The sequence below is a fragment of the Dyadobacter crusticola DSM 16708 genome, assembly GCF_000701505.1.
Classification (GTDB): Bacteria; Bacteroidota; Bacteroidia; order Cytophagales; family Spirosomataceae; genus Dyadobacter; species Dyadobacter crusticola.
Genome location: NZ_KL370787.1, coordinates 221446 through 279116, shown reverse-complemented (window position 1 = coordinate 279116; position 57671 = coordinate 221446). Strand labels below are relative to the sequence as shown.

The window sequence follows — 57671 nt, the reverse complement described above, 5'->3', positions numbered from 1 at the left end:
TTTGGTTCGGTCTCCGGCTCAATGTATTCACGCCTTTCAGTAATGTAGCGCCTGATAATGAAGGCTTCCTCGCGTTCAAAGTTGATCGGGCTTACACCTGCGTTCGCCGGCATATCGTACAGTTTCCGGTGCCACAAGGCTGCTGCTACATTCCCGTCAAATGCATAATAGTTTTCAAAACCGCGATCGAATTTAAAGTGGATCATCTTGCCCGCATTGTTCAGCAGACTTTCCGGCGTCCCGGTCAGCGTAATGGGGATATACGTTTTTTTATCTACTATAAACCCACCGTAGTTATTCTTTATATGCTCTCTCATGTTCCGCGGCGTATCGCCGACTAGCAGTACATCGACGAGCAAGATGAGTTCGGCAGCATGAAATTGCTGTGTTGTTTCAATAAGTGGGAGCGTGGAAATGCGGATCATCCGACTTTATACTGTTAATTAGGGACTGTTATATCCGACAACATGATTGTGCTGTTATGAGGTTCAAAGGCACAATAATTATGCTTGTCCTGATTGATAAATCAAAACCAAAAATAGGAAATGGAATTTCAAAAGGTGAAGAATTACAGGTTCGTTGGATTACTTGGGAATGGCCGCGAGCGGTATAGTGACAAGGAGCTGGATCAGGAGCAGCCTACCGAGCCGATTGTGATTGATGCTTTCGGTTTTTCAGATGTTTACAGGTATTCAGGATACGTTTTCCTGGAAGAAGAATGGTTTACCAAATACGATCAGAACTGGCGATTTAACACTGCCAAGATTGACGAGCTGCTGGTTAACCTGGTGAAATACTCAGTCAAAGATTCAAAATCCGAGAACCTGGCCAGGGTTGAAGCCTACCTGCAATCACCGCCGGAAACAGTAGAAGAAGCTGCCAAAATCTGGAAATCCTTCCACGAACCAACTCTAAAAAGAATATAATTATCATTGTCCCCGGGCTTAAGCCCGGGCAATAGACAATAGTTTGCGCTTCGCGCAAGTGAATAGACATGGTAATCCCGCTTCCAGGGCTTCAGCCCAATAAGCCCAGCAAAAGCAATCCCTTGCCCCGGGCTTAAGCCCGGGGATTATTGGATTAGTCTCTGTTTCTGTTTGGGAAAAGATATTTTGTAACAGCCAGGAAGAAGGCGGCCACATTGATGGTGGTTGTGGTGATCAGCGCTATCGTGACTTCATTCGTAAGTTTAAAGTGCATGGATTCAAAGCCGACCATAAGAATAATGCCGAAAATGCCGGCCAGCCAGAGCGCAACCATCCAGAAAATCAGCTTCGCGTACTTCTTACGCTCCTGTGTATCCTGCCGGAAGCTTTCGAGCTCAGCTTTGTTTTTCTCCTCTGCATAGCTTGCTGTTGTTCTCGGGTCCCGGTTGGCAAAAACGAGGCTTTCAGTCGTAATCTGATCGGGTACGTCAGACTGACTGTTAATTACATCCGCTACATTCTGTACAATATTGGTTGATGGCATTGTTGACTTGGCTCTCTCGGCTGCAACTGGTTAATTGTATTTTCGGGATTACGCCGCCTGGTGCGGGAGGTTGAAAGACTCCCGGAAGTATTTTTTCATCAGTTCAGGATCGATTGTCGTGTTCAGAGAATGCTTTACAGCCTCGTCCCAGGGAGATCCCGGCAGGTGCGTCCAGTTGGCAAGTTTGATCGCATCAACACTCTTTGTAATATTCCAAACATCCAGAAGAATGGATTGTGTATTAGCATCAAGGCTGAGACCATCGGATGGTTGTGGCAATGTAATAGGCTTATCGCCCCAGCTTTTAAAAGTATTGTATACAGTTGGAATTACCGGACCGTACCGCCAGGCCTGAATATCTTCGGCCAGAAGTGGCTTCTCTGTCAATGCCAGGTACATTCCATTGGCGAGGTACAAAACCTTCTGCAATTTCATATTTGTAAGCGGCACATCATCGACAATGCCGAGATTGACAAAATAACGGGCTACTTTAATTGCATCGTGCATAACTGGATATTTTAGTATGTGAGAAGGAATACATCATTTCTTAAAATTCCTCAATATAACGGAATATTCCTAAAAAATAGTTTCGGGAGGATTGGGGGGAGGAAGGGGGGGAAGGAAGGAATGGAATATAATCCTCCTCCTTCCTCCTTACTCCCCTTCCTCCATCAAACTTTTTTGGGCTAAGTAAAATTTAGGTTGTATCATTGATCGCCCGATTAAATCAGTTTTTTACTCACTTGAAGAAAGTATGCAGGAAGATATTCTTTTGCAGATCAGCAACAAATTGAAGGAAGTCAGAAAGAATAAAGGGGTTACCCTGCAGGAAATCGCTGACGAAGCCGGGGTTACTAAAAGCCTTGTTTCTCAAATTGAAAACAGCCGGACCATTCCGTCACTGCCCGTAATGCTGGGGCTGATCAAAGCGCTGGATATCGACCTGAATGTATTTTTCAAAGATATCATCTCCAAATCGCCGGGTGAGAATGTACTCGTGCGGCGCAAGGAAGACTACCAGCCATTTACCAAAGAGAATGCGAAAGGGTTTTACTACCAGCGCATTTTCAGCAGACAGTTCAAAGACAACCACATCGACGTGGTACTGTTGCGGCTGGAAAAGGATGCGAAACGCCCGATGGTTCGTACCAATGCATTTGAATTCAAATATGTGCTCCAAGGAGCGGTGGAGTATACCGTGGGTAAAAATAAGTATGTGCTTAATCAGGGTGATTCCATGTTTTTTGACGCCAATGAGCTGCACAATCCCAAGTGCATTGAAGGGGAAGAAGCATTGCTGCTGGTGATCTATTTCTTTCATGAACAGGTTTAGCGCAGCTGAACACTTCGGGACTGTTCTGCTTTAAAGTTCAATATAAATTAACATTTGCTTAATTTTCATTCTCCTTCTTTTTTCTAGTTTTGTGAAACAAATGCCAGCTGATACCGCGTCAATGCAATGATTGGAATGTTCTTGCACGAAGTGGTTGCCGCTTTTTAAACAGCTGTCCGCACGCTTTTGAGTATATGCGATTGAAGTGATTAGTTAAATCTTACTTTACAAATGCATCTTAGTTTCACCAATTATAAAAGAAGTAATGATAGAGCTAGTTGTTTTTGATATGGCCGGAACGACGGTCAGGGACAAGAATTTCGTAGGGATTGCCTTTCAGGAAGCAATGAAATCGCAGGGATACGACATCAGCATTCAGGATATTAATCCATTAATGGGTTATGAAAAGCCGCTTGCGATCAGAATGATGCTTGAAGTACAAGAGTCTGATCAAACCAAGATTACAGAAGAACTGATCGGTCAAATTCATACGCGTTTTGTCGATGAAATGATCCGCTTTTACAGCACAACCCAGGAGCTCGCGCCGCTTCCAAATGTGGAGGAAACTTTTAAAACCCTCCGTTCAGAAGGGATCAAAATCGCACTCAATACCGGATTCTCCAGAGATATCGCAGAAGTGATTGTGGAAAGACTGGGGTGGGCAAAGAAGATAGATATGCTCGTAGCAAGTGACGAAGTACAATCCGGTCGGCCGTTTCCGGATATGATCAATAAAATAATTTCTGAACTGAACATCACCTCTGCCGCGCAGGTAGCCAAAGTAGGTGATACCGAAGTAGATATCAACGAAGGAATCAATGCGGGCTGCAAATATGTGATCGGGGTTACTACCGGCGCATTTACCCGCGAGGAGCTGCTTCCTTATAATCCCACGCACGTCATTGATGATATAGCAGACGTGGTTAAAATCATCTCGCGCACACATTCACTGGCCTGACCGGTTTAATCAGTTAGTCAATTTCGAAATGAATAAATCTGCGATTGTAATCGGAGCGGGTATTGTCGGGCTTGCTACCGCCAGGGCGCTTGCTACCCGCGGCTATCAGGTAACTGTTATTGAAAGATCGAGTAAGGCGGTTGGTGCATCTATCCGGAACTTTGGGATGGTGTGGCCGATTGGTCAGCCAGAAGGAAAGCTTTACGAACGCGCATTGCACGCGAAAAGGATCTGGAAAGACGTGCTTGCCGGGGCTGGGTGCTGGTCTTACGAAGGTGGAAGCCTGCACATGGCGTACCATCATGACGAAAACGAAGTATTACAGCAATTTGCTGAAATAAGCAGCTATCGCCCGGTTCAGTACCTCAATGCGGCCGCAACCCTGGAAAAATCGCCCGCAGTGAATGGAAAGCAGTTGTTGGGCTCCCTGTATTCTGCCGACGAGATGATCGTAGACCCGCGCGAAGCGATTGCTGCGATACCAGGTTACCTGAATGCAGCACTGGGTGTTACCTTTATCTGGAACACAGCCATTTCCAAAGTGGAGTATCCGCAGGTTTTTTCAGGTACAAAAAGCTGGTCGGCTGACGAGATATATGTTTGCAGCGGGCAGGATTTTGAAACCCTGTATCCTGAACATTTCAGTGCCGCACCTTTGACCAAATGTAAACTGCAGATGCTGCGGCTGGAAGCCCAGCTGGATAACTGGAAAATCGGTCCGGCTCTGTGCGGGGGCTTGTCACTGATCCATTACCACGGTTTCAAAGCAGCGCCTTCATTGTCGGGACTGAGGGCACGATACGAAAGCGAATATGCAGAATACCTGAAATGGGGCATTCACGTGATGGCTTCTCAAAACGGTCTGGGTGAAATTACAGTAGGCGATTCGCACGAGTACGCACTTACATTCGATCCTTTTGACAGAGAATTTATCAATACCATGATCCTTGATTACCTGGGCACTTTCGCACAGTTCAAATCACCCAAAGTATCTCAGACGTGGCACGGGATCTATCCAAAAGTGACAAACGGCCAGACCGAAATCGTGTTGCAGCCGGAGAGCGGCGTGACGATCATCAACGGACTTGGCGGCAATGGAATGACACTTTCTTTCGGTTTGTGCGATGAGGTAGTAGGCGGTACTTACGCGCCCCTTAACTAAACAATATACCTTTTTTAATTTTCCTAAACCCTTATTCAAACCATGAACGCGTTCAGGGCATTGTTACTCCTTTTTGCCGCATTGATCCTTTTTAGCTCGTTTCGGAAGAACGAGGAAGGTCCGGCTGGTATCGAGCACGTGATTGTGATCGGTGTAGATGGACTGAGTCCCGACGGGATCAAAAAAGCGGAAACGCCATTCATTGATCAAATGATCTCGGGCGGTGCTGTGAAGTGGAATGTACGCACGGTGCTTACCTCTGCAAGCAGCCAGAACTGGGCTTCGATGATCATGGGCACCGGACCCGAGCAGCACGGGATTATCAATAATGACTGGGAAATGGACGACCACACCTTACCTGCTATCGTGAATGAAGCAGACGGACGTTTTCCAACCATTTTCAGCATACTCCGCAAAGCCAGGCCCGATGCAGAAATCGGTACCGTATATCACTGGGAAGGATTTGGAAGATTGTTTCAAAAGAATGCGCTGAACTACGATAAGCATTTCTCCACAGAGGATTCCACAGCGACAGATTTCATCAGGTATATCAAAAGCAAAAAGCCGGTATTGGGTTTTGTGCATTTTGACCATGTGGACCACGCTGGCCACCACGGCGGTCACGGTTCTCAGGAGTACTACAAATCGGTCGTCAAAGCCGATTCGCTGATCGGCGAAGTTTTGAAAGGGATTGATGAAGCCGGAATGAAAGAGAAAACGCTGGTTATCCTCTGGTCGGATCACGGCGGGATTGGCTATGGGCACGGCGGCGCAACTCCGCAGGAGGCTGAAATCGCCGGGGTGTTTTATGGTAAAGGAATCAAAAAGGGTTACCAGATCGCACAACAGGTATATACCTACGATCTCGCGGCGACGATTGCATTTGCATTGGGTATTGAGCAACCTTATGCCTGGATCGGGCGGCCGGTGAAGCCTGTTTTCGAAGGAATGCAGGAGCCAAAAAACCTTTGGCTTGGTGAAAAGACGGTCGAAGCGCCGGTTATTTACCCTGACAGAAACTTGTACGCACAAGCAGGCGGACTTTTTATTGACCAAAAACCGGTTGTGAAAATCGAAACAAAAGCGGCGAATGGTGTAACCAGATATACCCTCGACGGCACAGAGCCAACTCAGTCTTCCCCTGTTTTTGATAAGGAACTTACATTAGCAAAAACCACGGTAGTAAAAGCGCGTACATTCGATCAGAAAGGCAACCCCAGTCAGCGTGCGACTGGTTATTTCAGGGTGGTGAGTTCAGGCAAAAGCAACGGGCTGACCACGACATTTTACCCGGGAAAAGAATTGAAAAAGTTGCCTGATTTTACCAAAATACAAAAGGGCAGCAGCTGGACAAGTCTTGAATTTGCATTGGACAAAACCCAGATCACTAAACTCTTTAAAGATGGAAATGAAAGTTTCGCTGTCCGCTTTGAAGGTTTTATTCAGATTGATAAAGCTGGAAAATATACATTCTCCACACAGTCTGACGATGGCAGCAAGCTCTTTGTTGGCGGCAAAGAAGTCGTTAACAATGATGGAAATCACGGCGTGCAGGAAGAATCGGGCTCCATTGAGCTGCAAGCCGGCAAGCACCCGATCCGCGTCGATTTTTATAACAATGGCGGAGGCTTTTGGCTCGACGCATTCTACAAAGGTCCGGGTGTTACGAAGCAGCTTATCCCGGCAGACAAGTTGTTTGTAAAATAACCCAATCCAAACTGACACCTGCTAAATGGCCGAAGCGAATAACCGAACAGAAGGCGATATCAATCTATCCTCTGCCCGCAGCGACTGGTACGCGTTGATCAAAGATCCTGAGACTGTTTCCTGGCTCAATGAAGACGAAGCGCACTTTTTGCATCAATCATTGTCAACACCCTGTCTTGACGTACTGGCTTCCTGTGAAGGTATTTACATTACTGATATTCAGGGTAAAAGGTATATGGATTTTCACGGTAACAATGTGCATCAGCTTGGCTACCGTAATCCTTATATCGTTGAAAAAGTCAAGGCGCAGCTTGACATTCTTCCTTTTTCACCGCGGCGCTACACCAATGTGCCGGCAATCGAGCTGGCCAAAAAGCTGGGCGATTTAATGCCAGGTGATTTGAACCGCGTACTATTCGCACCTGGCGGTACATCGGCGATCAGCATGGCGCTGAAACTCGCGCGCATTGTTACCGGAAAGCATAAGGTGATCTCCCTCTGGGATTCATTTCATGGGGCTTCGCTGGACGCTATTTCTGTCGGAGGAGAGCTGGATTTCCGGAAAGACATGGGCCCGATGCTGCCCGGTGTAGAACGCATTCCGCCTCCGATGACCTACCGCGGGCCGTTCGCAGCTGCCGGGAGCGGGGATCTGGCGTATGCGGATTACCTCGAATATGTAATTGAAAAAGAAGGCGATATCGGCGCATTTCTCATTGAGACGATCCGGAATACCGACGTGCAAATTCCTTCCCAAGCTTACTGGCAGCGTGTCCGGGAAATTTGTACTAAACACAAAGTGCTCCTGATCCTTGACGAGATCCCGATTGCATTCGGCCGCACCGGGAAAATGTTTGCATTCGAACATTATGGTATCGAGCCTGATATAGTTTGTCTTGGAAAGGGGCTCGGCGGCGGTATCATGCCAATGGCGGCGATCGTGGCGAGAGACGGTTATAATGTAGCGCAAAGTGTTTCACTGGGTCATTTTACGCACGAAAAAAGTCCGTTGGGCAGCGTGGCCGGACTGGCTATGCTGGAATATATCGGGCAGGAAAGGATTTTGGAAAAAGTGCGGGAGGACGAACAATTTGTGTCGGCCGCACTCGCGCAATTGAAAGAAAAATATCCATTAATCGGTGATGTGCGCGGGATAGGGCTATTGTGGGGCATTGAGCTGGTGACCGACAGGGTAACCAAGGAAAAAGCCGTGAAAGAGGCGGAGCAGGTGATGTATGAATGTTTGGGAAACGGGTTGAGCTTCAAAGTTTCACAGGGGAATGTGCTGCAACTCTCGCCACCGCTCACAATTACCCGCGAGCAGCTGACCGAAGCTTTGCAAATAGTTGAGAACGCATTGAAAAAAGCGTCAGGTGTAGCTTGACTAAAAAAGACGGATTATGCGATTGAAAGAAGTACTTGCCCGATCTAACTTCCTGTTCATTCTTTGGGCCATCATCGCCTCTTTCGGTTCTTACTTCTGCATGTACGCATTCAGGAAGCCATTTAGTGCAGGTCTGTACAATGGATTGGAGCTGGGTGATCTGAGCTACAAATCAGTGCTGATCATTGCACAGGTTGCCGGCTACACGATCTCAAAATTCATAGGTATCCGCATTATTTCTGAACTAACACCCGGGAGGCGAATTGCTTTTGTGATCAGCCTCATCGTCATTGCTGAGATTGCCCTGCTGTTGTTTGGTCTTGTTCCGCATCCTTATAATTTCGTTTTCCTGTTTATGAATGGGCTCCCGCTGGGTATGGTGTGGGGAGTTGTGTTCAGCTTTCTGGAAGGCAGGCGGTTTACAGAAATGCTTTCAATGGGGTTGAATATCAGCGTCGTTGTCGCTTCCGGAATTCTGAAAACGACCTACATTGAGATACACACGATCTTTCCGCTAGTATCTGAATTCTGGATGCCTGCATTGATGGGTGGATTATTTCTGCCGCTTTTTCTGATGTTCGTCTGGATGCTTTCCATTATTCCCGCGCCAAATGCAGAGGACATTGCATTGCGTACCGAAAGGTTGCCGATGACGCAGTCGGACAAAAGGCAGGTCATGCGGCAATTTGGCTTTCCTGTTCTTTGCATGGTCATTTTCTATGCATCGCTGGTAGTAGTGCGTGATTTCCGGGACAATTTCATGATCGAAATCTGGAACGAGATCGATGCAGGCTGGGTAAGCAGCGTTTTGACACAAACAGAAATGATAACAGGTCTGGTTGTACTTGTCATTATCGGCTCACTTGGCTTTATCAAGGATAACCTCGCCGGATTCCGCGCAACCAATTTGATTCTGTTTGCAGGTATGCTGATGATCGGCTTGTCGACTTTTCTGTTCTCGCAAAAACTGATTAGCAGCTTTTACTGGATGTTATTTGTGGGAATGGGCTTGTTTCTGGCATATACGATATTACAAACCGTATTCTTCGACCGGATGATCGCGCTCTACCGGATCCGCGCCAATGCAGGTTATTTTGTGTACATCTGCGAAAGTATCGGGTATCTCGGCAGTGTCGGACTGCTGCTTTACAAAGAGTTCTTTCTGAAAGAACTGAGCTGGTCTGGTGTGCTGATGTACTTTGCTTATATCCAGTTCGGGGCTGGGCTTCTGCTCTTACTCCTCAGTAATCTGAGCCTGGAAAAGCGGCGAAGCGGAGAGTCTGCCGACAGCGGCGCACCGTTGGCGGTGATCTGACCGGGCACAAAAAAAGGAGAAGCTAGTGTTCTCCTTTTTAAATCTCAATTTCACCTTAACTTATTTCAATCTATTTTGCCACTTTAAGCTCCACAATGGCAGCTTTCTGAGCAGGCGTGTACTTGTTGTATTCGTTAACAGTTTTGCCGTTTTGCGGAGCTGGTGTTTCTAGCACCGGCATAGCGGCGGGCAATGCAGTTTTGGCGTCGGCTTTTACTTCAAGATTGTTATCTGCAAAAGCGATACTACTGCACAATGTGAGTGCAAATGCGAAAGTTGTGATCTGATTTTTCATAGCTCTGAATATTAATTTCTTGCCTTTGTTTTATTTGTAAGTGCAAATGTAAATCCGTTGAGGGATATAGCATGAAATTTATTCAATGAATGAGCTAATGGTATTTTGAGCGGTTGGTGCTGTTGATGAACAGTTTAGTTCTTTTCGAGCTGGTGGTGCAGCCGTTAATGTCAGCGTAATTGCCTGCTTGGCATACTGTTAAGAGATATTGGAAAAGCACAATTTTGTACCCCGCGCCGGAAATGCGCGGGGGTATGTTCTTGGACGAAGAAGAGTTATTCCGTCTTACACTTGATCAGGATGTAGTCAAGATCGCCTTTGGCAGAGAATGCTGCGATCTCCGTGTACTTTTCATAATTCACCCATCGCTTGATCTCGTCGTCATCCACCTTCGGATCGATATTCTCTTTGAGGTTTAGCAAACCAAGGATAACCCGGTTTTCAAAGTCGTAGTCGGACAGGTCACGCAGTACAATGCGGTCGGCTATTTCATTGATAAAAATGATCTCGATTTTACCTTCACGGTATATTCTCTTCGGGCATTTTTCACAGCCCGCTTTGGCATCTGCAAAGTAGCTGTCCAGCTTGCCCGGCCCGAGAATAGCCTCCACTTCCTGCTCACTGCGAAAAGCAACCTGCGACAGGTCAAGCGCCACAACGACAGGCGCATTTTCATCGTGATCGTCGATGACAAAAAATTTGATGAAAACGGCTATAAGGATGATTACGAATATGATAAACTTCCAGTTTGCCCATTTGCGCTTAACGGTGGCGTGCTCCATTGAAGATGGTCTGATTTTTTAGTTTGCTAAATTCTTTTTAGCCAAACAACGAATATCATGCCAGATTCACTGAACCAGATTGTTCATACGGCGCAGTCTAATTATGACCAGCTTACAATGGCTGAGGCAACTGCAATTCAGATGGAGCTGAGCAAGTACCTCAACCTGGATCCGATGCAAACACCGGTGCGGACTATTGCAGGTGCTGATATCTCGCTTTCACTTTACAGTGAGACTGTTTACGCAGGAATGGTAATACTTACCTATCCCGATCTCCAACCGATTTCCTATTCTCTGGTGAAAAGCAGCACGACTTTTCCGTACGTGCCGGGCTATCTAGCCTTTCGTGAAATCCCCGCGTTGTTGCAGGTTTACGAGCAAATCCCGGTGAAGCCGGACGTGGTGATGTTTGACGGAAATGGTATTATTCACAAAAAAAGAATGGGGATCGCATCTCATTTTGGGGTTTTGACAGGCACCACCACAATGGGCTGCGCAAAGAAAAAGCTGACGGGCGTTTACCAGGAACCAGGCGAAAGAATGGGCGAGTACTCCTGGCTGATCGACCAGGCAGAGAAAATCGGCTACGTGCTGAGAAGTAAGGATAAGGTAAAGCCCGTTTTCATTTCGCCCGGACATAAAATGAGCCTGGAAGACAGTCTTGCAATTGCATTAAAGTGCCTCCGCAAGCACCGGCTGCCCGAACCCACCAGAAAGGCCCACGAATTCGTAAACCTTTTCCGGACGGGCGAGCTAAAAGCAGGGTACCACGAAATACAGAAGCTAACCCTTTTCTAGTTGTTACACTGAGCGTACCGGGCTACCGGGCAGTCGAAGTGCGCTATTTTAGAACCTTATCAATCTCGTTCAACAGGTAGTTTTTTGGATCGGAATCGTATTCCCAGAACATGACGCCTGCCAGTTTGTTGTCCAGCACATACTTGCATTTATCACGGATTGATTCTTCATCATCGTAACTGATGAACTGGCCGGTTTTGTCATTGACCAGGTAAGGCGCTTTTGCCACATCATCGCGCATTGCTTTGAAGCCTTGCTGGTTCACCAGGCTATCTTTTAAAAAGGTATAACCCTTATAATATTCCTGCTTGGTCTGTTTTTGCCCCATTCCATTTTCCAGCTTCGCTACCGTAAATATCCGGCTGTAAAACGGCAGGCCAACTACCAGTTTGTTCATCGGAACGCCGGCGGCGTGAAATGCTTTCACAGCTTTGTCAACCGAGTGAGCGGCTTTGTATTTGTCGCTTTGGTACAAACTTCCGTGGTGTACGACGGTATCGCCCTGAAAGAGATCGTAAGTCATCAAATTCACATAATCGAGGTATTTCGTAGCTTTACCCATTTCTGTGGTATTCAAAAAAGAAACAAATCCGGCAGTCGCAGTAGTGAGCAGCTTCTTTTCACCTGTTTCTTTTTCAAGTGCGTCAAGTTCCTTTCTGATCGCTTCAAACATCAGTGTGTAATTCTGCTTGTCTTCCGGGCGGTACACATTTCCTTCTTCACCCGGGATAGCGGGGTATTCCCAATCAATATCCACACCGTCCAGCTTGTGTTTTCTGATGATGTCCACCGAGCTTGCCGCAAAAGTTTTTCTTGCGGAATCGGTCAGAACTGCATCTGAAAAATTCTCACTCCAAGCCCACCCGCCAATGGAGATCAGGATTTTAAGATCAGGATTTTGGGTTTTGAGTAAATTCAGTTTCCTGAAATTGGTGGTATCTGTTTTTTCATTGGTCAAAAAAGCCTTCCCTTGTTTAACATCCACAAATGCATAGTTGATGTGCGTCAGCTTTTTGGCCTGAATATTTTCGGTATTAAGTAGGCCGTGAAAGCCGCCTACATATCCGATCACCACCGGCCGGGTCGTAGAATCGGAATCAGTTCCGGCTTGCTCGTTCCTGGAATTACAGCCCGCGAGCAGCAGCAAGGCGGCAAAAAGTAAGGTCAAAGGGTAGGTTGCAAATCCCGCAGATTTGAAGGTCATTGTTCTTAGAGGTTAAGTTGAAGCACTAAAATTAAAGATTACATCATCTTAACTCCTAATAAATACGGCTGAATGCGGCTATTACGGTGCCTGGATAGCTTCCAGCTTTTCAAGCGCTTTGCTCATATCAATGCCTTTGCCGAGCACACCTTTAAAAAGGTCGCCTTTTTCTTCAACCCGCTTCAAGATGTTCTTGATCGTGAAATCTCCAATGTGCAAGCCAGCCTTCACTTCGCTCCATTCCAGCGGTGCGGAAACCGTAGCGCCGGGTTTTGGACGCGCACTGTACGCACAAGCAAGTGTCTGCCCGATCCGGTTTTGCAGGTAATCGACATAGATCTGGTTCTTTTTCCTTTTCGACAAGGATCTTTCCAGTGTAGTCAGTTTCGGCAGCATTTCAGTAACCATGCTCGCCAATATTTCAGAGAAGCTCCTGGCTTCGTCGTAATTGTATTTTTTGTTAAATGGAATGTAAACATGCAGCCCGCTCGATCCGGAAGTTTTGCAGTAACCTTCCACATTGATCTGGTCGAGGATCTCTTTGATCGCCTGCGCTACTTCGATTACCTCGTCAAATGTGTTTTTATCCGACGGGTCAATGTCCATTACAATGTAGTCGGGATATTCCAGCTTGTTGATCGTCGAGTTCCAGGGGTTCATCTCAATGCAGCCTTTATTGGCCACATACAGCAAAGTTTCCACATCGTTGCACACAATGTAGTTGACCATCTTGTCCGTCGACTCCGAATGAATTGCCTCCGTTTTCACCCAATCCGGTGCGGAGTCGCCCACATCTTTCTGGAAAAATCCTTCATCTTTTACGCCATTGGGTTGGCGCCGCATGGAAAGTGCGCGGTTTTTCAGGTAAGGCAGAATGTACGGACTGATATTACTGTAATATTCCAGCAGCTCGCCTTTCGTGATCTGTTCGTCGGGCCAGTATATCTTGTCCAGGTGGGTTAGCTCCGCTTTCTTTTTCATATCAAGATGCTTTTCGTTTCGGCGCTGCCAGACTTTCTTTCAGCTGGGCCATCAAATCCTTGCTCTTCGAATGCACAATCTTCATTTTCGGTGCGGCTGCTTTCTTGCCTTTGGCTTTCGCCATGATCAGTTTCAGCAGGTTCTCATGGTAAGTATCCTTGTACCTGGAAATGTCAAAGTCCGTAGTGAGCTGATCGATCAGCTGTACCGCCATTGCCATTTCTGCGGGCTTGATCGTCACGTCGGGTACCACGAGATCTTCTGTATCCCGAATTTCGTCAGCAAAACGGATTTTGTTCAAAATCAACAAATCACCTGCCGCTTTGATCAGTACCAGACTTTCGCGGTTCCGCAAAACGTAGCTGCCCAATCCGGCTTTGCCTGTCTTTTTCAATGCGTCGCGGAGCAATGCATAAGGTTTCACTCCCGATTTTTCCGGCTGTAAATAGTAGGGTGTTTCGTAGTATATACTGTCAATATCCTTTTCGTTTACAAACTCGGCGATCTCGATGATCTTGGTCTTCTCGGGACTGGCTTTTTCGAAATCCTTGTCATCGAGAACCACATAATCGTCTTCTACTTTATATCCTTTTACGATATCGGCCCATTCCACTTCCCGACCAGTGTTTGCGTTCACACGCTGGTATTTGATGTTAGCGTGGTCGTGCTTATCCAGCATATCGAGGTCGAGCTCGCTGCCTTGTGTGGCGCTAAAAAGTTTGACGGGGATATTCACCAGGCCAAATCCAATGGCCCCGGACCATATTGCTCTCATAATTTTCTTCCGCTGTTTACAAGTGTTAACGACTTCAAAATCCGTGCCTTGCCAGAAAGCTATTGTCCGAGCCAGTTTTTAAACTGTCCCATTCGCTCGCGGCTGATCAGGATATCGTTGTCGGTGCATTGGTCGAGGTGAATTTTGAGGCGGCTGTTGGAGTAGGTAAAAACGTCTTTGATAGCGGAAATTGCAGCTACGTATTTCCTGTTCAATCTGAAAAACTGTTCGGGAGAAACCATATCCTCCACTTCATCCAGTGTATAATCGATCGTGAATTTTTTTCCCTGCCGGGTCTGCAGCAACGTTACTTTATCCTCACTAAAAAAGTATGCAATATCAGCCACATCGATCGTCTGAATGCGCTCGCCTGATTTTACCAAAAAACTGGTTTTGAAATTTTTCGTAGCGGGTGCGAGCAGCTGCTTGATCTGTTCGAGCGAAAGCGCCGGTTCCTTGCGGCCGGATTTGAATTTGTCCAATGCATTGTTGAGCTCTTCGGGATCGATCGGTTTGAGGAGGTAATCAATGCTGTTGAGTTTGAATGCCTTGATCGCATACTGATCAAATGCAGTGCAGAAAATGATCGGCGCGGTCACTTTTACTTCTTCGAAAATCTCGAAGCTGATCCCGTCGGCAAGCTGGATATCCAGGAAAATCAGGTCGGGCTGCGCATTATTTTTTAGCCATAAAACTGCGGAAGTGACTGTATCGAGGGTAGCTTCAATGCGGGCTTCCGGCAACCGGTCGTGAATTAGTTGGGTAAGTCTGCGCGCCGCAGGTTTTTCATCTTCTATAATAATGATCTTCATTTCGGGAGGTCAAAGTTTTACTAAAGGTAGTTTCACCACAAAATAGCCCGCTTCATTCTGTACCGAAACAGGCTGCTGCATCAGCAGTTCATACCTTTTGCTGATATTAGACAATCCAATACCCGTGGATTCCTCAGTAATGCGGCTTTTCAGCTGCAAGTTGTTTTTGACTACCAAGAAGTCATTTTCGAGATAGATATCAATGCGCAATGGGTTTTCAGTAGAGGCGATATTGTGCTTGATCGCATTCTCCAATAGTAACTGCAGCGAAAGCGGCGGCAGCAAACCTTTTTGATCCTCTTCAATGCGTATCTGATAACTCAGGTTTTCCTCAAACCTGATCTTTTGAAGTGCAAGGTAATTCTTGGCAAAATCAAGTTCCTGTTCCAGCGTCACCAGTTCTTCGTGCTGCACATCGAGCACATATCTGTAAATCCGGGAAAGCTGCTGGATAAATCGCGACGCGGTGTCCTGATCTTCATAAACGAGGTTGCTCAGTACATTGAGTGAATTGAAAAGAAAATGCGGGTTCAGCTGGTCTTTTAACGATTGATACTGCTGCGCAAAACGCTCTGTTTTCAGCTTTTCAGTTTCAATCGCCGCTTTTCTCCATTCCAGCAGGAACGACCGGCTCATCAGCAAAAACGAAATCACAAGAGAAAGCTGCATCGGGAATTTGGTGTAGCCCACCAGTTTCGCCCACGGAATTGTGTCCAGCGTAAAAGCTTGTTTAACAAAGAATAAATGCCCGGATATGACAATGAAGCTGGCTATAAACACGTAGGTGGCGTAAGCAGAATACTCCGCAACCAGCCGCTTGAAGGGATACTGTATCCACGGAAGCCGCTTGTCGAAGTACCGGTCGGAGAGGAAGCCGCCGTAGCTGAGCAGGCTCGACATCAGGAACGAGATCAGAAAATCGTCGGCACTGCGGCGCCAGTTTTCTGCGTCCAGCACACAGGAAGGACAGGTAGACACCATGATACCCAGTGCGATCAGCACATTGGTCGCAAAGAATGCGGGTGAGAAATTCCAGAATGCTTTCGATCCTTTAACCGAGCCTTCGCCACTCATTTTGCTTACTATTTATATGGTGATGCAAACCCTGCTACTGACAGTCTTTGCTCATTCCTTGCGCCAAATTCTTGCCCCAGTAAGGCAGCAATGCAGCTTTCAGCGCTTCTTCATCTTGTTTTTCAAACGCGGCCACGCTTTGCTTCGCCAGTCCGCATGCTTTTTCAGGACCAGATCCAAAGAACTTCGCCATTCCCGCTTCCATTTGTGCCATGAGTATCAATGCGCGCGGGTTTTGATTGTCGATCGAAAGTGCTTTTCCAAAGCTTTGCAGCACCTGTGCAGACAAAGTTTGTCCGCGGCTGCCAGGGTCGGCGCTCAGGCTGGCCATTATTACAAAACCCTGTAAAGTCACAATTTCAGCATTATTTGAGGAAATAGCGTCTGCTTTTTTTGTCAATTCCGCAGCCTGCACCAGCGCCGCATCTTTCTTGTCGATTGGTAAACTGCTGGTAAGTCCCTGGTAAGTGTAAGCGAGCGCCTGGTAGTAATAAGGTTGCCATTCTTTGGGGTTCAATGCTGCAATGCGGGCAAATGCGTTTGCAGCTTCCTGCAATTGTGGTAGCGAGTCGGCCTTCATTAACTTGTCAATTTCCTTTTTCATTGCTTTCTGATAAGGTGTTTCCTGTGCATTGGCGGCGAAAACAAACAGTAACAAGACGAGTACTAGTGATAGCTTTTTCATGGATTCAGTTTTAAAAAGGTGACTATAAATTGTTTAACTGGTTGGCGCTTTTGTCTTTGGAAAGGGTAATGAACAATCCGATGAATGCCATTCTTTTTGCACCCTGACCAACCGGCAAGCTGGCGAATGCGCCTGTTTCGTCAGGCGAGGAAGCATACCGATAGCCAAATACATTCTGGCGGCCGAGTACATTGGAGCAGGCGAAGTGGATGATCATGTTGGGCCGGGGCAGGTAACTCCAGCTCAGGCTGAGGTCGCTGTACCCACGCGTTTTCTGCTGCATTTCATCGGGTAAGTTCGGGTTATCAAAAGGGTAGCCGCTGTTCCAGGACCAGGAGCTGCCGAGCTGTGATTTCAATGCACTTACAAAGTGTTTGACTACCAATGATCCATTGTGTTTGGGCGCAAATGAAGGTTGGACGCGCGTTTGGTAAGCAGCAAACTTTCTTCGGCTATCTACAAAACTGTATGTGATCCAGAAGTCAGTTCCTTTGATGCTCTTGCGATCGCGGTAGAAAAAGTCGGCGCCTCTTGCGTACCCGGAGCCATTTTGCGCGATATGCTGCGGATCTGCCCCGGTACCCTGGAATGTAATCAGGTTATTGTAGCTTTTGTGAAACGCTTCTGCTCGGAAGGTCCTGTTGCTGTTGACGATAAAGTAATTGAGAATGTAATGCGTAGCCGCGCTGTTTTTCAGGTCCATTTGGCGCACGCGGTATTTCTCTTCTGGTAATTGTTTAAACCTGCCTGCCGCAATGGAAAATTGACCCTGACCCGCTTTGTAAGCAACCGAAAAGCGAGGCGTAAACCAGGGCTCGCCTGCTTCTGAGCTGTAACCGCTTCTCAGCCCGCCGACCATAATCAGGCGGTTGCTGAAATAAAAAGTTGCTTCTGCAAAATGGTTGAATTGCTGATCGGTATAGCCTCTCTTCCTGTTTTCAACAGGCAATGCTTCCGAATAGCTTTTGATATACCATTCCAACCCGTTTTTCAAAGAAAACTGCGGAGAGAAATCCTTTACAGCTACGATTTTGGAATGCCCGATCTGGTTAACCTGGCGCACCGGGTCGAGATTGATTTTCAATGCGTCGCGATTGTGGGAGTAGGCAACTCCTCCGTAGAAGAACCAGCCGTTTTGCATGGAATGTTTGAAAGACAAATTACCGTAAGAGTACCGGTTATGCAGCTGCACGCGGTCACCGCGGCTGTCGCTGCCGGGAACAGGCTGCCAGATTACCATTTGGCTACCTTCTGTGTGGAAATAGGCTTTCACAAAACCGGAAGTACCTTTTGCTGCATTCCCCCATTTCTGCCGGAGTGAAATTTCAGAATCCCAGCTGCGCGGACTTTTCTCCCAATCAAAATTTTGCCGCACCAGCGACTGATAGGGCGCCAGGTTGTAGTAGTTGCCCGAGGCGGTCAATGCATTTTGCTTGCCCACCAACGTTTGTGTATATCCTCCACCGAGTGACATGATGCTGATATCGCCCTTGTTACGCAACGGGAGGTCGAGTGTATTCAATGCGAGTGCAGAAGAAAGTGCCTGTCCATACTCCGCCGAATAACCGCCGGTACTGAAAAACGATCCTTTGAAAAGGTTCGGGCTGAAACGCGTTCGGGTAGGTACATTGGACGCGGTACTGCCGAATGCATTGCCTACCTGCAAGCCGTCAATGAAGATGGAAGTCTCGGAAGCATCGCCGCCCCTGACGAATAATCGGCCATCGTTCCCCACTGTGGAGGTTCCGGGCAGGGTCAGCAACGCGGCTGTGATATCGCCCATCGCGCCGGACGTAGTTACAATGTCAATGGGTTTGAGTACCACCGATTTCTTCTGGTCGCTCGCTTCCATCGCGCCTGCTGTGATGGTAACCGCAGTGAGCTGGTTGATGCTTTCCGCCAATGCAACCGATTTTTCAATAGGTTGTCCGGTACATTCGATTTTTATCTCCTGTGTCTTAAACCCGAGCGCCTGTATGCTCAGTATCTGCGCGCCGGTTTCGTCGGTAGAGAAGGAGAATTTGCCCTGATTGTCAGAAGAAGTCCCGTTGTAAGTTCCTTTCAAAACTACATTGGCGCCGGGAATGGATGTGCCTTTTGTATCTGTAATCTTGCCGGAAATCAGCGTTTGTGCGCTGGGCCGGAGTGCGGCTAAAAGTAACAGGAGAGTGAGGCAGCTTTTCATTTCTACGCTTTGTTTTGACCAAAGTTGCGCATCGAAAAAGCAGCCTCTAAACGGAGGTTACCGAAGTGCAGAATTGACAGGATGAATTCCAGTTTTTCGCGGACAAAGCGTAGCGAATCCCGCAACAAAAAGCTGTGACCGATTCTACGATTTCCTCTACAACCAGCAGCTATTTTACATTTTTTTTGAGAAAATTATAAATATTCTTTGCTGTCATGTAAGTTGCTTGTTTACAATTACTTATTTCAACTTTTCTTCTCTGCTTAAAGTAAAAAGTTGTCGCCGGCTGCATTGGTGCAGGTTATTGTTTGGCACAACTGGCACGCTTCTTTAAATAACCGCTGCAAAACAGTTTCAAACAATAGACAACTCCAACTAAAAATCAATATGGTAGCTTCACTAGGTAACACCGCAATTGACACACTAAAACCAGGCGCAGTACTTACAGTAACAGGTGCCAGAACTGAGAAAGACGCCCATCAGGAAATTGCTGAATTCCTGCAATCGAGCAACAGAAATGATCTGGACTATTTTCCAATCTCAAAAGATTACTTTTTGGTGTACACGAAGGCAGCGGGCTCTTCAAATGGAGTTGCGTAAAGATTTAATTTCGATTTAAGAACATGGTACAGTCAGGTACATTTAAGTTATTGGGGCAACAGCTCATCGATATCATCATTCACAAAGACGACGTAGTTAAAATAGCACCCATTGAGCAAGATCAGGGATGCATTATTTATCTGAAAAACAAAGTCCCTTATGCGGTAAGTGAAAGCGCACGGGAGGTTTATCAGAAGTTGGACTGGGTCGCAGCATAATATTCATCTATTGGCATGGAAAAGGAAGAGAGGCTTCGGGCAAACCGGGGCCTCTTATTTTTTATGTCAAATGCGCGCCTTTCCGAACCGCAGCGCATTTCCTCACGTTACAGGGTTGCTACACCACAAAGTTCAAATGCCAAAAAAGACATACTTCTTCCTGATCCTGATTTTGGGAAGTCTCACCGCACTCGGTCCGTTTTCGATCGATATGTACCTGCCGGGCTTTCCCGCCATTGCCAAAGACCTTAATACCACAGCTGCAAAAGTCTCGCTTTCATTATCGGGGTTTTTTGTCGGTATCTCGCTGGGGCAGCTACTTTACGGTCCGTTGCTTGATCGTTTTGGTAGAAAAAAGCCGCTTTTTATCGGTTTGATCATTTATGTACTCGCTTCCATCGGCTGTGCATTTACAACAAGTATTGACGGTTTGATCCTGTTCCGCGTTATACAGGCTATTGGCAGCTGTGCGGCTTCTGTTGCATCTGTGGCAATGGTCCGCGACCTGTTCCCCGTGAGTGAAAATGCTAAGGTATTCTCGCTTTTACTGCTGGTTGTAGGTGTTTCTCCGATGATCGCGCCTACGTTGGGCGGCTATGTCACAGCTGTTTTCGGCTGGCACGCCGTGTTTTTGATCCTGACAGGAATGGGCGTCGCAATCCTGATCGCCACTGCTCTCTGGCTGCCCGACAGTTACCAACCTGACAAGACGCTGTCACTGAAACCAAAACCCATTCTGCGAAATTTCCTCGCAGTGATCCGCGAGCCGCAATTTTATACTTACTCGATCACAGGCGCGGTCGCATTCTCGGGTTTGTTCGCCTATGTGTCCGGCTCGCCCATTGTTTTTATGGAAGTATTTCACACCGATGAAAAAGTGTACGGCTGGATTTTTGCATTTCTGTCCATCGGATTTATTGGTTCCAGTCAGCTGAACACGTTTTTTCTGCGGCGGTTCAGCAGTGAGCAGGTGGTAAATGCGGCATTGATCTGCCAGGTTGTTATCGGGATTACATTCCTGCTGGCGGCATTGAACGGGTTGCTTACACTGCCTTCTACACTTGTTTTTCTTTTCCTCTTTCTTTGCTGCGTGGGTTACACATTCCCGAATGCGGCAGCGCTTTCGCTGGCACCGTTTACAAAGAATGCAGGCAGCGCCTCCGCATTAATGGGTGCATTTCAGATGGGAATGGGGACATTGATTTCCATTGCGATCAGTATGTTTGAAGTGCCTTCCCTTATCCCGATGGTAGCTGCAATGGCTTGTTCTGCGTCCGCCGCGCTCATTATCTTGCTGATCGGAAGGCGGTTTATCACTGAAAAAGTAGAAGTAAGTGAAGGAGCGGATGCGGGGATGATGCATTGAACGGGAAGGGAGAATGGAGGAAAGGGAGGATGGAGGAGGGTTGGGCTACGATTTTGTAAAATTTTATGAGTGAATATTTTAAGAGATTGCTTGACTTGCTGAAAGTTGAGCGGGAGGAAGATAAGCAAGCGTATATCCGGCAGACGGAAATGGCATCGGTTTCTGAGCGCCGGGCTAATGGACTGGCCTGGTACCCGATCGCGATCCGCGGCAATGAAATGAGCCGGGGCGATTACCTGACTGTGGAAGTGGAGCGCACCACGCACCAGGACTTGCCACACCAGTTGCGCTTTGGAATGCCCGCTGTATTGTTCAGTAATCACGAGCCAAAGAAGGATAGGGTCGAAGGCATTATTGCTCACCAAAGCGGTAACCGTCTGAAAATTACTTTGAAAACCGACGAGCTGCCCGACTGGTCGCGTGACGGCAAGCTGGGGATTGATCTGCTGTTTGATGACAACAGCTACGATGAGATGCAGAATGCATTGAAAACGGCGGCAACGCGGCTGGAAAGTGGGAAAGAGTCACAGCTGATCGAGGTTTTGACCGGTGAAAAAGAGGCGGGTTTCAATCCAAATCAATTGCCTGTTGAAATACCTAAACTCAACAGCTCCCAAAATGAAGCAGTTAACAAAATCCTTTCGGCAAACGAGCTGGCGATCGTGCACGGACCTCCGGGGACAGGCAAAACGACTACATTGGTCCAGGCGATCAAAGCCATGTATTTAAAAGACCGCAAACAAATACTGGTGGTAGCGCCGAGCAATACTGCGGTGGACCTGTTGAGTGAAAAGCTGAGTGAAGAGGGAATGGAAGTGTTGCGTGTAGGAAATCCGGTGCGCGTTTCGGAGCGGCTGATGTCACTTACGCTGGATAGTAAAATGGCCGGTCATAGTCGCATCAAAGACATAAAAGCGCTGAAAAAGCAGGCTGGCGAGTACAAAAACATGGCGCACAAGTATAAACGCCAGTTTGGGAAAGCAGAGCGTGATCAGCGGAAAGCATTGTTCGATGAGGCGCACAAGATTATGAAAGAGGTTGCGAGCATTGAACAGTATGTTACGGATGATCTGCTGAGTAAAGCACAGGTTGTTACCGCCACGCTGGTGGGTGCAAACCATTATACTGTCAGAGGGCTGACTTACCATACTGTGGTGATCGACGAGGCAGGACAGGCGCTTGAACCGGCTTGCTGGATCCCGATTTTGAAAGCAGAAAAACTGGTCTTGGCAGGTGACCATTTGCAGCTGCCTCCCACGATCAAATCGGCAGAAGCTGCACGCAATGGACTGAGTACTACATTGCTCGAAAAGTCAGTCGCACTTCATCCCGAGGCTGTGGTGCTACTGGAAGAACAATACCGGATGAATGAATCCATTATGGGTTTTTCATCCAAAACATTTTACCAAAACAAACTGAAAGCGCATGCATCGGTCGCAAACCGGACTCTTTTCCCGGGAGATATGCCGCTCGCATTCATTGATACGGCCGGCTGCGGATTTGATGAAAAACTGCAGGGTACCAGCTCAACTAACCCCGAAGAAGGCGCGTTTCTCTTCAAACATCTGGGACAGCTGGTAGAGGAACTTTCGAAAGCAAAGACGGTAGCGCCTGCAGAATTCCCGACGATCGCGATTATCTCTCCCTATAAAGAGCAGATCAACATTCTCAAAGAACAATTACAGCACGCATGTTTTCCCGCCGATTATCTCGCGAGAATTGCAGTAAATACGATTGACAGCTTCCAGGGGCAGGAGCGCGATGTGGTGTATATCAGCATGACGCGGAGCAATACGGAAGGAGAAATTGGCTTTTTGGCCGATATCCGGCGGATGAATGTAGCGATGACAAGGGCGCGCAAAAAATTGGTAGTGATCGGCGATAGCGCCACGCTTTCCGTCCTGCCTTTTTATACTGAATTTATCGCTTATGCTGAGGGACTTGGCGCATATCAGAGTGCCTGGGAATTTGCCGATATCTGACAGAAGTTGAAATTGTTTAATCTTTTTAATGCAACCGGATTATATTTAAGAGCATCTGCCTTTTAAAAGCAGTTTACTCACCACCGGACGCATTTTATGTTCAAACACTACTTCATCGCATTCTTTCTGACCATTTTTACAGCCGGTCTGGCTGTCTCGCAAACACCTTCGTCCTCAACCGGAATCAAAGGTATCATCAAGAATAAAAACGGAGAGCCGCTTCCGTTTGCTGGGATTTTGGTAAAAGGCACCAACATCAGCACCATTTCCAATGAAGAAGGCAGGTACCAGCTCGATCTGAAACCGGGTTACTATGAAGTGATTTTTCAGTATCTGGGTTTTAAAACGGGGATGAAGCCGGTTACCATTGAAAGCGGAATGCAGACTTTCGACGTCACCATGGAAGAGCAGGCGCTCAACCTCGGGGAAGTCAGGATTGGCAGCAAAGGCGAAGATCCCGCTTATACGATCATGCGTCGCGCAATCGCGAAAAGCCGCTATCACCTTCTGCAGGTGGATAGTTATACAGCCAAAGCTTATTCCAAATCTTCTGTCGTGATCACCGATCTGCCGATGGAATTTTTGTACAAAAAGCAATTAAAGGAGATTGAGAATGAAACAAACTTCAAGAAAGGAGTTCCGATTTTGAATGAGAGTGTTTCCATCGTAACCTTCAAACAGCCAAATTCTTACAAACAAAAAGTAATTGCTTCCAGGAACAGTCAGGACAAGGATTTTGCTAATCCGAATGCATACTTACTTGCGAGCTTTTATCAGCCGGAAGTTGTAAAGGCGGTTTCCCCGCTGTCTCCCCGTGCATTTGCCTATTATAAGTTTGAGTACCAGGGTTCATTTCGTGAAAATGGAATTGAGGTAAATAAAATCAAAGTAACGCCGCGGTCCTGGGGTGAAGGTGTTTACCGCGGCACGATCCATATTATTGAAAACGAATGGAGCATTTACAGTCTCGACCTGCAAACCGTAAATACCGGCTTTACCATTGATATCAAACAGGTATATAGTCCGGTACAGGAAGTTTGGTTGCCTGTAAACCAGCAGTTTCACATTCAAGGAGGTATTTACGGGTTGAAAGGAAAAGGCGATTTCGTGATTTCTCAATCTTTCAGTAATGTCAAAGTCAACCCTACTTTTCGCCCTGATATTGTGGTGGTTGACGGTAAGAGGGAGAAAGAAGAAGCTAAGAAGGTCAAGCTGAGCAACCGCGAAATCAAAACCCAGAAATTGGAAGAGGTGGTGAGCAAACAGAAGGAATTTTCTGCTAAAAACCTTCGCAAGCTGATGAAGGAATACGAGAAGCAGGACCTGAAAGCGAAGGAGGAAAGGGGAGAGGATATTGATATGAATTTCACCCGCAAGGATTCCACAGAAGTAGACTCCATGGCGGCGCGCCGCACAATGGCATTCTGGGACTCAATCCGGACTGTGCCGCTTACCACTGCCGAGGTAAAAAGCTATACGCGGCTGGACAGCATTATCGTAGTTCAGGAAAATAAAGTCGAGAATAAAGGCTCAAAGAGCACTAAATCGGACTCGACTAAGAACAATAATAACAATGGAAAACGAGGGTCAGGTTTTGTGGGAGATATTCTTACAGGTACCAGCTGGCAGCTCGGGAAAGATAGTCCATTGAACCTGCAATATGTAAGTCCGATTTTAGGGGCGCAGGTGAACACCGTAGAGGGACTGGCCCTGAATGGCGGCGGCTTTAAGCTCCATTATCATTTCGGCGGTGCAAAGAAGGCGAAAGACGGGGCGAATCCAACCGGTTCTTCGAATAAACAGCCGGTGCGCCCGGGGCAGCAACTTTCTTTCAATGCGCTTACCCGCTACTCATTTGCCCGGAAGAAGTTAATGGTGTTTGGTGGCGTTGACTACACCCGAAAGCGTACTACGATCAACCTTTCGAGCGGACAAACCGTAGCCCAGTTCAACGGCGAAAATCCAATGCATCCGCTGCTGAATACATTCACTACGCTCTTCCTGGAACAGAATTTCATTAAGATATACGAGAAAAACTTTGTCCGGCTCGACTTTAAAACGGATCGGGAAAATGAGCATTTTGAGTTGAAAGCCAATATTGAATTTGCAGACCGCAAGCCGCTGCGTAATGTAGGAGATCCGGGTTCGTACAACTGGATCGATTGGCGGAAACGAGAGTTCACTTCAAACATCCCCTTTAATGAGGAGAATGCGACCGATTCGAGAACTGAATCTTATGAAATGACGCCGCATCAAGCATTTACTTTGGGGATTTCTGCATCGTACAAACCGTGGCAGAAGTACCGGATAAAAGGAGGAAAAACTTCCTTTTACGACGATGATTCGCCGATTTTGTCGGTTAATTATCGAAAAGGGTTCAGCGGGATTTTCAGCAGCGATGTAAATTATGATTTTGTTCAAATCGGCATTCAGCATGGATTTGATACGGGCATCCGCAGTAAGCTGCGCTACAAGGTGGCAGTGGGTTCATTTCTGAATGCTGACTCTTTGCAGTTTCCGGATTATCAGCATTTTGCAGGTAACCGCTTTTTCTTCCAGTTCGGCGATCCGGTCAGCAATTTCAGAATGCTGGACTACTATAGGTATTCAACTGCTAACAAGTTTGCAGAAGCGCATGTACTGGCCGAGCTCCGCAAGTTTTTGCTGACGCAGATTTCCTGGTTCCGGATTATGGGGATCAAGGAAAACTTCATGCTGCATTACCTGGCTACGCCCCATTCCCGAAACTACACCGAACTCGGCTACGGCCTGGACATTGGAATCCGCTTCCCATTCCGTGTTGAAGTGGTGAACAGCTTTGAGAATGCGAAGTACCGGGAAACAGCGTTCCGGATCGGGACTACTATGAATATCAATATCGGGCGGAATTAACCATCCGAACTGCTGGGTCTGAGGCACACCTGACTTCTGCTTTGTTGTTACATGCCTAGCGGCATTTCAGATGCTCTGTTCAGCCTAATGAGGTACCGAGATTTCATGCCTGACGGCATTACTGTTAAGCTGTCAAAGCAAAAGCAAGCCGCATAGCGCTGGCCTTGCTTTGTTGTTACATGCCTAGCGGCATTTCAGATGCTCTGTTCAGCCTAGAGAGGTACCGAGATTTCATGCCTGACGGCATTACCTTCCACGTACAGGCAAAAGGCAAAGCCGCAGCGCGGCGCAACATCGGTAGAAGGTTGTGTGTCAGGGTTTTCATTCCAGGGGATGTAACGGTGTCGATAAAATTGGGTTTGATAAAAAATCAAACCAGCGCGTCAAACAATATCTCTGCCGGGTGCAATGCTTTTCTGCCGGTTCCGTCGTGGATCTGGTGCCGGCAGCTGGTGCCTGGCGCGGCTATGATTACCTCTTCTGGTTGCTGGCGCACAGCCGGGAAAAGTACCAATTCACCGATCTTCATTGAAATATCATAATGCTCCTTTTCATACCCAAATGAACCTGCCATTCCGCAACATCCCGAGGGGATCAGCTGCACGGTGTAGTTCTCGGGAAGTGACAGCATCTTTTTGGTAGGTACCAGGCTTGAAATCGCTTTCTGCTGGCAATGCCCGTGCAATTTGATCAGGCGCTTCTCCTTGGTGAAATGGTCTTTTGAGATGTTTTTCAGTTCAATTTCCCGGGCGATAAATTCATCAAACTGTAATGCATTCATCGCCAGCTTTTTAGATTCTTCCAGCAGCTCGTCACTTACCAGATCAGGATACTCATCACGGAAAGTTAATATAGCAGAAGGTTCAATGCCGACGAGTGGAGTATCATGCGAGATAATGTCTTTCAGCAGCCTGATGTTTTCTTCGGCAATCTTTTTCGCGTCTTTTAAAAGACCCTTGGAAAGCTGTGGCCTGCCGGAGGGACCGTGCTCAGGGATTACCACCTCATACCCTAGTTTTTCAAGTACCAGGATAGACTTTTTACCGATCTCTACATCATTGTAGTTGGTGAATTCATCACAAAACAGATAGACCTTTTTACCTGAGGTCACTGGCTTTTTACGCTTACTAAACCACTTTTTCAATGTAGTATCATGCAAAAGCGGCATGGTGCGGTCGGGGTGAAAGCCTACGACCTGGTTTGCTATTTTCCGCAGCGGTGCATTCTTGAAAACCAGGTTATAAGCCCAGGGGACGTAGCTGGCCAAACCTGTCATTTTGGAAAAGTTACCCACCAGCCACGACCGCATCGGAACTCCGTGCACGTCATGATATTGTTGTAAAAATTCCATTTTCAGCTTGGCGGCGTCCACATTCGAGGGGCACTCGCCTTTGCAGCCTTTACAAGCCAGGCAGAGGTCATAAACCTCTTTAATTTCATGATTGTCAAAGCGGTTTTCCTTGGGAGACCGTGTCAGCATTTCACGTAAAATATTTGCCCTGGCGCGCGTGGTATCCTTTTCATTCCGCGTGGCCATAAAGCTGGGGCACATCGTCCCGCCGCTCAGCTCCGTTTTCCGGCAGTCGCCCGATCCATTGCATTGCTCGGCGTGCTGCAGTACATCCTGGTCGTGGAAGCGGAAGTAAGTTTTAAACTCCGGCGTTTTCTGATCTGCCTCATAGCGCAGAAAAGTGTCCATCGGCGCAGTATCCACGATTTTGCCGGGATTGAAAATATTATGCGGGTCCCATGTTTTTTTAATATCCTTGAAAAGCTGGTAGTTATGCTGGCCAACCATTTTCGGGATAAACTCTCCTCGTAATCTTCCGTCGCCGTGCTCACCGGATAGCGAACCGTCATACTTTTTTACAAGGTCAGCAATTTCCTCCGCAATCATCCTGAATTGCCTGTGACCTTCGCTGGTTTTCAGGTTGATAATAGGCCGCAAATGCAGCTCGCCCGACCCTGCGTGTGCGTAGTGCACCGCGGACATACCATGTTTTTTCAAAATCGCATTGAAGTCGCGAATGTATTCAGGCTGATCGTATACGTCAATCGCGGTATCTTCAATAACTGCCACCGCCTTTTCATCACCCGGAATATTGGCCAGCAAGCCGAGGCCCGCCTTTCTCAATGCCCATATTTTTTTAGTATCATCACCAAAAAGCAGCGGATAGTGAAAGCCGATATTCGCCTCAATCAATTCTTTTTCCAGCGTAGCAGCCAATGCTTCTACTTCTTCTTTTGTCTCTCTTGAAAGGTCTACTACCAGGATCGCGGGATAATTTCCATCGGGTTTGTTCATCACGAAAAACGCATTCTTCTTTTGCTCCGGATTGGTAGCGGCGCATTCCAGTACGTATTCGTCGATCAATTCCACTGCCTGTGGCTGGTACTTTAGTGTCAGAATGGTGGCTCTCAGTGCCTCATCAATGGTAAAGCAATGCACGCACACAAGTCCCTGCGTTTTGGGGGGCAGGGGCACCAGGTTCAATTTTATTTCTGTCAAAAAACACAATGTACCTTCCGATCCGGCAATCAGGCTGCACATGTTAAATTCCTTTGCAGCGTGCTCAGTGCTTTCGGTATAAGGCTCCGTGTTAAGCAGCATGTCCAGTGCATAGCCAGTGTTCCGCCGCTCGACAGAAGGTTTGGGGAAGTTTCTTCTTATTTCTGCCTGGTTTTCAGGAGAAGAAAGAATTTCGTTGGTCTTAAGATATATCTTGTCAAGCAGCGACGCACTGCCATTCTTTTGCTTCGCGGCGTGCAGCAAGCTGTCGTATTCGCCCTTTTTTATGTTTGAAAAAACGGCGTCTGTTCCGTCTGCGAGGATCGCTTTTACTTCCAGTGTATGTTCTCTTGTGCTTCCGTAAACGATGGAATTAGAGCCGCAGGAATTATTTCCCACCATTCCGCCGATCATTGCGCGGTTGGCGGTTGAAGTTTCCGGGCCGAAGTATAGTCCGTACGGTTTCAGGGCCATGTTCAGCTCGTCCCTTACCACACCCGGTTCCACACGCACCCATCTTTCTTCCGCATTGATTTCGATGATTTTATTAAAATTCCGCGAAACGTCGACCACCAAACCGTTTCCTACAACCTGCCCGGCCAGTGAAGTGCCGGCTGTTCTGGGGATCAATGAAATTCCATTCGCCGCAGCAAACGAAATCAGGGCTTTAATATCAGCTATTGACTTGGGTATAGCAACGGCCAGCGGCATTTCGCGGTAAGCAGAAGCGTCGGTTGCATACAGGGTCCGCATGGTATTATTGTAATACAGATCGCCTTCAAGCTGTTGGGATAGGGAACTTAACTGATTGCCGGATACGGTAGGCTGAGGTGTCATAAAAGCATTAAAACTGAACAAGGACAGCAAAGTTACACACTAGCTGCAAGGATTTCCAGCAAATCTTGAATGATTACCAGCTTTGTCTGATGCGGGAATGCCGCTTATTTCTGCGTATATACCTTTTGGAAATTAATAAGAAATTAATGTATTCTATTTTGAAGTGCATATTGCATTATCCGCATGATTTCTATTAATTTGTGTAAGTTATACTGCTTAGTTTCAATTAATTCACGAGAAAGTTCAGAAAGGCAGGTAGTTACCTGTTTTCTGTTATATTTTTTTACCATAGTGAGTTGCAGGGGCGAAACAGTAAAAACACAAATACCAAATTAATATCTATCAACCTATGATGCATTTATCCTATCAAGAACCTTATTACAATGATGTTTCGGGAAAAAGTATTCAGAGAGAGAAAACGGGTGCAGGTATCCTGAGGATCGCTGCGTTGTTTGTCCTCCTTTTTACCCTTGTTAACACAGCTTTCGCCCAGGATGTAGAAGTTACCGGAAAGGTGACCGATACCAAGGGAAGTGGCTTGCCGGGCGTTTCCATTACTGTTAAGGGCAGTACGAAGGGCGCTAACTCCGACATGGACGGTAACTACTCTATCGCGGCACCAGCCAATTCAACACTTGTTTTCAGCTTTATCGGATTCACGAGCAAGGAAGTAGTAGTAGGAAACCAATCCAGAATCGACATTTCACTTAGCGATGACGTAAAAGCCCTGGAAGAAGTAGTAGTAGTAGGTTATGGCACAGCAAAAAGAAGGGACGTAACCGGAACAGTGACTTCGGTTAGCTCCAAAGATTTTAACGCAGGTATCAACCCAAACCCACTGCAAGCCATTCAGGGCCGTGTTGCGGGTTTGACGATTACTCAGCCAAATGGCGACCCGAATACGAGCCCTACTGTTAGGTTGCGCGGATACACGTCACTAGCAGGAGGTAGCGATCCTTTATATGTTGTAGATGGAATTATCGGTGTACCGATCAGTACCATTTCTCCGACAGATATCGAGTCAATGGACGTATTGAAAGATGCATCTGCGTCGGCGATATATGGTTCACGTGCTGCGAATGGGGTAATCATTATTACAACAAAACGTGGAAAGTCAGGCCGGGCAACAGTTACATTCAACAACTATGTAGGTATTGATGTAATCTCGAATAATCTGAAATTGCTGGACGGACCAGGTTATATCTCTGAAGTAAGGCGTATAAAAGGTGATTCTTCACTTTTCGATACCCAGCGCTTCCCACGCGATGCGAGCGGAAATTTCCACAATACTGATTGGTGGGACGAGATCTCACGCAGCGGTTTTACAAATAGCCACGATCTGGCAGTTTCCGGTGGATCACCTACATTTTCTTACAGAGGTTCTGTTAACTACACGAAGCGCCAGGGTATCATCAAAAATACCGGCTTTGATCGTCTGACCGGTCGTATCAACCTGGATCAGAAAGCACTCGATAACCGCTTGAACATTCAGTATAGTTTGTCTTACACCAATACAAACTCTGACCTGACCGACGGAGGTATCCTTGCAAACGCTACTTTGTTCCTTCCTACGTTGCCGGTTCGTAATGCAGATGGTTCCAACTATGAAATTCCAGGCGCATTCGACTTGAATAACCCGGTGGCGATGTTGGAGAACGAAATCTTCGAGCGTCAGAAAAATACTTTGGTTGGAGCGGTTAACCTGAGATATGAAATTTTCAGTGGATTAACACTCGGTGTGAACGGAGCCCTTAAAAATGACCAGCAAGTGACGAGCCGCGCACGTGACAGGTCAGTGAAGGCTTTCCAGATTACAAATGGTGAGGCTTCAAGAAATATTGAGCAGATTAATGACAAACTGCTTGAATTAACAGCGACTTACCTGAAAGGTTTCGGAGAAAAAGGAAGTAACTTCTCTCTTTTAGGCGGTTATTCATACCAAGACATTAATAATGATGGTTTTGGAGCAAATAACACGCAGTTCGTTGCAACAGGACTTGGCTTTGACAATCTTGGATTAGGATCGGGCTCATTGATTTTGCCAAAAACAGGTTATGTAAGCTCATACAGAAACAGAACTTCACTTGCATCTTTCTTCGGTCGTGGTACATTGAACTTCAATGAGAAGTACAACCTGACTGCTACCCTTCGTTACGATGGAAGTTCTAAGTTCGGTGCGAATAACAAATGGGGCCTTTTCCCATCTGTGGCAGGAGGCTGGACAATCTCGGACGAATCTTTCTTTCCGAAATCAGAAGCATTTAACTATTTGAAACTGCGTGCGAGCTGGGGTAAAACGGGTAACTCGGAAGGATTGGTACCTTATCAGTCGCTTCAGTTATATGGCCCAACGACATCTTACTACGATGGAAGTATCAATAACTTCCTTCCAGGATACGCGATTACGCAGAACACAAACCCTAACCTTAAATGGGAGGTTGTTTCTCAGACTAACATCGGTCTTGATTTCCAATTGGCAAACGGTCGCTTCTCGGGATCTATCGACGTATTCGACAAGAAGACAAACGATATGCTTTACAAATACTCAGTTCCGGCTGACGGTGTGAAGTACTTCACCAACTTTATCTGGGCTAACGTTGGATCGATGAGCAACAAAGGTATCGAGCTTTCATTCGGAGGTAACGTGGTTGAGAAAGATAACTTCACATGGAACAGCCGCGTGACTGGATCTTATATCAAGAACTCGATCATCAATCTGAAAAGCGATGATTTTGATTCAGGTATCATTCGATTTAATGCATTCGGCGGCCGTGGTCTTTCCAACGTATTTGCTTCAGTCCTTACACCAGGACTTCCGCTTGGAGCGTTTAATAACGTGGGGCACTTTGTAGGTTTTGATGAAAAAGGACAGATGTTGCTGCAAGCAGCAAACGGTGAAAGGCCGGTTACGAACCCTGACAGTGCGCAACGTGGCTTCAAGCATAATCCGCAACCTTACATTACAGGAGCGTGGATTAACTCTTTCACTTACAAAAACTTTGACTTAAACTTCCAGCTGAGAGGCGTATTTGGCAACAAAATTCTTAACAACTTGCGTTCTAACCTGTCCATTCCAGGGTCTATTCTGGAAACCAATATGTTGGAAAGCGTGCGAGAAGTTCCTGGTAACTTCAGCACCAATGCATTGTCTGATTACTGGTTGGAAAAAGGCAGCTACGTTCGTCTTGATAACTGGCAATTGGGTTACAATTTGAACTTGGACAATAAATACATTACCAACGCGCGGATTTATGTAGGTGGAAACAACCTGTTCATCATTACGAAGTACCGTGGTGTAGACCCTGAGCTTGAAGTGAAAGGTGATTTCAATAATAATAACTCGGCACCAAATAGCCTTGGTCTGGACGCAACAGGTATCTATCCGAAAACACGTACATTCCAGCTTGGCGTAAACCTGACATTCTGATTTGCCTGACGTGATTTTATAGTTGCATTCAGCCGGATCAAAAACTTAAATTGACAATTAAAATGAAACTGAAAGTAAAACATATACTACTTGGCTCTGCATTGCTGCTTACGGGCCAGGCATGTACAGACCTCACTGAAACGCCTTACGATGTTATTCCGACTGACCAGTTCGGTTCTACTCCGCAGCAGCAAGCCGCTCTTCTTGGGCCGCTTTACAGCTCGCTGGGTGATTACTTCGGTCGTTTTGCCGAATTGAATACCGTTACGGACGAACAGGTGATCCCAACCCGCGGAGGTGACTGGAAAGATGGAGATGCCTGGAAACGTTTGAAACAACATACCTGGACTCCTTCTGGGGATGATGATAAGTTCAATGGACTTTGGACATGGTGCTACAATAGCATTACTTCTATAAACCAGCAATTGAACAACCCTGAGATCACGGATTTAGGGACCAAGTCGGAGCTTCGTGCATTGCGTGCGTTCTACCACTATGTACTTCTAGACAACTTCCGGAATATTATTATCGCTGACAAGCTGGGTGGCGACAGTCCTACACAGAAAACGGGGCCTGAGGTTTTTGCCTGGATTGAAAAAGAGCTTAAGGAAGCTTACCCTAATCTGAGCGAAACAGCCGGCGGTGCTTTTTACGGCCGTTTCAACAAGTACGTTGCCGATATGACATTGGCTAAATTGTACCTGAATGCGGAAGTTTACACAGGTACTCCGAAATGGGCAGAAGCGAAAGCCGAATGCGACATTATCATCAACTCTGGTAAGTACGCGCTTTCAGCTGACTTTTTCAGCAACTTCTCTACCCAGAACCAGGCATCGAAAGAGAATATCCTGGCCGTACCTTACGATGCTTCGAAAAGAGGTGGTTTTAACATGAACATGCGTACGCTTCACTACCTGAGCCAGTTGACTTACAATACGCCTCAGGCTCCCTGGAACGGGTACTGTACTGCGACTGAATTTTACAATTCTTTCAAAGAAGGTGATAACCGCAAAAACATGTGGATCGTAGGGCAGCAGTTTTCCTCAGACGGTAAGCCACTTACTGATGATGGAAGGCCTTTCATCTTCACTCCTGAAATTCCTGCATTTGAAATGCCGGCGGGCCCCACCGCACGTTTGGCTGGTGCAAGAAGCCAGAAGTATGAGATCCAGCGCAATGGTGCAAGTAACGATCAGGACAATGATTTCGTAATCTTCCGTTTGGGGGATACTTACCTGATGCGTGCGGAGGCGAATCTAAGGCTGGGTAAAACAGCTGACGCGATCAAAGATGTGAATGTGATACGCGCCCGTGCCGGCGCTACTCCGGTTACGACTCTTACCCTGGATGGAATGCTGGCGGAAAGAGGCTGGGAAATGGCTTGGGAATATACCCGCCGTCAGGATCTGATCCGCTTTGGGCAGTTTAACAAAGCTTGGCAGTTCAAAAGCGCTTCTCCTGATTTCAGGAAACTTTTCCCGATTCCCGCTACACAGCTTTCATTGAATCCGAACCTGAAACAAAACCCGGGTTACTGATTTTCTCGTATTAAATTCTTTTTGACAGGAGCAGGCTTTTAACAGACTGCTCCTGTTTTAATTTACTTTATGTGATAGTTTCGTCAGAAACAAAAAGGATCTCCTCCCAAATGATTTGGATTTGCAGAACGCTCCTGGTTTGCGGATTTAGTACACTGATATTCTCAGGCTGCTCTAAAAACGAAAAGAAGGACACACTTTTTCAAGAAATGTCTTCCCCTGAAACCGGTATCTCTTTTGAGAATACGATAACGAACAGCGAAGAATTCAATATCTTCAATTACCGGAATTTCTATAATGGAGGCGGGGTCGCGATTGGTGATATTAATAACGACAACCTGCCCGATGTATATCTGATCGCTAATCAGGGAGACAACAAGCTTTTTCTTAATAAAGGCAACTTTAAGTTTGAAGATATAACTGAAAAAGCAGGTGTTGCCGGAACGAAGTCGTGGAGCACAGGCGCCACGTTTGCGGATGTGAATGGCGACGGGCTGCTGGATTTATACGTGTGTAACGCGGGACGATCAGAAGAGCGGGCCAATGAGCTTTTTATTAACAAAGGGAATGGGACATTTAAAGACGAGGCAAAAGCGTACGGTCTGGACGACAGCGGTTTTTCAACCCACGCGGCGTTTTTTGATTTCGACCGCGATGGAGACCTCGACATGTTTCTGCTCAATAATAGCTTTACGCCGGTTGGCAGGCTCGCTTATGCCAACATCCGTAACCAGCGGGATAAAGAGGGCGGTCATAAGTTATTCAGAAATGATGGCGCACATTTTACGGATGTGAGCGAGGCGGCCGGGATTTATGGCAGCCTGATTGGTTTCGGACTTGGCATCACAATCGGGGATGTTAATGACGACAATTGGCTGGATTTGTACATTTCCAACGATTTTTACGAACACGATTATCTTTACATCAACAACCACGACGGAACATTTACAGAATCAATTCAGTCAGCTATGCAGCACACGAGCCTTTCTTCAATGGGCGCCGACATTGCTGATATCAACAATGATGGTAAGCTGGATATCTATGTCACGGATATGCTGCCAGGCATTGATCGCCGTCTAAAACTGACTTCTACCTACGAAGGCCACGATTTATTTGAGCTGAAAGTCTCACGGGATTTCCATTACCAGTACATGCAAAATACTTTGCAGCTAAACCAGTCCGGCGGACCCGACAGTAAAACGTGGTTCAGTGAAATTGCCCGTTTTACCGGAACGCACGCGACAGACTGGAGTTGGGGCGCATTGATTTTTGATATGGACTCGGATGGGCACAAGGATATTTTTGTTGCAAATGGAATCAATAAAGACCTGACTAATCAGGATTTTGTTGCCTTCCTGGCAGATCCTTCCAATATTGCTGAGGTGAGCCGCACCAGGAAGTTTGACTACAAGCTGTTTCTGGATAAAATGCCTTCCGAGCCGCTTGCCAACTATGCGTTTCAGAACAATGGTAATCTTTCATTTGCCAACAAAGCCGAAGAGTGGGGCTTGAACACACCTTCGTTTTCAAATGGGTCCGCTTACGGCGACCTTGACAATGATGGAGATTTGGACCTGATCGTGAACAATGTAAATAGTCCCCTTTTTGTTTATAAAAACACAGCAAGTGAACGCCCGGACTTTCACTTCATTAAATTCAAGCTGGTTGGTGAAAAAGGTAATGTGAATGCGATAGGGACGAAAGTCTACGTACACCAATCAGACAAAACCCAAATGCTGCAGCAAATGCCGAACCGGGGATTTGAGTCATCGGTGGATCTAAGGCTTGTTTTTGGGCTGGGTAAGAATTCGGTAGTTGATTCGGTAACCATAGTTTGGCCGAATGATCAGCAGCAGACTATCAAAGCAATGGCGGCGGATTCAACTTATACATTGGACCAGAAAAATGCCCGCGTTCCCTGGAAAGCAAACAGCAAGACAGGGCAGGAAAGCTTTGAAGAACTTAAATCGTCCGGGATAGATTTTACGCATTCCGAAGCGGAGTTTGTCGACTACAACACAAACCCGCTCCTCAAACAAATGTACTCGCGCCTTGGGCCGGGGCTTGCAGTCGGGGACATCAATAAGGATGGTTTGGACGACGTCTTCGTTGGCGGCGCGATCGGTCAGGGCGGTAAGCTTTTCCTGCAGAGGTCAGATGGGACATTCTCTGAGAAAACACCGTCGGCACTTGCTGATGATAAAGCAACAGAAATTTCAGATGCCACTTTTTTCGATGCGAACAACGACGGAAATGCCGACTTGCTAATTGTTTCCGGCAGTAACGAGTTTAAGGATGATGATGAAGCATTGCAGCCAAAGCTCTTTCTTGGTGACGGAAAAGGCGGCTTTACAGTAAGCGGCGGAATGCCAGGTTTGAAAATGAATGCATCCTGTGTAGCAGTGGCCGATTATGACAAAGATGGTGACCAGGATATTTTCATCGGCTCGCGCCTAAGGTCAGGGCAGTATGGAGTTAATCCGCCCAGCTATTTGCTGACTAACGATGGGTCAGGCAACTTTAAGAATTACACGAAAAGGTACCTGCCGCAGGTGGATCAGCTGGGTATGGTTACAGATGCCGCCTGGGCAGATCTGGACGGCGATACCTTCCCGGAACTGATAGTAGTTGGGGATTGGATGCCAATTATGGTTTTCAAAAACAACAAGGGAAAACTGGTCCCAGGCACACAGGACTTCAAAGGCGTTTCGGGTGAAGCAGTAAAAACAGATGGTTGGTGGAATACGGTGGAAGTGGCTGATATAGACGGCGACGGCGATCCTGATATTATTGCCGGAAATCTGGGCATGAATTCACGCCTGAAAGCAACACAGCAAAACCCGGTTCAAATGTTTGTGAAGGATTTCGACAACAATGGGATCACAAAACAGATCATTACCTGTCCTGACGAAACCGGCACATCTTACCCAATGGTAATGAAACCCGATTTGCTGCGTGCCATGCCTTCATTGAAGAAGAAATTTGTCAAGTTTGAGCAGTATGCCGACAAGAAAATCGAAGACGTGATTGATCAGAAGGATTTGGAAAGTGCAGTCAAAAAGGAGGTTTTTATGCCTGCTTCCGCTGTATTCAGGAATGAAAACCGGGGGAGTGCATTTACATACCTCCCATTACCGGCTCTTGCACAGCTTTCTCCTGTTCACGCCATTATTCCGACTGACTACGATCAAGACGGACAAATTGACTTGATCATTGCGGGCAACTATTACGATGTTTTGCCCGAGATCGGCAGATATGACGCATTCAAAGGTCTCATTCTTAGGAACAACAAAGGCAGCTTCGAAACAAAGCTCCCTTCGGAAACAGGCTTATGGACGGAGAATCAGGTGCGCCAAATGAAGCAACTGAAACAAGGTCAGATTATTATAGGTAATAACAATAGTAAAATTCAGGTATTCAGAACGGCAGTCGGGAAAAATCCAAAATCCCTGCCGGGACTCGCATTAAAATGAAGAAAATAGTATTGATAATGTTGTCGGTATGCACCTTTTTTCAGGCTTGCAAACCGAAGGAAAAGCAGGATGAAAAACCAATGTTCGTGGCAAAAGACTCAGCCTCAACGGGCGTTGCCTTTATCAATCGGGTAATTGGAGACGAGAAAATGAATTTGATGGATTACCTCTATTTCTATAATGGAGGCGGCGTTGCAACGGGGGATATCAATAATGACGGTCTCGCGGATGTGTACTTTGTTTCTAATCAGGGCAAAAACAAGCTTTACCTGAATAAAGGCGGCTTCAAATTCGAAGATATTTCGGAAAGAGCCGGCATTGAGGGTTTTTCTGACTGGCAAACTGGTGTGACCATGGCGGATGTAAATGGCGATGGATTACTTGACATATATGTTTCAGCGGTAGGTAACTTCCGGGGAATGGAGGGCGCAAATGAGCTTTATATCAATAACGGTGATCTGACTTTTACTGAAAAAGCGGCTGACTACGGTCTTGATTTTACAGGATTTGCAACGCAGGCGGTATTCTTTGATTATGATAAAGACGGCGATCTTGATTGTTACTTGTTAAATCATGCCGTACATACTTCACGTAGTTACGACCGTGTAAGTACCAGGCATTTGCGAAATAATGAAGCCGGAGATTACTTATTTGAAAACCTGACAGCGAATGTAAAGTCGGAGGGAAGGCCGGTTAAGTTCCGGGACATCAGTGAAGAAGCGGGCATTTATGGTGCCGCTATGGGCTATGGGTTAGGTGTTGCGGTGGCCGATCTTGATAACGACGGCTGGGATGATATCTATGTTTCCAACGATTTCCATGAAGACGATTATTGCTATATCAATAACCGCAACGGGACTTTTACCAATAAAAGCCGCGAAATGTTCAGGTACACTAGCCGGTATTCAATGGGAAATGATATTGCCGATGTGAATAATGACGGCTATCCGGATGTAATGACGCTTGATATGTACCCGGAGGATGAAACCGTCGAAAAGTCATCGATCGGAGAGGATGCACTGGATATTTACCTGTATAAACTTTCGTTCGGATATATGCCGCAGTTGAGCCGCAACTGTCTGCAGATTAATCTTTCCGGTGAGAAGTTTATGGAGGTGGGTGCGATGGCGGGAGTGGCTGCTACGGATTGGAGTTGGTCGCCCTTGCTGGCTGATTATGACAATGATGGTATCAAAGACCTTTTCGTAAGTAATGGAATTGCGCACCGCCCGAATAACCTCGATTACGCCAAGTATGCTGCCGACGATTCACTAAGATATGCCAGTGAAACTTCTCTGGAGCTGGACAAAAGAGCTTTGGAAATGATGCCGGAGGGAAAGGTGCATAATTACCTTTTTAAAGGAATGAAGGGGCCGGTGTTTGATAACAAATCGCTGACCTGGGGCTTTGATGCTCCTTCACTTTCGAATGGGGCCGCGTATGCGGATCTGGATAATGATGGCGACCTGGACCTGGTGACCAACAATCTTAACGAACCTTCGGTATTCTATCAGAATCAGGCAAATACACTATCCGGCAATAACTACCTGCGCGTCAAGCTGGAAGGTTTTCCGGTTAACGTTTTTGCATTTGGTGCCAAAGCGGTGATCAAGCAGAAAGGCAGCATTCAAATGCAGCAGCTTTCCACGACGCGCGGCTTCGAGTCTTCAAGTGAGCCGATCCTGCATTTTGGCGTGGGTAAAGAAACTGTGATCGACTCAGTAATTATTGTGTGGCCCAACCAGCAGGAACAGGTGCTTACACAGGTAAAGTCAAACCAGCTTTTGAAAGTTAAATACGACGGCACCTCCAAGCAGCCGGGGAACAATTCGAAATTGGTGGAAAAAAGTCCTGCTAAGTTGTTTCAGGACGTTTCGAAAGATTTTAATATTCCCTTTAAACATCTTGAAAATCAGTATTTCGATTTCTATCGCGAAAGTTTGATGCCATTTCTCGTGTCGACAGAAGGACCGAAAGTTGCAGTGGCAGATGTAAATGGCGACGGGCTGGAAGATATGTTTGTTGGCGGCGGCAAGTGGCAGCCAGGTGAGCTGTACCTGCAAACGACCGGCGGTAAGTTTGCATTAACCAAACAGCCGGACTTTCGCGCAGATTCTACCTTTGAAGATGTTGATGCAGTGTTTTTCGACGCAAACAAAGATGGTTTTCAGGATTTGTACGTGGTGTCCGGTGGTAATGAGTTTTACGGGAATATGCCACAACAAAATGACCGCCTGTATTTCAATGATGGTAAAGGCAATTTTAAGCGAAATGAACAGGCGCTCCCTCCGATGCTGATGAACAAGTCCTGTGTGAAACCATTCGATCTCGACGGCGACGGAGATATGGATTTGTTTGTAGGCGGACGCGTAGTCGCATTTCAATATGGAATGACACCGGATTCTTACATGCTGATCAACGACGGAAAAGGACGGTTTACTGATCAGACAGGCAAACTGGCACCTGATCTCCGAAAGGTAGGAATGGTCACGGACGCAGTCTGGGCTGATATCGATGGAGATAAGATGACCGATTTGGTAGTTGCTGGCGACTGGATGCCCGTTACTGTTTTCCTGAACAAAAAAGGCAGACTTGAAAAAGCAGCTCAGTATAAAGTACCCGCCGGCTTTTGGCAATGCGTTCAGGCGGCGGACTTTGATCAGGACGGAGATATTGACCTTGTTGCTGGTAACCTTGGAAGTAACACTAAATTTAGGAAAAGACCAGATTCACATTTGAGAATGTGGGTAAAGGATTTTGATAATAACCAGGGACTTGAACAGGTTGTTGCTTATAGCGTAGATAAGAAATGGTATCCAATTGCTTTTAAAGATGAATTGGGAAAACGCATTCCTTCGATTATCAACAAACGTTTCACGGATTACAGGACTTTCGCGGGAAAAACGATCAGCGAACTTTTTAAATCAGACGAGCTGAGTGACGCGGAGATCCTGGAAGTAGAAAAGTTTGAGTCTGTGTACATTGAAAACAAGGGCGGCAGTTTCGTGATCCACGATCTACCTTTCGATGCGCAGGTCTCTAAGCTGTTCACACTGGTGGTAACCGACATTAATAAAGATGGGAAACCCGACATTTTGGGAGGCGGAAATTACCTTGGCGTCAGTACTTTTCAGGGCCGCTATGATTCAAGTTACGGGTTAATTTTATTGAACGAAGGAAAAGGAAATTTTAAGTCCATCCAGCCGGCAGGTGCCGGGTTCGCGCTTGACGGCGAAGTGAGGGACATCAAGCCAATCAAAAAAGGCAACGAGTTTTTCTGGCTGGTAGCGCGTAACAATATGCCAATGTCAGTTTACAAGCCTGTCCGTTAGCGACCTATGAGAAAGCTTTACTACCTTCTGATTGTGCTGAGTACAAGCTTTCTTAATTCCTGCGAACAGGAGTTTGCGCCTATCGGCGCAGAGCAGGAACCTGACGTTCCCGCCGCCATTGTGTCCATTGACCAAAGCAAGTCAGCTTCCGATGCAAGTATCACTTTGAAATTACCTCAGAGGGAAGTTACCAACCTTCAATTCGCGCTTTTCGACAATGCAGGTGAAAAATTGGAACTTGCTTCCGGCTCCAATGAAGTGACCGGGAAATTTAACTTGCGTAACTATAATGTAGCCGGATTAAAAGAAGGCCAGCTATATAAGTTGCAATTGGCTTATACGGACTTACGAAATAGCCAAATAACCACATCACGGACCTTCACGGCCAAAGTCGCACCTGCCTGGAAGCGGCTTCCTCATATACCAGCGTCGGGCGGCGACTTTACTGGCGCAGCGGTGTATTCTCCGCTTTACTCTCAGCTTGCGGTTTACAGGTACCAGGATGCGAGCCGCTGGGATATCTTGAAGTTTATCAGTGGAAAATGGGAAAGTTTTGAGACTCAAAAGCCCATTCCCAGGCATAATGCAATTGCTTTTCCACTGGGGCAGCTCGGTGACCGTGAGTTAATCTTTATGGGGTTTGGCTACCTTGATGATGAGAAACTACCTACCAAGAGGGCTTATCTCAATGATTTTTGGTGGACAGCGAGCTTTTACAATATAGGCCAGCATTCGGGAGTGGTTTTTCCGCTTTATGAAGGGATCGATAAAGACATTAAATACTTTCTGACTTTTGACAAAGCGTACCTCCTGAAAGAAAATGATAATGGAAGTATGTGGTCCCTGGACATTACCTGGGATCAGGCGCAGCTTGCGCCACTTCCTGAGAAAACGGGCCGTATTGCTGCATTTACAGTGGGCGGTACCGGCTATGTGGTCAACCAGCTTCCCGGAACGGTGCCGCATTTGTTCGCCTATGACCTCGTGAAAGACAAGTGGACGCGAAAGGCTGACTTCCCGGGTAAGATGCGCAGCGAAGGAATCGGGTTTGCGGTAAAAAATAAGGGTTACTTCGGGCTCGGTGTAGATACCGGGGGTAATGGGCTGCGCGATCTCTGGGAATATGATGTTGCTACGAATACCTGGCGGTATCATTCCGAGTACCCAGGGCAGGGTAGCCGCTTGCTGATTTCCGTGTCAGCAGCTAATAAAGCATACCTGGGATGGGGCTACGAAATGCGGCAGCTGGAAGGTTCGGGTTCAAAAGAAATTATAGGATGTACAGACTTTTGGGAATTCAATCCTTGATGAAGACTTTAGCAATACACCGGTTTGTGAAAGCGGTACTTCCATACTGCTTCTTTCTTGTACTCTCCGGCTGCGTGGATGAAGTGCAGCTTCCTTCCCGCTCGGTTGAATCTAGGCTGGCTGTGGAAGGTTTGGTTACCAATGAGAAACCGCCTTATACCGTCAAACTAACATTCACAGGAGAATATAACTCGCTGATTTACGGAGATTATGAGATCCCCGTAAATGGGGCAGATGTAAGTATTACTGAAATCGGCGGGCGCACGGTAAAGCTCGTTCAGGACGCACTTACCCCGGCCTACTACTGGATGTACGATTCCACTTTTGTGGGCAAAACAGGTAAAAGTTATCAGCTGAGAATTACCTTACCTGGCGGTACAACCTACATCTCAGAGCCAGAAATGCTGAACCCCGTCGCAGAGATCGACCGCCTTTACGCAGAGTATCACCAGCGCGACGAGACGAAGATTGAAGAGCCGGATCACTATCAGATTTTGCTGGATACCAAAGATCCTGGAACAGCAGGCAACTACTATCGCTGGTCGGGTTACGGATATGTACCGCGGCTTTCTACCGGCGAGCCGATTGGAATGGGGGGGTATTGTTGCAAATGGTGCTGGGTACCGGTTTACGGATCGAGAAGTGATGTGCTTTCGGATGTTTTGGTAAATGGGAACAGCATCACTCGCCGGCCGATTATGACGTCGCCTGTTTATTATGTAGGCAGGCACTACCTGGAAGTGCGCCAGTATTCCCTTACCAAGTCGGCTTACCAGTTCTGGGTAAAATTTGAAGAACAGCGCAAGCGAAATGGCTCTCTGTTTGATCCGCTACCTGCCTCTATTGATGGAAATGTGCATCGCGAGGACGACCCGAATGTGCTTGCACTCGGTTATTTCGGCTCCTCGGCAGTCAGCACACGAAGACTTACTATTCCAGGCGATACTTTGAATGCAGCCCGTATCGAAATCAAATACGGGGATGTTTTTGTAAAACAAGGCAACTGCCAGCTTATTTATAGTCAGGGACAACTCAACCCTCCCGCAAATTGGTAATGAAAACACGAAGCAAGCTATTGTTCCGAACCAACCTGCGGTTGCTGCTTATCGCAGCGGCGATATTCCTTTTGCCCAAAACAGCCCATTCGCAGGACTGGATTCTCAAAGGGACGGTGGAGGATGTAGTCTCCGGCAAACCGATGGTAAATGCATCGGTAGTGTCCCGTATTTCAAAGGCTGCATCAATTACCGATAGTTTGGGGAAATTCAGCATCCGGCTGAAAGCGGGTTCCCAGCTGGTTACATTTTCGTCTGTGGGCTATTTTTCAAAGAGTATCACCATCAATTACCAGGAAATACTTTCGGGAATAGATATAAAGCTTGCGCCTGAAACGCGGGACTTAATGGAGCTGGTCGTCAAGGAGCAAGCGCCCGATGAGAACGTGAAGTCCAGCCAGATGAGTGTTTCACGGCTGGATATCAAGAATCTTAAAAATATCCCGGTTGTGTTTGGCGAGGTGGACATCATCAAAGCGCTCACTTTACAGCCGGGGGTGAATACAGTAGGCGAAGGTACAGCTGGATTCAATGTGCGTGGCGGCCGGACAGACCAGAACCTAGTACTTCTCGACGGAGCTCCCTTATTCAACACTTCCCATTTACTTGGTTTTCTGAGCAATGTAAATGCCGACGCGATCCGTGATGTGACATTATATAAAGGAGATATTCCGGCCGCTTACGGCGGGCGGCTTTCATCGTTATTAACAATAAATACCCGCAACGGCAACAAGGAACGCGTAAACGTTTCCGCCGGGGTAGGTTTGATGACAGCGAGTATCATGGCCGACGGACCGCTGACGAGAAATAAACGGCTTACCTTCCTGGCGGGCGGCAGAGTGGCTTATCCCAATCTGCTGATCAAACGTTTTCCCGCTCCTACAAACCAGAATAAGGCATTCTTTTTTGACCTAAATGGAAAGTTGTCCTACGAAATATCTGAAAACAGCGTGATCTCTGCGTCGGGTTATTATAGTCAGGATGCATTCAAATTTCCGGAAGACACGCTTTATGGTTGGCAGTCAACCACAGGTACATTGAATTGGAACAGGCAGATCAATAAAGCATTGTCTATTCAGGTGGGGGCTAACCTGAGTCATTATACATTTAACTTAAACGGCATTTCACCTACGATAGAATATCTGTTCAAATCGGGAATCCGGCAGCATAATGGGCATGTACATTTGATATGGGCGCCTCAGCCACATCACAAGTTTGAAGCCGGTATTGATTTTACGCAGTACCAGTTATCTCCCGGTAATCTTTCACCAGAAAAAAACTCAAACATTATCCACATAGACATTGAAAAGGAGCAAGCGCTGGAAAGTGCATTCTTTGTTTCAGATGAATGGAACCCGGTTCCGTGGCTGTCAGTGAATGCAGGTTTGCGGTATGTTGCATTCAGGAATGTGGGCGCAGGTACGGTTTATCAATACGAGAATGGAGTTCCGCGCACATCGGAGTCGGTGCTAGACACGCTGTTTTTTAAAAAAGGCAAAAAGATCACAGGTTTTGGTGGATTTGAGCCAAGATTGTCTGTCAGAATTAACACAGGCCCTACCAGCTCGCTGAAAATGAGCTATACCCAAACGCGCCAGTACTTGCACCTGATCTCCAATACGACCGCTATATCTCCCGTAGATTTCTGGAAAATGGCCGATGATTTCGTCCCGCCGCAGACTGCCACACAAATCGCAGTGGGTTATTTCAGGAACTTCAACGAAAATACATTTGAAACTTCAATCGAGCTTTACCAGAAGCATTTAAACAATCTTGTTGAATATAAGAATGGAGCTACTTTACTGTTAAACCCGGTTTTGGAAACAGACCTCGTCCCGGCAGAAGGAAAAGCCTATGGTGTGGAAGTGAGTGTGCAGAAGTCGAAGGGCCTGATCACCGGACTGCTTTCCTACACTTACAGCCGCACTTTCGCCCGGGTACAATCGGTATTTCCCTCCGAACAGATCAATAAGGGCGATTGGTACCCGGCAACGGTTGACCGTCCTCACAGCGTCACAGTATCGACACAATGGAAATGGAAGAAGAACTGGACCTTCGGTACCAACTTTGTGTATATGACCGGTCGCCCGATTACCTACCCCGACGGTACGTACAGGCTCAATGACGTGGTTGTTCAGGATTATTCGGCAAGAAACCTGGATAGGATACCGGATTATCATCGGGCCGACATTTCATTCACCAAAGATACCCGCACCAGCGCAGACCAGCGGCAGTATGCACTCTGGTCATTTTCGATCTACAATTTGTATGCAAGAAAAAACCCGTATTCAATCTATTTCAGACAAACCGGGTCAAGACTAGCAAGTTACCGGCTGTCGGTGTTTGGGACTTTGATTCCTTCTATTAACTGGAAGTACTTCTTTTAATTTCGCTGAGTCACTGCATTGCAGTACTAGCCAAAATAATTCCTCGTTATATCTTGGCTTTGAAAATCTGTCACATGCAGCAAGTGTTGATCATTCTCCTCCTGCTCTCATTCGAATGCAGTTCGCAACCTTACTATACGAAGATCAGAGCTAATGTGGGTGCTGAGATTGCCGGGCTTGCTCCCCAGCTGGCAATTACCGCAGAGGCGATAACTGCTTACAAGCCACGTTCCTTCGCAGGTATACAGGCTGGTTTGGGTTGGCTTGAAAGAAGAGGGTTTAAAAGTCCGTCGTTATCGGCAGCTGCCACTTACAACTATTTATTGAACCCGTACCGTAGGAAATCCTGCATTCCAAATCCCGGAAGCAATCTGATTGAGGCTTATCTTGAAAGTGGTTTTGGGGCATTCTTTGTCGATCCTTACGACAATAATCCGTACAGGGCTGTGACAGTGAAGCACCGGTTTGTCACACCATCGGCATTAGGCGGCGTCCGTTTGCACTTTGTCAGTCCCAAATGGATATACATTTTAAAACTACGCTGTACGCCTACTCTTGTCAAAAGCAAATTTGATTCTGTTGCCGGTGTTAGTGTTGGATTAGGCTGGCGCTGACCTCACAAACTCTCCGTTCTTCCACCATCTACTGGTAAATTCACCCCATTAATGCTCGCAGCGGCTGGACTGCACAGGAATGCGACAGCCGCTGCAGTTTCTTCCGGTTTGGTAAAACGGCGGATCGGGATACTGGCTGCGAGCTCGCGACCCACTTCTTTGGCGGTCTTGTTTTGAGATTGCGCGCGCATTTCCAGAACGGAATATAAGCGGGCAGTTTCAGTATAGCCCGGCAGTACATTGTTTACCGTAATTCCAAACTGTGCAATTTCCAATGAAAGCGTCTTTGCCCAGCTCGCCACTGCGCCGCGAATCGTGTTGGAAACACCCAAACCCGCGATCGGCTGCTTCACAGAAGTACTTATGATATTGACAATGCGGCCAAATCCTTCTTTTTTCATCGAAGGCAAAACGGATTGTACCAGAAACTGATTGTTGATCAAATGCATTTGAAAAGTTTTCAAAAACTGGTCGCTATCCGCTTCGATAATCGCCCCGCCCGAAGGTCCGCCGGTGTTATTGATTAAAATGTGAACATCAGGACAGAGGCGCAGGTAATTTTCGAAAGCTTCTTTCAAGTTTTCCGTCTCGCTGAAATCGGCAACTACGTAGCGGTGAAGCTGGCCGGCCGAGGTGTCCAGTGTGTCCACTGCACTACGCAGTTTTTCTTCATTCCGGGCAACCAGCGTCACATTCGCGCCTAATAATGCGAGTTCAACAGCCGAAGCAAGTCCGATTCCTTGGGTAGCGCCGCAAACGATCGCTGTTTTTCCGTTCAGGTCCAGGTTCATATTTTCTGATTTTTAAATGCGATAATAAGTTAATTCCGTACCCCGATTTTCATTCCTTCCGCTTCAAACTTCGCACATTTTTAGGCTATCTTTGCGGCTTATTTTCAGTCAGAGCATCTTACAGTTAACATTTTACAATGTCTAAAAAAATCCAATCCGCACTTATTTCTGTGTATTATAAGGACGGACTTGAACCTTTGGTTCGCCTCTTGCACAGCAATGGTGTAAAATTGTACTCAACCGGAGGCACGCAGACTTTCATTGAAAACCTGAACATTCCCGTAACCGCAGCGGAAGAACTGACGGGTTATCCTTCCATTTTTGGCGGTCGTGTCAAAACTTTACACCCTGCGATTATGGGCGGTATTTTGTACCGTCGCGACGACGAAGGCGATGTGGCACAGGCGGCTCAGTACAACATTCCGGCCATTGATATGGTGGTAGTAGACTTGTACCCGTTTGAAGAAACAGTTGCTTCCGGTGCCGGAGAAGAGGATATCATTGAAAAAATAGACATTGGCGGCATTTCCCTGATCAGAGCAACTGCGAAAAATTTCAAAGATACATTGATCGTGTCTTCGCGTTCGCAGTATGCGGAGGTGGTGGAGCTTTTGACTGCGAAAGCAGGTACTACCGACCTGGAAGACCGCCGCTTTTACGCAGGTCAGGCTTTCGGGGTTTCTTCGCATTACGATGGAGCGATCAACCGCTTTTTTACTGCGGGAAAAGAAAAGACGGACAAAGATCTTTTCGACTTTACCAGTTTGTCTTCACAAACTTTGCGTTACGGAGAAAACCCGCATCAGAATGCAACCTATTACGGCGACCTCGAAGGTATCTTCGACAAGCTGCACGGAAAAGAACTTTCTTATAACAACCTTGTTGACGTAGATGCCTGCGTGAACCTGATCGATGAATTTCAGGGCGCTGCACCGACTTTCGCGATTATCAAACATACCAATGCATGCGGAATTGCCACTGCACCTACTGCGAAAGCGGCTTACGATAATGCATTAGCCTGCGACCCGGTGTCGGCATTTGGTGGTGTTGTAATTACAAATGCAAAAGTGGATCTGGCTACTGCCGAAGAGCTGAACAAGCTTTTCATGGAAATCCTGATCGCGCCGGAGTACGATGAAGAAGCACTACAGCTTTTGAAATCCAAGAAAAACAGGATTTTGTTAAAGAGAAATCCGGTGGATCTGCCGCAGATTATGTTTAAAACTATCCTCAACGGAGTTCTGGTACAGGACAAAGATCTTTCGACCGAAGTTGCTTCTCAATATACAACCGTTACCGAAAAAGCGCCGACCGAGCAGGAATTGACTGCAATGGAATTTGCGCTCAAAGTGTGCAAGCATACGAAGTCCAACACGATTGTTTTGGCAAAAGAAAACCAGCTGCTGGCCAGCGGTACCGGCCAGACTTCACGCGTGGACGCATTGCGCCAGGCGATCGAAAAGGCGAATGCATTTGGATTTGATTTAAATGGCGCGGTAATGGCATCAGATGCCTTTTTCCCTTTCGCAGACTGCGTTGAAATCGCGCATAAAGCGGGGATTACGGCGGTTGTACAGCCAGGAGGCTCGATACGCGATAAAGACTCTGTGGAATATTGCAACGCCAATGGTGTAGCAATGGTAACCACTGGCGTCCGCCACTTCAAACATTAATTGCAGCACAGCGTAAGCTCTGTTACGCTAACCTAACTTTTGTCATGCTGAGCGCAGTCGAAAGCACGCTGCTCGCAAGTACAGTGCTTCGACCGCCCGGCGGCCCGGTGCGCTCAGCATGACAATTCAATAAAAGCTAGTAGGGCAAGCTCTGCAAGCCAACAATACCGTAAACACTTCTAGTGTAAAAAAGAATTTCTTTGAAAAACAACCCGGTACCAGCGCGCGCAATACGAATTGTAAAAGTGTTCGTCGTGCTGCTTTTCGTGTTACCGGCCAGCTTGTTCTTCTTATATCCCCAGATTTTTTATTGTGAGCTGATCGGCTTTTCCGGTTTTCGGGAGAGCGGGTTGGTTTATTTCAGTCCTGAAATCAAGCCTGCTTCCTACAAAAAGCTGAAAATGATTGTCAGCAGAGCAGAAATGCGGATCGATTCGTTCTATTCCGGCAAGAAATCCGCTCCCAAAATCATCGTCTGCAGTAACCCGCAGCAGTATCAGCGCTATTGCAGCAGCACAGAAGGCGCCGGCTGCAGCGTAGGTACCCCTTGGGGCACCAGCTATGTGGTGCTTAACGAACAAGGCGCAAACCTCGACGTGATTGCGCACGAAATGGGGCATATTGAGCTTCTGAAACGGATTGGCTGGTGGAAAGTTACCTCGGATATCCCGCAGTGGTTTAATGAAGGCCTGGCTTTGATGCTCGACAGAAGGTTCGTCAATAACCCAGACCCTGCCGGTCGCTACCTCGAATATCTGGACGAATGGATGTATTACACCGGCGGCGGACAACAGATCCTGGAACTCGAAGATGTCGCTACGATCAAGGGGTTTTTTAATGGTGGGCAAAAACACGTAATGCTTGCTTATATGTCCTCGGGAATGGAGGTTTCTTACTGGCTTGCGATGAGCGGCGATGATGGTCTGCAGAGCTTCGTGCAAAACCTGAATGCGGGCCGATCTTTTCAGGAAGCTTACTCGGGTGCGGAGCAGGCGCGGCTGAAAGATTATTATAGGAAGTTACCATCAAATCCGCTGAGATATTCGGATTCGGAGAAAATATCAGAGTAAAGCTTTGTAAAGATATGCTTGTATCTATATTTACAGGCACATTTTTAATAAACCTCGCGACGATCTTACACAACTTAGGTTTTGTACAATTTTCCGAAAATAATGTACCTTTCGATTTGAACTGACAAACCTCATCATTCATCCTTTTTATACTTTGCAATGCAGGAATTACAGAACCTCGACTACATCGTCTTCTTCTTTTATTTCATAGTCGTCTCCGGTTACGGTTATTGGATTTATCAGCGGAAAAGGTCAAAAACTGAGTCTACCAAAGATTTCTTCCTGGCCGAAGGTTCGCTTACCTGGTGGGCTATCGGTGCGTCGCTGATCGCGTCGAACATTTCTGCCGAACAATTTATCGGAATGTCCGGAAACGGTTTTTCAATGGGTCTCGGTATTTCCACTTACGAATGGATGGCAGCAGCAACTTTGATTATAGTCGCTGTTTTTTTTATGCCAATCTATCTGAAAAACAAGATTTACACAATGCCGCAATTCCTGAACGAGCGGTATAATCCCACAGTGAGCTTGATCATGGCGGTTTTCTGGCTGGCATTGTATATCCTGGTTAACCTTACTTCCATTCTGTACCTCGGTGCGCTGGCGGTTTCAGGTATTTCCGGCTTGGATTTTCAGTTTTGTATGATCGCACTCGCTGTTTTCGCGATCATTATTACGATTGGCGGGATGAAAGTGATCGGTTATACCGATGTTATTCAGGTGTTCTTTTTGGTAATCGGCGGTTTGGCTACTACTTATCTGGCAGTTAACCTGGTATCCGCAACAGATGGAATAGAAGGAATTACAGCGGGTTTCAAGCTGATGCGTGAAAACCACGACGACCACTTCCACATGATCTTTCCTAAAAGCAGCCCGTTCTACATGCAGCTGCCGGGTCTGACGGTTTTGCTGGGCGGTATGTGGATCGTGAATTTGAACTATTGGGGATGTAATCAGTACATCACACAGCGCGCACTAGGCGCCGATTTGAAGACAGCAAGAAATGGTATTCTTTTCGCCGCTTTCTTGAAACTGTTGATGCCGGTTATCGTTGTTTTGCCAGGTATCGCTGCTTATGCATTATATAGCAAGGGAATGTTTCAGGCAGAAATGTTGGGTGACGATGGCGCGATCAATGCGGATAAAGCTTATCCCGTACTGCTGAACCTGCTGCCCGCAGGCTTGAAAGGTCTTTCTTTTGCAGCGCTTACAGCCGCAGTAGTAGCTTCACTTGCAGGAAAGGCAAACAGTATTTCTACGATTTTTACCCTCGATATTTTCAAGAATTACATCGGTAAAGATGCGAGTGAGAAGACACTGGTAAGAATCGGCCGTATCGTTGTGGTAGTAGCAATGCTGCTTGCAATTGTTGTTTCTCCTTACATGGGCATCGATAAAAAAGGAGGCTTCCAGTTCATTCAGGAAATGACAGGATTGCTTTCGCCGGGTATCTTCGCCTCATTCATAATGGGCTTCTTCTGGAAGCGGACCAACTCTGCCGGCGCTTTGTTTGCGATCGTAGGGGGCTTTCTGATCGCTCTTGCGATGCACAATAACTACTTTCCATTTGCGGACTGGACGCAGGTTCCATTCCTGGATCGTATGGGAATTGTGTTCCTGATATGTGTGGTAGTAATGGTGATCTTAGGTTTGGTATTGCCAAACGAGAAAAAAGGACTCGAAATCGATTCATCCATGTTTATTCCGCACCGCAGCTTTATTGTCGGTGCAGTAATCGTAATCGGGTTGATTACTTTCCTTTATGCACATTTCTGGTAAAACCAGATACCCAGATACAAAAAAAGGCTTGGAGTGATCCAAGCCTTTTTTTGTATCAATTTTGAGGGGAGACTATGCTTCCTGCTCCTCGATAATCGTGATCTTCTGGATCTTGTCGCCCTGGCGGATCAGGTCAACTGTTTCTACTCCTTCCACTACTTTACCGAAGCAAGTATGGTTCCCATCCAAATGCGCCGTGTTTTTGCGGCTGTGGCAGATGAAGAACTGAGAACCTCCCGTGTCGCGGCCAGCATGCGCCATTGAAAGTACACCACGATCGTGGTACTGGTTTCCGCCATTCAGCTCACATTTGATTTTATAGCCCGGACCTCCACGGCCAGTTCCGGTAGGATCACCACCCTGGATCATGAAATCCGGGATTACGCGGTGAAAAATCAATCCGTCATAAAAACCTTTTTTAGAAAGGTCAACAAAGTTTTTCACTGTTCCCGGCGCATCTTCATCGTAAAATTCGATGAGCATAGTGCCTTTGTCAGTGACCATTTCAGCTTTTGTCATGTTAAAGAGCGTATTAATTGATAAAAATCTTTTCTGCTTTTGCGCCGCATTTCTGCGGCTGCTATAAAACACAAAGAAAAGGAGAATGAGTCCTTTTCTTTGCATTTATATCAATAAATAAAAGGTGTCGATTATGAATCAGCGGCAACTTTGGCCAGCTGTGTGTCGGCTTTTTTCTGTTCCAGTTTGAAGTCGGTCAGCCGGGTAAGAACTTCTCCGCTTCCCCATTCACGGCTTCTTTCAGGATTTGAAAACCATTCTTTAACTGCCAGGATCTTGTAAATATATCTGGCTGTTTCCGAATTCAAGCGTAATTTGAAGAAGTCGTCTTTGTTCTGGGAATCCATTCTGTTCTGGATGTGCGTCGGTCCTGCATTGTATGCAGCTGCTACTAGCGTCCAGGAACCCAGTTGGCGATGTAGTTCACGCAGGTATTTGCCGGCAGCGTGCGTCGATTTGACGAGGTGCTTGCGATCGTCTCTGTGTTCATTCACAACCAGTCCAAGGTATTTAGCTGTCGAAGGCATGAACTGCCAGTAGCCTGCCGCGCCCCGATGGGAAGTAACCTGGTTACTCATGGCGCTCTCTATAAGAGGCAGATATTGAAAATCGGCTGGTACTCCGTACTTTTTAAGAATGGGCTCAATAATGCGCATTCTCTTTTCGGTCTTTGTCATCAGCTTACGAAAGGTGGGATTATCGTAATTTCTGATCATGTTTTGATATCGCTCGGCGATTCGAAGCTCTGATAATGGAATGGCTTCGCCACAGAAGTCAATAGCAAGAAGATCTGAATCTATTATTGTTGTTTCTTTCAGCTCCTTCTTTTCCACCTCCACCTCGCTCACGGAATCGTTGCCCATTATTGCGATTGAGAAGGCCATAAAGATAAGTTTAATCATGCATTTTCATTTTAGTGAAACATATTACAAGGCGTCAAGCCAGAATGCAAAGATAACGGATTTAGTATAAAAAATATTTCAATTCCGTTTAATTGGTTGTGATACAGTGTTTTAATGTACAATAAAATAGTATTAAACCAATACAGGAGATTTGGTGTGTCCCGGTTATTGCATTCGAAATGCCCGATTAACCTACCTCTTCTACAATTTTCGTTGGTAAATGCTGCGGATCGCAAAACGTAAATTTCTATGCCAGATATGATTTTAGTAAGAGTAAATAAAAATTAAAAATAGTTAAGTCCCTCATTGTTAAACCAATATCTAAAATACCCCAATTGTGAACTTGGTATTTTGCTGCTAAGTAACCGGCGTTTTGGATATTTTGTACACAAACTGTGCGGGTGACAGGTGTTTGGAAATTGTATTTTCTATCTTCGCATACCTTCATTTTTCAAGAAATGGTCACAGTCAACGAGGCTAAACAACTCATTATTGCAAATGCGCTATTACTGCCCGCAGAAACCCGGAAGCTTAGCAGATCGACAGGTTACGTGCTGGCCGAAAATATCAATGCGCCGCTTTCCCTGCCTTCTTTCCGCCAATCCTCCATGGATGGATACGCGATTCTGCATTCGGACATTACGGCGTCGCAAACAATCCTGAAATTGACAGGGGAGTCGAAAGCGGGACAAACAAACCTGGAAATCCTCCAACCAGGCACTGCAATGCGGATATTCACAGGTGCACCAGTGCCAGACGGAGCGACCGCAGTGATCATGCAGGAACATACACGCGTGGAAAACGGCCATGTGCTGATCGACGAATTTCCGGTTCCGGAAGGAAAGAATGTGCGTAGAGTAGGACAGCAGATTATGGCCGGTGCCGTCGCGCTGACTGCCGGTACTTACCTTTCGCCGGGCAGCATTGGTTTTTTGCAAGGGCTTGGTATACAAGAAGTCTCCGTTTATCGAAAGCCGAAAGTTGGTTTGCTGATCACAGGCGACGAGTTGTTGCGGCCAGGAAGCGAAATGCAAGCCGGAAAGATCTTCGAATCCAACTCCGGAATGATCGCAGCTGCTTTGGAGCAGGAGGGTCTCGGGGAGGTAGAAATCCGGTACGCCGCGGATAATCTTGATGCGACCATTGCGGAGTTAAAGCTACTTGTAGAAAAAAACGACATTGTGCTGGCATCCGGAGGAATATCTGTCGGGGATTATGACTTTGTTGGTGAAGCAATGGCGGCCGTCGGCGCTGAGACCATCTTCTATAAAGTCCGGCAAAAACCGGGGAAACCGTTATTGTTTGGCAAAAAAGACAAAAAGCTGTTTTTTGCCTTGCCGGGGAATCCTGCATCGTCGCTGGTTTGTTACTATGAATATGTATTGCCGGCGATAAGAAGCATGACGGGCCGCACGGATATTTTCTTGAAGACGTTACAATTACCTGTAAAATATGCATATTCGTTTGACGGCGATCGGGATGAATTCTTAAAAGCTTCCATTGCAGGAGATTACGTCATCCCGTTGGATGGGCAGGAATCTTTCTCGATCCGTTCTTTTGCATTGGCCGATGCAATCATATACTTACCGGTGAGCCAGAACAAGGTAGCAGCGGGCGATCTGGTGGAAGTGCATTTGCTTCCGTTTTAATGGGTTTTTAGAAGATTTTGTAAAAAAAATATGAGCTTACACGTGCTTTATTTCGGAATGCTGGCAGAGGTAACCGGACTGGCAGAGGAGAATTGGATAGATAACGGGCAACTTACTGTCGGTGATTTTCGTGCGCAGGTAACACAAAGATATCCGGCATTGCAGGGAAAGAAATTCAAGATTGCAGTCAATCAGCGTATTCTCGAAGATCTGGCGGATATAGCGCCCCAGTCTGAAATTGCGCTTTTACCACCTTTTGCCGGGGGATAACAGAAGGTATGGAAAAACAACATAAGCCTAAGAAAGTATTTGTAGAAGGACCGATCAGTCCTGATTTCGTGGCGAAATCGATAGCTGGTCACCAGTCTAAAACCGCCATCGGGGCGCACGCGATTTTCCTCGGACAAATCCGCGCAGACGAGAAAGAAGGCGGCACAGTTTCCGGAATCACATACACCGCATACGAGGAAATGGCCGAAAGTACATTCCACGAAATCCGCGAAGCCGCATTCACGAAGTTTGAGCTAACCTGTCTGCACATTTACCACAGCCTCGGCCTGGTCCCAACCGGACAAATCAGCCTTTTCGTATTCGTTTCATCTCCCCACCGCCGCGCCGCATTCGAAGCATCGGAATACATCGTGGAAGAAATAAAAACCAAAGTCCCCATTTTCGCCAAAGAGTTGATAGGAGATAATGGGGAGTTTGAATGGAAGAGGAATGTTTAGAAGGGGGAGGATGAAGGAAAGGGAGGAAGGAAGCTTTGTCAGTCTGAGCGCAGTCGAAGACAGGGTGCACAATGTCTTCGGCTGCGCTCAGACTGACAACTCTTGCTCCGCCATTCTAGCAAAGCATTCATTCACTCATTCCCCGTTCCACGGCGGATCACTCAAAATTAAAAATGGTCGATATTACTAGTAAGACAAATACACTCAGGATTGCGAAGGCGCAGGCTATTGTTCGGGTAAGCAGGGTTGAAACAATCGAGGCGATTGTAAACCGGACTGTCCCGAAAGGTGATGTGTTCGAAATGGCGAAAGCTGCGGGGTTTCTTGCGGTGAAAAAAACGCCTGATTTGCTTCCGGATTGTCACCCCATTCCCATAGAGTACACTGCTGTCAGCTACAAGATTGAAGGATTGGAAATTAGCATTGAGCTGGTTGTCAAAACGATATACAAGACCGGGGTGGAAGTGGAGGCAATGCACGGCGCTTCGGTGGTGGCACTTACCATGTACGATATGCTCAAACCGATCGACAAGGGCGTGGAGATCAGCAATATTCGGTTGCTGGAAAAGAAAGGTGGGAAAAGCGATCGCAAGGCGCTTCCGGATGCATTGAAGATTGCGGTAATGGTTTGCTCAGATACGATCGCTGCCGGAAATGGAGAAGATAAATCAGGTAAAAAGATCATTGAAAAGCTAGGTGCCTGGAAGCTGGAAGCAGCAGATTACATTGTAGTTCCCGACGATAAGCTCACTATCCAGCAGCAGATTTTGCAATGGACCAATACAGGTTATCAGCTGATTCTGATCACCGGCGGAACTGGCTTATCACGTCGCGATGTTACACCGGAGGCAGTATCCGAGCTGATTGACCGGGAGATACCCGGAATCGCCGAAGCTGCCCGCAGCTATGGACAGGAAAGAATAGCTACGGCAATGCTTTCGAGGTCAGTGGCAGGATTTTCTGGTGACAGCTTGGTTTTGACAATGCCCGGCAGCACGGGTGGAGTTACCGAATATATGGATGCATTGTTCCCGCATATATTACATGTTTTCAGCGTTCTCGAAGGTGCCAAGCATGAATAAGTAATTTAAACAAACTGATGTCAGCACCTATCATAGATACATTTGGTCGTAAACATACCTATCTGCGCATTTCGCTGACGGATAAGTGCAACCTGAGATGTACCTATTGCATGCCGCAGGAAGATATGCAGTTTATGCCTTCCAAGTGGCTCATGCAGGCCGACGAGATCCGTACTTTGTCCGAGATATTTGTCGAAATGGGGGTTGAAAAAATCCGTCTCACCGGCGGAGAACCGCTGATCCGGAAAGATGCACAGCAGATTATCAGTGACCTCGGCGAGCTGAATACTTCTCTCACGCTTACAACCAATGCAGTTTTTGCAGACCAGTTTATCCCCACTTTTAAACAAGCGGGTGTACAATCGCTGAATGTGAGTCTGGATACTTTGCGGGAGGACAGATTTAAAAGTATCACCAAGCGCGAACATTTTGCATTGACACGCTCACATATTCGGCTATTGCTGGACGAGGGTTTCGTAGTAAAGATCAATATGGTGGTGATGCGCGGCATTAATGAGGATGAAGTCAATGATTTTGTCAGGTTGACCCTGGATGAGCCTAATCTTCATGTGCGCTTTATCGAGTTTATGCCTTTCAAAGGCAATCAATGGGATATGTCGAAGATCGTTTCCTACGCGGATCTGCTTACCATGATCGGAAGTGAATTTGACTATAATCCCATTCAGCCGGAAGCGAACGATACTGCCAGAAGATACCACGTGAATGGCGCTGGCGGCACTTTTGGCATTATCAGCACAGTAACTCACCCGTTTTGTGCAGGTTGCAACCGGATCCGATTGACTGCCGACGGCAAGCTGAAAAATTGCCTTTTCGATACCTCCGAGATGGATTTGCTTACTCCATTGCGCCGCGGTGAAGATGTGCGCGCATTGATCCACCAGCACTTCTATAAAAAGCACTTTGCCCACGGCGGCCACGCTGGTTTTACAGAGCAGCACGCTAAAACCGATTACGAGCAAAACCGCCAGATGATCGCGATCGGCGGGTAACCATTCAACA

General features: G+C 46.8%; 45 protein-coding genes (1 of these 45 running past the window's edge). 29 read left to right on the top strand and 16 right to left on the bottom strand.

The features are described from left to right. A protein-coding gene (locus Q369_RS0125930) for a hypothetical protein (RefSeq protein ID WP_031530628.1) crosses the window boundary here: on the bottom strand, positions 1 to 425 show its 5' portion. Its footprint begins 82 nt before the window's first position; only the first 425 of its 507 coding nucleotides appear in the window; it begins with the start codon at positions 423 to 425; its stop codon lies beyond the left edge, outside the window. A 120-nt stretch (positions 426 to 545) separates the two neighbouring features. Between Q369_RS0125930 and Q369_RS0125925 the strand changes: the two genes are divergently transcribed. After that, positions 546 to 926 (top strand): hypothetical protein, encoded by a 381-nt coding sequence (locus Q369_RS0125925; protein WP_031530627.1) that lies wholly within the window; start codon positions 546 to 548, stop codon positions 924 to 926. Between the two features lie 154 nt (positions 927 to 1080). Here Q369_RS0125925 and Q369_RS0125920 read toward each other — a convergent pair whose 3' ends face one another. Both Q369_RS0125920 and Q369_RS0125915 read right to left on the bottom strand, forming a co-directional pair. Then, positions 1081 to 1470 carry a hypothetical protein gene (locus tag Q369_RS0125920; protein WP_031530626.1) on the bottom strand — a complete coding sequence of 130 codons (390 nt, stop codon included), beginning with the start codon at positions 1468 to 1470 and terminating at the stop codon, positions 1081 to 1083. Between the two features lie 48 nt (positions 1471 to 1518). Beyond that, complete coding sequence (locus tag Q369_RS0125915; protein WP_031530625.1) at positions 1519 to 1977, bottom strand: Panacea domain-containing protein; 459 nt, start codon at positions 1975 to 1977, stop codon at positions 1519 to 1521. A 247-nt stretch (positions 1978 to 2224) separates the two neighbouring features. Here Q369_RS0125915 and Q369_RS0125910 point away from each other — a divergent pair, with 247 nt between their 5' ends. The 6 genes from Q369_RS0125910 (at position 2225) to Q369_RS0125885 (ending at position 9329) form a co-directional block, all read left to right on the top strand. Next, positions 2225 to 2803 (top strand): helix-turn-helix domain-containing protein, encoded by a 579-nt coding sequence (locus tag Q369_RS0125910; protein ID WP_031530624.1) that lies wholly within the window; start codon positions 2225 to 2227, stop codon positions 2801 to 2803. A gap of 265 nt (positions 2804 to 3068) precedes the next feature. Beyond that, a complete protein-coding gene (locus Q369_RS0125905) occupies positions 3069 to 3761 on the top strand; it encodes an HAD-IA family hydrolase (RefSeq protein WP_031530623.1) in 693 nt (230 codons plus the stop codon). Positions 3762 to 3789: 28 nt separating this feature from the next. Further along, positions 3790 to 4923: a TIGR03364 family FAD-dependent oxidoreductase gene (locus Q369_RS0125900; RefSeq protein WP_031530622.1), complete on the top strand. Its 1134-nt coding sequence runs from the start codon at positions 3790 to 3792 to the stop codon at positions 4921 to 4923. A 42-nt stretch (positions 4924 to 4965) separates the two neighbouring features. Further along, the gene (locus Q369_RS0125895; protein WP_031530621.1) at positions 4966 to 6630 is read left to right on the top strand and encodes an alkaline phosphatase family protein; all 1665 of its coding nucleotides are present in this window, start codon (positions 4966 to 4968) and stop codon (positions 6628 to 6630) included. A 25-nt stretch (positions 6631 to 6655) separates the two neighbouring features. After that, positions 6656 to 8014 (top strand): aspartate aminotransferase family protein, encoded by a 1359-nt coding sequence (locus Q369_RS0125890; protein ID WP_031530620.1) that lies wholly within the window; start codon positions 6656 to 6658, stop codon positions 8012 to 8014. A gap of 16 nt (positions 8015 to 8030) precedes the next feature. Beyond that, positions 8031 to 9329 (top strand): DUF5690 family protein, encoded by a 1299-nt coding sequence (locus Q369_RS0125885; protein ID WP_031530619.1) that lies wholly within the window; start codon positions 8031 to 8033, stop codon positions 9327 to 9329. A gap of 70 nt (positions 9330 to 9399) precedes the next feature. Here Q369_RS0125885 and Q369_RS0125880 read toward each other — a convergent pair whose 3' ends face one another. Continuing rightward, on the bottom strand, positions 9400 to 9624 hold the full coding sequence (locus Q369_RS0125880) for a hypothetical protein (RefSeq protein ID WP_031530618.1): 225 nt from the start codon (positions 9622 to 9624) through the stop codon (positions 9400 to 9402). Positions 9625 to 9899: 275 nt separating this feature from the next. After that, on the bottom strand, positions 9900 to 10406 hold the full coding sequence (locus tag Q369_RS0125875) for a hypothetical protein (protein ID WP_051664293.1): 507 nt from the start codon (positions 10404 to 10406) through the stop codon (positions 9900 to 9902). Positions 10407 to 10463: 57 nt separating this feature from the next. Here Q369_RS0125875 and nfi point away from each other — a divergent pair, with 57 nt between their 5' ends. Continuing rightward, positions 10464 to 11204: a deoxyribonuclease V gene (nfi, locus tag Q369_RS0125870; protein ID WP_031530616.1), complete on the top strand. Its 741-nt coding sequence runs from the start codon at positions 10464 to 10466 to the stop codon at positions 11202 to 11204. Between the two features lie 43 nt (positions 11205 to 11247). On the opposite strand, the gene Q369_RS0125865 is transcribed toward nfi, so the two are convergent. The 7 genes from Q369_RS0125865 to Q369_RS0125835 form a co-directional block, all read right to left on the bottom strand. Continuing rightward, positions 11248 to 12408 (bottom strand): glycoside hydrolase family 18 protein, encoded by a 1161-nt coding sequence (locus Q369_RS0125865; RefSeq protein ID WP_031530615.1) that lies wholly within the window; start codon positions 12406 to 12408, stop codon positions 11248 to 11250. An 81-nt stretch (positions 12409 to 12489) separates the two neighbouring features. After that, positions 12490 to 13389: a non-homologous end-joining DNA ligase gene (ligD, locus tag Q369_RS0125860; RefSeq protein WP_031530614.1), complete on the bottom strand. Its 900-nt coding sequence runs from the start codon at positions 13387 to 13389 to the stop codon at positions 12490 to 12492. 1 nt (position 13390) lies between these two features. Further along, positions 13391 to 14164, bottom strand: a complete 774-nt coding sequence (gene ku, locus Q369_RS0125855) for a non-homologous end joining protein Ku (RefSeq protein WP_031530613.1) — start codon at positions 14162 to 14164, stop codon at positions 13391 to 13393. A gap of 59 nt (positions 14165 to 14223) precedes the next feature. Beyond that, the gene (locus tag Q369_RS0125850; RefSeq protein ID WP_031530612.1) at positions 14224 to 14976 is read right to left on the bottom strand and encodes a LytR/AlgR family response regulator transcription factor; all 753 of its coding nucleotides are present in this window, start codon (positions 14974 to 14976) and stop codon (positions 14224 to 14226) included. Between the two features lie 9 nt (positions 14977 to 14985). Beyond that, complete coding sequence (locus tag Q369_RS0125845) at positions 14986 to 16050, bottom strand: sensor histidine kinase (protein ID WP_229206953.1); 1065 nt, start codon at positions 16048 to 16050, stop codon at positions 14986 to 14988. Between the two features lie 34 nt (positions 16051 to 16084). Beyond that, entirely contained in the window at positions 16085 to 16735 is a 651-nt protein-coding gene (locus Q369_RS0125840) for a hypothetical protein (protein WP_031530610.1), read from the bottom strand. A gap of 22 nt (positions 16736 to 16757) precedes the next feature. After that, positions 16758 to 18920 carry a TonB-dependent receptor gene (locus Q369_RS0125835; protein ID WP_031530609.1) on the bottom strand — a complete coding sequence of 721 codons (2163 nt, stop codon included), beginning with the start codon at positions 18918 to 18920 and terminating at the stop codon, positions 16758 to 16760. Between the two features lie 387 nt (positions 18921 to 19307). Here Q369_RS0125835 and Q369_RS0125825 point away from each other — a divergent pair, with 387 nt between their 5' ends. From Q369_RS0125825 to Q369_RS0125805, 5 genes are all read left to right on the top strand, one after another. Next, the gene (locus Q369_RS0125825; RefSeq protein WP_031530608.1) at positions 19308 to 19520 is read left to right on the top strand and encodes a hypothetical protein; all 213 of its coding nucleotides are present in this window, start codon (positions 19308 to 19310) and stop codon (positions 19518 to 19520) included. 23 nt (positions 19521 to 19543) lie between these two features. Next, positions 19544 to 19738 carry a hypothetical protein gene (locus tag Q369_RS0125820; protein ID WP_031530607.1) on the top strand — a complete coding sequence of 65 codons (195 nt, stop codon included), beginning with the start codon at positions 19544 to 19546 and terminating at the stop codon, positions 19736 to 19738. A 136-nt stretch (positions 19739 to 19874) separates the two neighbouring features. Continuing rightward, a complete protein-coding gene (locus Q369_RS0125815) occupies positions 19875 to 21104 on the top strand; it encodes a multidrug effflux MFS transporter (RefSeq protein WP_031530606.1) in 1230 nt (409 codons plus the stop codon). 65 nt (positions 21105 to 21169) lie between these two features. Then, entirely contained in the window at positions 21170 to 23086 is a 1917-nt protein-coding gene (locus tag Q369_RS0125810; protein ID WP_031530605.1) for an AAA domain-containing protein, read from the top strand. Between the two features lie 96 nt (positions 23087 to 23182). After that, complete coding sequence (locus Q369_RS0125805) at positions 23183 to 25978, top strand: DUF5686 and carboxypeptidase regulatory-like domain-containing protein (RefSeq protein ID WP_031530604.1); 2796 nt, start codon at positions 23183 to 23185, stop codon at positions 25976 to 25978. Between the two features lie 370 nt (positions 25979 to 26348). On the opposite strand, the gene Q369_RS0125800 is transcribed toward Q369_RS0125805, so the two are convergent. Beyond that, positions 26349 to 29324 carry an FAD-binding and (Fe-S)-binding domain-containing protein gene (locus Q369_RS0125800; protein WP_031530603.1) on the bottom strand — a complete coding sequence of 992 codons (2976 nt, stop codon included), beginning with the start codon at positions 29322 to 29324 and terminating at the stop codon, positions 26349 to 26351. Between the two features lie 349 nt (positions 29325 to 29673). Here Q369_RS0125800 and Q369_RS0125795 point away from each other — a divergent pair, with 349 nt between their 5' ends. The 8 genes from Q369_RS0125795 to Q369_RS0125760 all read left to right on the top strand — a co-directional run bounded on the left by Q369_RS0125795 (position 29674) and on the right by Q369_RS0125760 (position 46458). Then, positions 29674 to 32751: a SusC/RagA family TonB-linked outer membrane protein gene (locus tag Q369_RS0125795; RefSeq protein WP_031530602.1), complete on the top strand. Its 3078-nt coding sequence runs from the start codon at positions 29674 to 29676 to the stop codon at positions 32749 to 32751. A gap of 62 nt (positions 32752 to 32813) precedes the next feature. Continuing rightward, positions 32814 to 34289 (top strand): RagB/SusD family nutrient uptake outer membrane protein, encoded by a 1476-nt coding sequence (locus Q369_RS0125790; RefSeq protein WP_031530601.1) that lies wholly within the window; start codon positions 32814 to 32816, stop codon positions 34287 to 34289. Between the two features lie 209 nt (positions 34290 to 34498). Then, positions 34499 to 37762, top strand: coding sequence for a VCBS repeat-containing protein (locus Q369_RS0125785; RefSeq protein WP_310589036.1), 3264 nt, complete (start codon positions 34499 to 34501; stop codon positions 37760 to 37762). Positions 37763 to 37842: 80 nt separating this feature from the next. Further along, positions 37843 to 41094, top strand: a complete 3252-nt coding sequence (locus Q369_RS0125780) for a VCBS repeat-containing protein (RefSeq protein WP_229206960.1) — start codon at positions 37843 to 37845, stop codon at positions 41092 to 41094. 6 nt (positions 41095 to 41100) lie between these two features. Then, positions 41101 to 42402, top strand: coding sequence for a Kelch repeat-containing protein (locus tag Q369_RS28625; protein ID WP_051664291.1), 1302 nt, complete (start codon positions 41101 to 41103; stop codon positions 42400 to 42402). Then, positions 42402 to 43457 (top strand): DUF4249 domain-containing protein, encoded by a 1056-nt coding sequence (locus tag Q369_RS0125770; RefSeq protein ID WP_157488321.1) that lies wholly within the window; start codon positions 42402 to 42404, stop codon positions 43455 to 43457. Before Q369_RS28625 ends, Q369_RS0125770 begins: the two co-directional genes overlap by 1 nt. Then, the gene (locus tag Q369_RS0125765; RefSeq protein WP_084165859.1) at positions 43457 to 45844 is read left to right on the top strand and encodes a TonB-dependent receptor; all 2388 of its coding nucleotides are present in this window, start codon (positions 43457 to 43459) and stop codon (positions 45842 to 45844) included. The genes Q369_RS0125770 and Q369_RS0125765 overlap by 1 nt, the downstream gene beginning before the upstream one ends. Before the next feature lie 74 nt (positions 45845 to 45918). Then, positions 45919 to 46458, top strand: a complete 540-nt coding sequence (locus Q369_RS0125760; RefSeq protein ID WP_031530595.1) for a hypothetical protein — start codon at positions 45919 to 45921, stop codon at positions 46456 to 46458. Between the two features lie 2 nt (positions 46459 to 46460). Here Q369_RS0125760 and Q369_RS0125755 read toward each other — a convergent pair whose 3' ends face one another. Continuing rightward, entirely contained in the window at positions 46461 to 47249 is a 789-nt protein-coding gene (locus Q369_RS0125755; RefSeq protein ID WP_031530594.1) for an SDR family oxidoreductase, read from the bottom strand. Positions 47250 to 47386: 137 nt separating this feature from the next. On the opposite strand from Q369_RS0125755, the gene purH reads away from it, so the two are divergent. The 3 genes from purH (at position 47387) to Q369_RS0125740 (ending at position 51771) form a co-directional block, all read left to right on the top strand. Then, positions 47387 to 48922 carry a bifunctional phosphoribosylaminoimidazolecarboxamide formyltransferase/IMP cyclohydrolase gene (gene purH / locus Q369_RS0125750; RefSeq protein ID WP_031530593.1) on the top strand — a complete coding sequence of 512 codons (1536 nt, stop codon included), beginning with the start codon at positions 47387 to 47389 and terminating at the stop codon, positions 48920 to 48922. Between the two features lie 200 nt (positions 48923 to 49122). Next, positions 49123 to 49992 (top strand): hypothetical protein, encoded by an 870-nt coding sequence (locus tag Q369_RS0125745; protein WP_229206952.1) that lies wholly within the window; start codon positions 49123 to 49125, stop codon positions 49990 to 49992. Between the two features lie 159 nt (positions 49993 to 50151). Then, positions 50152 to 51771 carry a sodium:solute symporter family transporter gene (locus Q369_RS0125740; protein ID WP_031530591.1) on the top strand — a complete coding sequence of 540 codons (1620 nt, stop codon included), beginning with the start codon at positions 50152 to 50154 and terminating at the stop codon, positions 51769 to 51771. A 72-nt stretch (positions 51772 to 51843) separates the two neighbouring features. On the opposite strand, the gene Q369_RS0125735 is transcribed toward Q369_RS0125740, so the two are convergent. Both Q369_RS0125735 and Q369_RS0125730 read right to left on the bottom strand, forming a co-directional pair. After that, a complete protein-coding gene (locus tag Q369_RS0125735) occupies positions 51844 to 52290 on the bottom strand; it encodes a peptidylprolyl isomerase (RefSeq protein WP_031530590.1) in 447 nt (148 codons plus the stop codon). A 131-nt stretch (positions 52291 to 52421) separates the two neighbouring features. Next, positions 52422 to 53192, bottom strand: coding sequence for a lytic transglycosylase domain-containing protein (locus tag Q369_RS0125730; RefSeq protein ID WP_031530589.1), 771 nt, complete (start codon positions 53190 to 53192; stop codon positions 52422 to 52424). Positions 53193 to 53650: 458 nt separating this feature from the next. Between Q369_RS0125730 and Q369_RS0125725 the strand changes: the two genes are divergently transcribed. From Q369_RS0125725 to moaA, 5 genes are all read left to right on the top strand, one after another. Then, positions 53651 to 54841 (top strand): molybdopterin molybdotransferase MoeA, encoded by a 1191-nt coding sequence (locus tag Q369_RS0125725; protein ID WP_031530588.1) that lies wholly within the window; start codon positions 53651 to 53653, stop codon positions 54839 to 54841. Positions 54842 to 54871: 30 nt separating this feature from the next. Continuing rightward, positions 54872 to 55111, top strand: a complete 240-nt coding sequence (locus Q369_RS0125720; protein ID WP_031530587.1) for a MoaD/ThiS family protein — start codon at positions 54872 to 54874, stop codon at positions 55109 to 55111. 8 nt (positions 55112 to 55119) lie between these two features. Continuing rightward, positions 55120 to 55569, top strand: a complete 450-nt coding sequence (locus tag Q369_RS0125715) for a molybdenum cofactor biosynthesis protein MoaE (protein WP_031530586.1) — start codon at positions 55120 to 55122, stop codon at positions 55567 to 55569. 173 nt (positions 55570 to 55742) lie between these two features. After that, positions 55743 to 56651, top strand: a complete 909-nt coding sequence (gene moaCB, locus Q369_RS0125710) for a bifunctional molybdenum cofactor biosynthesis protein MoaC/MoaB (RefSeq protein WP_031530585.1) — start codon at positions 55743 to 55745, stop codon at positions 56649 to 56651. A gap of 17 nt (positions 56652 to 56668) precedes the next feature. Then, a complete protein-coding gene (moaA, locus tag Q369_RS0125705; RefSeq protein WP_031530584.1) occupies positions 56669 to 57661 on the top strand; it encodes a GTP 3',8-cyclase MoaA in 993 nt (330 codons plus the stop codon). Positions 57662 to 57671 lie beyond the last annotated feature (10 nt).

Excerpts from the sequence above, each read along its gene's own strand:
- Q369_RS0125895 (WP_031530621.1), top strand. The coding sequence starts at position 4,966 with ATGAACGCGTTCAGGGCATTGTTACTCCTTTTTGCCGCATTGATCCTT.
- Q369_RS0125825 (WP_031530608.1), top strand. The coding sequence starts at position 19,308 with ATGGTAGCTTCACTAGGTAACACCGCAATTGACACACTAAAACCAGGC.
- Q369_RS0125790 (WP_031530601.1), top strand. The coding sequence starts at position 32,814 with ATGAAACTGAAAGTAAAACATATACTACTTGGCTCTGCATTGCTGCTT.
- Q369_RS0125760 (WP_031530595.1), top strand. The coding sequence starts at position 45,919 with ATGCAGCAAGTGTTGATCATTCTCCTCCTGCTCTCATTCGAATGCAGT.
- Q369_RS0125795 (WP_031530602.1), top strand. The coding sequence starts at position 29,674 with ATGATGCATTTATCCTATCAAGAACCTTATTACAATGATGTTTCGGGA.
- Q369_RS0125715 (WP_031530586.1), top strand. The coding sequence starts at position 55,120 with ATGGAAAAACAACATAAGCCTAAGAAAGTATTTGTAGAAGGACCGATC.
- Q369_RS0125780 (WP_229206960.1), top strand. The coding sequence starts at position 37,843 with ATGTTCGTGGCAAAAGACTCAGCCTCAACGGGCGTTGCCTTTATCAAT.
- Q369_RS0125835 (WP_031530609.1), bottom strand. The coding sequence starts at position 18,920 with ATGAAAAGCTGCCTCACTCTCCTGTTACTTTTAGCCGCACTCCGGCCC.
- Q369_RS0125740 (WP_031530591.1), top strand. The coding sequence starts at position 50,152 with ATGCAGGAATTACAGAACCTCGACTACATCGTCTTCTTCTTTTATTTC.
- Q369_RS0125925 (WP_031530627.1), top strand. The coding sequence starts at position 546 with ATGGAATTTCAAAAGGTGAAGAATTACAGGTTCGTTGGATTACTTGGG.
- moaA (WP_031530584.1), top strand. The coding sequence starts at position 56,669 with ATGTCAGCACCTATCATAGATACATTTGGTCGTAAACATACCTATCTG.
- Q369_RS0125785 (WP_310589036.1), top strand. The coding sequence starts at position 34,499 with ATGTCTTCCCCTGAAACCGGTATCTCTTTTGAGAATACGATAACGAAC.
- Q369_RS0125735 (WP_031530590.1), bottom strand. The coding sequence starts at position 52,290 with ATGACAAAAGCTGAAATGGTCACTGACAAAGGCACTATGCTCATCGAA.
- nfi (WP_031530616.1), top strand. The coding sequence starts at position 10,464 with ATGCCAGATTCACTGAACCAGATTGTTCATACGGCGCAGTCTAATTAT.
- Q369_RS0125850 (WP_031530612.1), bottom strand. The coding sequence starts at position 14,976 with ATGAAGATCATTATTATAGAAGATGAAAAACCTGCGGCGCGCAGACTT.
- purH (WP_031530593.1), top strand. The coding sequence starts at position 47,387 with ATGTCTAAAAAAATCCAATCCGCACTTATTTCTGTGTATTATAAGGAC.
- Q369_RS0125905 (WP_031530623.1), top strand. The coding sequence starts at position 3,069 with ATGATAGAGCTAGTTGTTTTTGATATGGCCGGAACGACGGTCAGGGAC.
- moaCB (WP_031530585.1), top strand. The coding sequence starts at position 55,743 with ATGGTCGATATTACTAGTAAGACAAATACACTCAGGATTGCGAAGGCG.
- Q369_RS0125720 (WP_031530587.1), top strand. The coding sequence starts at position 54,872 with ATGAGCTTACACGTGCTTTATTTCGGAATGCTGGCAGAGGTAACCGGA.
- Q369_RS28625 (WP_051664291.1), top strand. The coding sequence starts at position 41,101 with ATGAGAAAGCTTTACTACCTTCTGATTGTGCTGAGTACAAGCTTTCTT.
- Q369_RS0125805 (WP_031530604.1), top strand. The coding sequence starts at position 23,183 with ATGTTCAAACACTACTTCATCGCATTCTTTCTGACCATTTTTACAGCC.
- Q369_RS0125865 (WP_031530615.1), bottom strand. The coding sequence starts at position 12,408 with ATGACCTTCAAATCTGCGGGATTTGCAACCTACCCTTTGACCTTACTT.
- Q369_RS0125890 (WP_031530620.1), top strand. The coding sequence starts at position 6,656 with ATGGCCGAAGCGAATAACCGAACAGAAGGCGATATCAATCTATCCTCT.
- Q369_RS0125765 (WP_084165859.1), top strand. The coding sequence starts at position 43,457 with ATGAAAACACGAAGCAAGCTATTGTTCCGAACCAACCTGCGGTTGCTG.
- Q369_RS0125920 (WP_031530626.1), bottom strand. The coding sequence starts at position 1,470 with ATGCCATCAACCAATATTGTACAGAATGTAGCGGATGTAATTAACAGT.
- Q369_RS0125770 (WP_157488321.1), top strand. The coding sequence starts at position 42,402 with ATGAAGACTTTAGCAATACACCGGTTTGTGAAAGCGGTACTTCCATAC.
- Q369_RS0125915 (WP_031530625.1), bottom strand. The coding sequence starts at position 1,977 with ATGCACGATGCAATTAAAGTAGCCCGTTATTTTGTCAATCTCGGCATT.
- ku (WP_031530613.1), bottom strand. The coding sequence starts at position 14,164 with ATGAGAGCAATATGGTCCGGGGCCATTGGATTTGGCCTGGTGAATATC.
- Q369_RS0125815 (WP_031530606.1), top strand. The coding sequence starts at position 19,875 with ATGCCAAAAAAGACATACTTCTTCCTGATCCTGATTTTGGGAAGTCTC.
- ligD (WP_031530614.1), bottom strand. The coding sequence starts at position 13,389 with ATGAAAAAGAAAGCGGAGCTAACCCACCTGGACAAGATATACTGGCCC.
- Q369_RS0125725 (WP_031530588.1), top strand. The coding sequence starts at position 53,651 with ATGGTCACAGTCAACGAGGCTAAACAACTCATTATTGCAAATGCGCTA.
- Q369_RS0125810 (WP_031530605.1), top strand. The coding sequence starts at position 21,170 with ATGAGTGAATATTTTAAGAGATTGCTTGACTTGCTGAAAGTTGAGCGG.
- Q369_RS0125840 (WP_031530610.1), bottom strand. The coding sequence starts at position 16,735 with ATGAAAAAGCTATCACTAGTACTCGTCTTGTTACTGTTTGTTTTCGCC.
- Q369_RS0125755 (WP_031530594.1), bottom strand. The coding sequence starts at position 47,249 with ATGAACCTGGACCTGAACGGAAAAACAGCGATCGTTTGCGGCGCTACC.
- Q369_RS0125900 (WP_031530622.1), top strand. The coding sequence starts at position 3,790 with ATGAATAAATCTGCGATTGTAATCGGAGCGGGTATTGTCGGGCTTGCT.
- Q369_RS0125845 (WP_229206953.1), bottom strand. The coding sequence starts at position 16,050 with ATGAGTGGCGAAGGCTCGGTTAAAGGATCGAAAGCATTCTGGAATTTC.
- Q369_RS0125875 (WP_051664293.1), bottom strand. The coding sequence starts at position 10,406 with ATGGAGCACGCCACCGTTAAGCGCAAATGGGCAAACTGGAAGTTTATC.
- Q369_RS0125820 (WP_031530607.1), top strand. The coding sequence starts at position 19,544 with ATGGTACAGTCAGGTACATTTAAGTTATTGGGGCAACAGCTCATCGAT.
- Q369_RS0125880 (WP_031530618.1), bottom strand. The coding sequence starts at position 9,624 with ATGAAAAATCAGATCACAACTTTCGCATTTGCACTCACATTGTGCAGT.
- Q369_RS0125730 (WP_031530589.1), bottom strand. The coding sequence starts at position 53,192 with ATGATTAAACTTATCTTTATGGCCTTCTCAATCGCAATAATGGGCAAC.
- Q369_RS0125885 (WP_031530619.1), top strand. The coding sequence starts at position 8,031 with ATGCGATTGAAAGAAGTACTTGCCCGATCTAACTTCCTGTTCATTCTT.
- Q369_RS0125800 (WP_031530603.1), bottom strand. The coding sequence starts at position 29,324 with ATGACACCTCAGCCTACCGTATCCGGCAATCAGTTAAGTTCCCTATCC.
- Q369_RS0125910 (WP_031530624.1), top strand. The coding sequence starts at position 2,225 with ATGCAGGAAGATATTCTTTTGCAGATCAGCAACAAATTGAAGGAAGTC.